Genomic DNA, 45,783 nt, shown 5'->3' on the forward strand with positions numbered 1-45,783 from the left:
CGCCATTCAAGGCCTTTGTAAGGAGTGGACGCTGCGTCTTGTGCTGCGCCAAAAACCGAGCCTGCGATGCACAGACCCAACAGTGTGCTCAAAATCCGCTTCATGCCGAAGTGTCTCTTCTTCAAAATCGGCCGCTAAGACTAACAAAGAGAGACAGTGGAGTCTTCTTAGGCGGCGAGTAAGCCCCTTCGGCTGACGGCAACGCTCCGAGCCGGTAAACTCGGCGGCCATCTTTGATGTTTGCCAGGCGTCATGACGCGTATATCAGTCAAATTTTTAGCGCTAATACTGATGCTTGTCTGCCAAGCCGTCAGCGCCGATATATTTCGGCCCGCCTATCTGGAACTCTCTCAACTCGACGCTCAGCGCTACAGTGTGCTGTGGCGTGTGCCGGCGCTGCCCGACAACCGTCGCCTTGCGGCCCGAGTCGTGTATCCCGCAAACACGGAGCGCGTCGGCGAAGCCCGCACTGCCATCATTAACAATGCCTGGGAAGAGCGATACGAGATCCTCGCCGCAGGGAGTCTCATTGACCAACAAGTCACCATCGAAGGCATTCTGGGTGGGGCCACGGATGTGATTGTGCGCATTGAGCGCCTCGACGGAACCACGCAACTGGGGCGCCTGCAGCCCGCAGAACCGGTGTTTACTGTCACCGCATCGCCAGGGCCCGGAGAAGTCGCCGTTGCCTACTTTGTCCTTGGCGTCGAACACATACTCGGTGGCATTGATCACTTACTCTTTGTCCTCGCCCTCCTGTTACTGGTGGGTAACCTTCGCCGCCTCCTGCTAACCATTACCGCGTTTACCGTGGCACATTCGATCACGCTTGTTTGTGCGACCCTGGGCTGGATAAGTCTGCCCGGGCCGCCAGTGGAAGCGGTCATCGCTCTCTCCATCGTTTTTGTTGCGGCCGAGGTGATTCACGAGCAGCAGGGTCGCGCTTCTCTCACTGCGCGCTCGCCTTGGCTCGTTGCTTTTGGCTTTGGTCTTCTCCACGGACTGGGCTTTGCCGGCGCATTGCAAGAAGTTGGCCTGCCCGAAACCGCTATCCCTGTTGCGTTACTCATGTTCAATGTCGGCGTGGAAGCAGGGCAATTGTTATTCGTCGCAGGGGTGGTCATTCTGGGGGCATTGCTCAGCCGCGTAGCCCTCGTGCCAGCAACAATGGTCAAACGACTGGTGAGTTACGCTATTGGCAGCGTAGCGGCCTTCTGGACCATCGAACGCGTCGCTGCGTTTGTATAGTAAAGAGATTGGGCTCTAAGCCCTCTCACAATAATAAAGACGGCGTAGCAAGCCCGTTCACGCGGAGAAACACGATGAGCAATACAACGCGACTGGCACCACGACAATTGCTCGCCCTGCTGCTGTGCAACGTGGCTATGGCCGGTACGGCGCCGACCTCAAGCGCTGCGGAAACCGCCGAGCCCTATTCACCCTACATAAACACCAGCCCGCAAAGACAGGTGTATTTTGGGGATACCCATGTGCATACCGGTTTGTCGGCAGACGCAGGGGGATCAGGAACGCGGCTTATGCCCGAAGACGCCTACCGCTTCGCCCGCGGTGAAGAAGTCCACTCAAACACGGGTCAACCGGTAAGACTTCACCGCCCCTATGACTTCTTTATGATTACCGATCACTCAGACGGCATGGGTCTCATCAGCGATTTACTGGAAGGCACAGCAAACGTCATCGAGGATCCGTCGGGGCGCGCTTACCACGAGGACTTTAACGCGGGTGGGCGGCAGGCCGCGGATGCCATGGTTCGCCTCATCGCGCAGTTCTCCCAAGGCGAGACTCCACCAGCGCTCCGATACGAACCCGGTGTGCCCGCTTACCGGCATGTATGGGAGCGCCTGGTCGCTGCCGCGGAAGAGTTTAACGATCCGGGGCATTTCACCACGTTTATCGCCTATGAATGGACCTCGCTGGTAAAAGGCAACAATCTTCACCGCAACGTGATCTTTAGAGATAACGCTGACAAAGCGCTGAAGGTTGTGCCCTTCACCTCGATGCCGCCCGTGGGCAGCCAGGATCCCAAAGACCTGTGGGCCTGGATGGCCGCCTACGAAGACGAGACCGGGGGCGACGTTACCGCCATTCCCCACAACGGCAATCTGTCGAACGGCATGATGTTTCCTCTGCGAGATGACTTTGAGGATGGCAAGGAGCTGGATGCGGCCTACGCGAAAAGCCGAATGACCTGGGAGCGTATCTATGAAGTTACGCAATTCAAGGGTGATGGAGAAGCCCATCCATTACTCTCACCCGACGACGAGTTCGCGGACTTTGAAACCTGGGACTTCGGCAACCTTGATGTGTCGGAAAAGAAAACCGAGGCGATGTTACCGGGAGAGTACGCACGATCGGGTCTTCTGCGGGGCCTCCAACTACAGCAGCTCCTAGGGGTAAACCCCTACCAGTTTGGCTTTGAGGGAGGAACGGATACCCACACAGGTTTATCGACTCCCGACGAGGAGAACTTCTTCTCGAAATTTAAGATCACGGAGCCAAACCCAGAACGGACCACCCATCCCGGAAAAACCAACCCTGACTTAGGTATCGTGGGCGCTAGCGGAGCAGGGTATAACGCCGCCGGCGTAACCGCTGTCTGGGCGGATGAGAACAGCCGACATGCGATCTTTGACGCAATGGAACGGCGCGAGACCTATGCGACCACGGGGCCACGAATCGCCCTGCGATTTTTCGGCGGCTGGGAATTTAAAGAAAGCGACGCCCATGCGCCTGATTTAGCGACGAAGGGTTATGCAGGCGGCGTTCCCATGGGGAGCGAATTGCCGACGGCAAAAGGTGCATCACCGCGTTTTCTCATTTCTGCGCTTCGCGACCCCATGGGCGCAAACCTTGACCGCGTTCAAGTAGTTAAGGGCTGGGTAAGCGCCGATGGCGAAGCTAAAGAGAAGATTTACAACGTTGCATGGTCTGATAACCGCACCCCTGATAAACAGGGCCGGCTACCCGGTGTCGGTAATACCGTTGATCTCGATGGGCCCAGCTGGAGCAACAGCATCGGTGCAGCTGAGCTATCAACGGTTTGGAAAGACCCGGATTTTGATAAATCAGAAGCCGCTTTTTACTACCTGCGGGTGCTGGAAATTCCGACACCACGCTGGACCGCCTACGACGCCGTTCGCTATGGCGTTAAAGCACCGAAGGGGGTTCCACTTATCACGCAGGAAAGGGCCTATAGCTCTCCCATCTGGTATGCGCCCTGAGCGAATAGCCTAGCGCCGTGAGGACACCACGGGGCGCATAAGCTGGGAGTTACCGGGCTGCATAACAGACCACCCGGGTACATTTTGAGGCAGCGGCTGCTGCGGCAGCCCGGGTTTAATGGGGCGGAAGGGAGGTCGCGGTCGAACCGGTCTCCCGTAGCCTGGCCAGTACGAGCCCTGCCAGCTGGTGGTCATAGAACCTGTCGCCGGCTGGGATACCGCCGGCTGTGTTGCCGCTGTTTGCTGAGTTTCTCGCAGCTCCGCACGATGCTTTTCCCGCTCGCGACGATCATCCGCCATACGATCCGTGGTGTCGCGCATCTCTGCTAAACGCTCCTCAAGCACACCATCGTCTGCCGGAGGGGCCACCTCGATAGTCAGTACTTCCGCAGGGCCGCTGTCCGGGGGGCTGTCACTGTAGGTGGTGACGCCATCTTCCACAGTTTTGTAGACCGTTTGCGCAAACAGTGCCGGGGACAAAAGTAGCGTGAGTGCCAATAAGCTCTTCATAGCCTGAGTATAGGACAGCTGAGGTTCAATCCAAGGGAAGTCCTGGGTTTCTTCGCACGGTCAACGAGGCGACTGATCCGGCAGAGACGCAGCTGCAGCCCGCCGGAGAGAGCGCTGAACTACAAAATCTGAATCAACATCACAGCCAGACCGGCGATGACGATGGTCAGGGTCAGCCTGCGAAGAAGTGCTTCCCGGTCAAAGCCGTGAGAACTACGCATGGCGCAGTGCCCCTGTGGAAATCGCAGAATTCAGGGCGATGGAGGACCCCCGACGGTGCGGCGAATTCGCTAAAAAACTGTTGGATCGGAAAGTCTGACAGTAAAGCACGGGACATGCTCGAGGTGATTGACGGTGTGTATACGCCAAGACCCACCCAGAGGATTAACAGATTTGCCATCTTTTTAAGGGTCGATGAGGCTGGCTACGCACCCAACATCGACCCAAATACAGCGCCCTAGCGCCGTCTACCGCGGCGTGCCCGCTCTCTGGACCCGCCCATATTGCGGGCGCGATGCGCGCGATCCATCTGCTGACGATTAAAACTGCTGCTACTGCGATCTCGCTGCGCCGACAGATCTCGTGAGGTTGACGGCAAGGTGCTAGTTCGATTGCCCAGATTACTCGCTTTGTTACTCGAGGCATTGCCCGCGCTCTCGCGATTCCACTGACCTTTATCGCGACTCTCCCAGCCGTTATCAGTGCGGCGTGCGACGTTGCCGTCGCGGTCCGCAAAGACATTATTGGCACGCTCCGTTGCCGGCCGCGCTTGCTTGAGTTGATCCCGCTGACTCTTGTTGGCCAGACGATCTCTGTTCTCGGGACGCTGATACAGATTTTTGTTCCCGCCACGATCCCCCAAAGATAAGTTGTTATCGCCGATACGATTGCTGATCTCTGTGCGATTACCAATGTTGATGTTGTTACCAATATTAATATCGCCAGTGTTAATAACCGTGGGACCTCTATAGCCCCCACCGTACCAGCCGCCACAGCAGCCCCAGGGTCGATAGGCTCCGCCCCAGCCGCCGCCCCAGCTCATACCGATGGTCATAAAGCCGTTGCTCCAGCTCATTCCAAAGTTCCAGCCAGTCCAGGGGTTATAGCCCACATGCAGACCCCAGGTTGGGGGCCGTGGGTAGTAATAGCGACCCCAGTACGGCGGGTAATACCATCCTGTGCCGTAAACGGGAACGCCGTAATAGGGAAACGACCACATGTATCCCGGGGTATAGCCTACATAAACCACTTCCGGTGTGGATTGATAAACGTGCACATGGGTCACGTTGTAGACCGGAGAACTGGGGGGAATCTTGGCTATTTCACTCTCAGGCACGGTATCCGCAACCGCCCAGGGGCCCGTTGGCGTTGCCGCGGAAAACCAGACACCATCGTCAACCGCGTAATAACGATCATCAATGCGTAAAACCTGTGCGCCCGTATTCACTGCGTAGGCAACAGAAGTACCGTCAATCTTCTCGAACTTTGGACTGCCATCGTATTCGACCGTGAGACTGGCATCCGCACGAACAATGGCTGCAGTCTGGGGTATCGCGGCGTCAAGCATCGCCTGTTCCGCTTCGTCGGTGCCTGCGACGGAACTGCGGAGTCCTCCAATGTCAGAATCCGGCGGAATATCTGCAAAGGCCGGTGGCAGCTCATTGGCCGGCACAAAGGTCCAGGGGCCCTCAGCAGATTTGGAACGGTACCAGCGCCCCGACAGCAAGATATACATATTGCCCGTGGGCAGATTGCGCAGCCAGGGGGTCTCGGTGTTCTTCACATAGAGGATCTCTCCCCCGGTCAGGGACTGCCAGTCGGGCTTGCCATCGGTAACTACCAGTTCCGTAGGCTCCGTCGCGGCGACGATGGCGGGTGTTCGATCAGTTGGCGCCACTGCGTCCATGCCGCCACTTTCGCTCACCGCCTTTGCCAAATCAGCGGGCGGACTATTGGCCACTGCCCACGGTCCCATCGGGTCTTGCGCGGTGTACCAGTGACTTCCATCGCTCAGGTAAACACTGCCGGATTTATCCCTGGCGACGAGAAACGGCGTGTTCAATGCGCGCTCATAGGGAGAGTCTTCTACAGCTTCAAAGCGAGGCTCCCCGTCATACATGAGCAGTACCGCAAGCTCGTCAGAAAACAGAATGATCGGCGGGTCGCTCTTCAGCAGCTCAAGGCTCTTACGCTCAATGTCTGCGGTCTCCAAAGAAGCAGAAAGCCGCTCATAACTCAGGGTTAAGCCATACTCCGGGAACGCTCCCTCCACAAACTGCATGAGGCGCTGCTCTCCCGCGTCCTTGGACTCAGGCCAAGTGGCCTTGGTGACCTTGATGTCGAGAACGCGAACCGTGCCCGTATCCAGATCCGTCGCTATACGAGACTCAAACCACATCGCGCCAAAAATCGGGGCTTCTGCGCCCGCTAGCTCAAGGGAGATCGCCGCCCGCGCACTAAGATTGTCGCCATCCAGAGCTTCGGGCTGAGGTTGATAGATAATCAGGGTACCCTCATCTCCGGAGATCTCCTGGGGCCAGGACAGCTCCTGTGCCGCGCCAGAGACCGGCACGAGAACCACAAACAGCAGGCACAGAGGCAGCGCTAAGGCTGCGATGTTAAGTCTGTAGAGCGGCTGCATTGTGTTCGCCGCCAAAAGTTATCGCTTACTCTGGCTTAGGCCGGTAGAGAGATTCCATAACCTGATCCACCGTGAAGGTGCCCGGGCGCTGCCGTGGCGGGAATGCCTGCAGCGACTGCACAAACCGGGTCACCGCCACGCGTGCCATGCCTGCTACTGGGGCCACCTTGTGATCCCACCAGACGTTATAGCTGTTCGAGTCCGTGTCCGCGCGCTCAAAGGGGTCACGACGTAAATGAAACACCTTTGGAATCCGCAGCGTCACGAAAGGATCGCGCCATACATCAAAACGCTGGGAGCGCTGCTCGGCGAACACGGTTTTCCAATCGCCGATTCGCGCGGAGACCAAGACCCCGTCGTCGCTAAAGTAGAAGAATTCTCGCCTGGGAGTCTCCGGGACCTCTCCCGTGAGGTACGGCAAAAAGTCGTAACCGTCCAGGTGCACCTTAAAATTCTTGCCCGCGGCGCGATGTCCTTGCTTTAACTTGTCCGCTATCCCCTGCTCACCCGCTGCGGCCATGAGCGTGGGCACCCAATCCAAATGCGACATCACCTTGTTGCTGATCTGATTTGGAGCGATCTTGTCGGGCCAGCGCACCATGGCCGGCACGCGATAGCCCCCTTCCCAGTTAGTATTTTTCTCGCCACGAAAAGGCGTGATGCCAGCGTCAGGCCATTGGTTGTAGTGGGGCCCGTTGTCCGTCGAGTAGACAACGATGGTGTTGTCGGTGATACCCAGCTCATCGAGCTTGGCTAAGAGCTGGCCCACGTGTCCATCATGCTCAATCATGGCATCGTTGTAAAAGCCCTGCCCCGATGCGCCAAGCTGTTCGTCTTTGACGTGGGTGTAGTAATGCATACGCGTTGAGTTAAACCACACGAAGAACGGCTTGTCTTCACCGTGGGCCTTGTCGATAAACTTGAGAGCCTCGCCCAGGAACTCCTCATCCACGGTTTCCATGCGCTTTTTGGTCAACGGCCCAGAGTCTTCTATTTGTCCATCAGCAGATGATCGAATGACACCGCGTGGACTGAACAGCTGATTGAACATGGGATCTTTTGGCCAATCCGGGTCTTCGGGATTCTCTTCAGCATTCAGGTGATACAAATTGCCAAAAAATTCATCAAAGCCATGATTGGTCGGGAGGAATTCATCCTTGTCCCCAAGGTGATTCTTGCCGAACTGTCCGCTGGTGTACCCAAGGGGCTTCAATAATTCGGCCAAGGTGGGGTCTTCAGGCTGGATACCGATATCTGCGCCCGGTGTACCCACTTTGGTGAGGCCCGTGCGCACGGGATGCTGGCCAGTGATAAACGCCGAACGCCCGGCGGTGCAGCTCTGCTCGCCGTAATAATCCGTGAAGACCATGCCTTCATTGGCGATACGATCGATATTCGGAGTGTGGTAACCCATCTGCCCCATGCTGTAGCGGCTGAGGTTCCAAATACCGATGTCATCACCCCAGATCACCAGGATGTTGGGACGATCGGCGGCGCTCACCGAGCTGGCACAACACAGCAGCCCCGCAAGAAGCGCGAAAAGTGGCAGGCGACGCGCCCGGTGACCGTATCTCATGTCAGTCCTCTCGTTATTATCCTAACCAGAGAACCTTATACCAACATGACCTCAATAATCATCGTTAAATCTAATCGCTGTGCTACTTACCTAAAGCCCAGAGCTTGTCATAGTCGCGCAGGACGGACGGTACATTGCAGCCAGCGAACATAGGCCGCGCTAACGCAGCGGCCTCGCATGCGCGGCGCCCCGGAAAATTGCATTGGCCAGAATTACATTGAGTCCCTCCTGATAAGCTCGCACCGTGGGGTCCTGCGTAAACGCGATAACCTGGCCTTTGCCGAGCTTGTGGGCCATAACGAAAGGCTTGTAGGCCAGTTGCCTGCGGTTGCGATCCCAGAGATGGCCACTGGCCAGTACGCTATCTGCACTGGCGAAGCTGGCAATGTTAACGCCGTCGTTCAAGCGTAGCGGCGTATAAACATCGGAATTTCTAGCCAGCACGTGCAATTGGGGAGCAACTCCCGCCGCCAGCCAGTGATCCTCGTCCACCGTAGCCCGCAGTTGAGCGCCTCCGATACCGTCAGGATTCGCTTCCCGGGATTCTGTGGCTACCTCAAAGGCTTGCTCATCCAGTGCGGTGCCGGGCACACGCTTAAGCTCAGAATCCGCCTCGTCGTCTTCATCCTCAGAAAGAAACTCCAGTCGATATTCACGACGGGTCGCTAAGAGATCTGCATCCGGGTCGGCCAATAGCCGCGTCGCCCGGGCTAAGCTGATCAATACGCCGCCGCGATCCACCCAGTCCCGAAGACGCTCGACGCCGGCTTTGCCCAGCGCGTCCGCATAGCCATCAGAGCTGTCGGGCAACACCAGTACCTGATACCGGGACAAATCCGCCTTACGCAACTGCTCAACGCGTATAGCGGTTACCGGGTAGCCAAACTGTCGCTCCACCACAAAGCGGAAATTACCCGCCGAGTACTGGCTTACGGGCTCGTCCCAGGCCAGAGCAATCCGCGGTGCATTCATACGCACGACCTTGCGGCTGCCAAAACTTGGGCCATCGCTTACCCAGCTATCGTTCGCTGCGAATACGCGGGCCTTGGTTTCTTGTACATAGCTGAGCAGTTGCTCGTGCAAGTTCTCGGGATTATCAGCCACGTCGATGATCAGTGTGCCGCCGGGATAGGTCGTGCCGCCGTTAACGAAGGGCTTGTCGCTGCTCTTTACCGCCAGACCGTCGCGCAGTGCACGGCTCAAAAGCTGTACTGCGCTGCGTTCGCCCCAGGGCACAAGATAAGAGACCGAGGCTTTAGCAGGCAGATCGGGCATCGCTACGATACCCGGTTCGATGCTTTCGACATTTACAGAAACGCGCTGGGCACAGCTTACGGACTCAACATTGAGAAGCATGGGCAGCGACCAGGCGGTGATGTCATACATCCCGTCAGGAAGATTCTTGTCGTTGAGTCGCACCTGCTCTGCAACAAACTCAGGATCCATGGGTGTCTCTTTGTCCATCAGGGTGCGCAAAAATCGCTTTGCGGGCTGATCGAGGTTTATCACCAGGGAATCCTCGGAAAAGTCCGCGCCGCATGCCCGAAAGCTTTCGGTAGCTCTTCCCACTTCGACGCCCTGAGATGCCAGCAGCGCGCCCAATCGATCCACAGCGTTCTGGTCATTCTGTGCCGGCACAATATAGGCCTGCACATCACCCTTACCGCCTTCGCTTACCGCTGTCTGCTGGTAGTTGTAAAAGTCCCGGAGGAACTTTTCGCGATTCATCGCTACGGTTTCCAGCGTGCCCAGAGAGGTGAGAAAGTGATTACGCACGGTGTCCGCGTAGGGCAGCTCCTCACCGTCATATTGACGCACAAGCAGACCTCGCGCAGACGCCTGCTCGTAGGTCATGGCGATGCTGCCAAAATAGGCGGGCCAGCTTGCGCCATAGCCGGGGTAAAAAGCGTCGTAGACCTCCCGGGTGAAGTAATCAATGCCAAACTCATCGAACCATCGCGCGTTGGTGCGTCCAAACAGCTCCAGACTCGCGCTCTGATCAGCGGCGAGATGCGGGTTGTATGGCACCGCCTCGGGCGCAAAGTAATAGGTCGAATCCGACCCCATCTCATGTAAATCGACAAAAGCGACGGGCAACCACTCCAGCACTGCGTCAGCGTGCCCTCGGGTTTCCGGCTGACTGCGAATAAACCAGTCCCGGTTCAAGTCAAACAGGTAGTGGTTGGTACGCCCACTCGGCCAGGGCTCGTTGTGCTCCGCAGACAAACGATCACTGCTGGGCTCTAAACCCAAAGCGCTCTCAAAGCGGTGAATAAAACGGTCACGCCCATCCGGGTTCTGCATGGGGTTGAGAATCACGGTGGTGTTTTCGAGAATCTCATCCACTCGCGCATCCTGCCGCGATGCAAGCAGGTGGTAGGCCGTCATCATGGCCGCATCCGTAGAGGAAATTTCATTTCCGTGCACGCCGTAGGCAAGCCAGGTAACCGGTGCCAGATCTTTGATCAAACTCTCTGCTTGTGCGCTGGAGGTACTGCGGGGATCTCTCAGTGCATGCATGCCCTCACGGGTAGCCGCACTATTAGCGATATTTTCCGGGGAAGAAATCACCACGTAGAATAACTGCCGACCTTCCCAGCTACGACCGTATTCAACAATCCGAACGCGCTTTGGCGCCGCCATGGCCAGGGCATCAAAATAGCGGCGAACATCGTGGGACCAGGTGATTCGCTCGCCTGATTGGTAACCTAATACGGTACTGAGCGTGGGTATTGCCGGGTCGTAATCGTCTTTCAGCCACGTGGTATCGGCAATGCTCGCCTGGGCAAAAAACACGGTGAGCGCAAAGGTCACTACGCTGACAGCTGAATAAGAAAGTACACGACGCAGCGCCGCAAAAGCTAATGCAGACTTCATAAAGGGTTTTCCTAATCCGGGATAAGGCCTATGTTGGCGAGGTAGCTCACATCGTACAAGCCCCAAAACAGGATTCTCCTATGCAAATTCGCTTCCTAACTCCAACCGCTCTCTTCGCACAGTGGCTTTTTCTGGCGGCATTCGCTTTACCCAGCGCGGCTGACGATAGCGCCCAAAACGCCATAAACACGCTCCTTGATGACTTCCATCAGGCGGCCGCGGACGCTGACCGTGACCGCTACCTGGGCTATTTCACGGCGGATGGCGTATTCATGGGTACCGACGACTGGGAGCGCTGGCCCCTCCCGGCGTTCAGTGATTATGTGACCGAGCGATTTTCTGAGGGCACGGGATGGACCTATGTCTCCGAGGAGCGCTTCATCACCATGGGTCCCGGGGGCGCAAGTGCCTGGTTCGATGAGATTATGGTTTCCAAGCGCTGGGGCCGGTTTAGAGGGACCGGGGTGCTGCTCAAAGTGAATAGCGGATGGAAGATCGCACACTATTCGTTAACAGCGCTGGTACCCAACGAGCGTTTTGCGGATATCGCCGAAATCGCCAGGGAGGGGTTTGATACCCGGGCTTCCGCTAAATCCGAGGAGGAGGAATAGCATGACTGGCACACAGGAGGATGAGGGACATACGGTCAGCTACTCCCAAACCACCCTCACAGAGCTGATGATCCCCGCCTATGCCAACTTTGGCGGCAAGATCCATGGTGGCACCTTGCTGTCGCTCATGGATAAGGTTGCCTATGTTTGCGCCAGCAAGCACGCAGGGAACTACTGCGTCACGGTATCCGTAGATAACGTGCACTTCTTGGCGCCCGTGGAAGTGGGAGATCTTGTGTCTCTGATGGCGTCCGTAAACTATGTAGGATCAAGCTCCATCGTCGTGGGCATCCGGGTGGTCGCGGAAAACGTGCAGACAGCTACGGTTAAACACACGAACACCTCGTATTTCACCATGGTGGCCAAAAGCCAGGAAGGCAAAAAAACGGTAGTGCCGCCTCTCATCCTGGAGAGCGTCGAAGACATTCGTCGCTTTGCCAGCGCACTGAGACGCAGACGCCTGCGTAGCTACATGACCGAGCGCATGGATGAGTACAAGAGCCATTTTGTTGTGAACGATGAAACCCGCGCTTTCCTGGAAAATGAGCGCTGCACAATTCGCCTCGAGAGCTAGTTCTATGGAACTGCAGGAAACCCAGGTCTACTGCCCCTACTGCGGCGAGCCTCTTTCTATTCTTCTTGATGTTGGAGACAGCGATGCGGACTACATTGAGGACTGCCAGGTGTGCTGTCAGCCCATGGTCGTCAGCGTTATGAGCCTAGGCGACGGCAGCCTCAACGCCAGCGTTAGACGAGAAGACGAATGAAGAAGCCAAGAGTCGTCATTGTCGGCGGCGGTTTTGCAGGACTTGCCTGCGCCAATAATCTGGACTCCAGGTGCTTTGCCGTGACCTTGATTGACCGCAAAGCCAACTTTGAGTTTTTGCCAAATATCCATGAGCTTCTATCCGGCGTCAAAAAGCCTTCCCAGTTACGACTTTCCCTGCGTTCCAACCTGCGAGCCGCCGGTCATCGCTTTGTTCGTGGCGAGGTCACCGGTATTGATCCCGAGCAAAGATGCCTGCAGCTTGATTCGGGAGAACGCTTTCAGGCGGATTATCTCGTCGTCGCACTGGGCAGTGCCGACGCAGATTACGGTGTCCCCGGGGTTGCCAAACACAGCTACGGTTTTAAATCCGTTGCCCAATGCCAGGCTATCTATCAGCGCTTACGGAGCTTGAGTCACAGCGGCGGCAAGATTGTGATTATTGGTGGCGGGCTCGAAGGTATCGAGGCACTGGGCGAAGTCCTTCGTCGGTTTCGCGACAAACCGCTGGAGATTACGCTGGTAGAGGCGCGTAATTCTCTGCTGCCAACAGGCCCAAAATCCGTGGGCGACCTCATCTTGGGATATTGCCAGGCGTGGCATGTTGCCTGCCTGACAGCGGACCCCGTGGCAGGCATCACCCCCAAAACCGTCAAACTGACCAGCGGACGCAGACTGCGATCAGACCTGACGATCTGGACCGGTGGTCCGGCGCCTCCTCCGCTACTTGCTGAGTCAGGGCTGGCGGAGCCACAACACTGGGCGCCCGTGGATAAAACCCTCGCACATGAGACCTATCCGCAGGTGTTCATTGCCGGGGATGCCGCTGATCTGGCAACTCCGATTAGCAAGCAGGCGTATCACGCTCTGGACATGGGACGCTGTATCGCCGGGAACATCGAACGCCTGGCAAAGGCCAAAATGCCTCGCCGTTATAAACCGTCGGCAAAGCCCACGCTGCTGGCTTTCGGGGATTTGAATAGCGTGCTTATCAGCGATCGACTCAGTCTGGCGGGCCCTCCTTTGGCTGCGGCCAAAGAGGCAGTATTTGCCGCAGTCATGGCACAGCTGGACCTCCGTTCACCACGGCTACAACTGGACGCCGCGCTGGGGCGAGGTAAACAGGCTACGCAGCAGTTACTATGGCCATCGCTCAGCAACTGGCGAGCGCTCAGGCAGCAGGCAAAGGTGCAAAAACTCCCATGAAACGCGTCATATTTGACACTGACATTGGCATCGACGACGCCATGGCACTGCTGTTCCTGCATTACGCTCAGGGCGTGCGCATTGAGGCCATCACCACCGTCTCGGGCAATGCCAGTATCGCCGATACCACCCGTAACGCCTGCTATGTGCGGGAGCGCTTCGGTATCGATGCGCGGGTTTTCCGCGGCGCCTCGGGCCCTGTCGGTCCTGCGCTGGGTCAAGGCCATCCCGACTTTGTTCACGGTAAGAACGGTTTAGGGGACATCAGTTTCTCAGAGCCGCTGCAGGGCGCGGAGCTCCAATCGGCTGCCGAGGCGATCGTGGAGCTGGCGGAGGCCTATCCCGGCGAGATCACCGTGGTCGCCGTGGGCCGCTTGAGCAACCTGGCGAAGGCGCTTGTCTTGTGCCCACGACTCCCTGAGCTACTCAAGGAGGTCATCGTCATGGGAGGCGTGTTTATGCGCCGGGGTCATCAGGGCAATGTCTCCCCGGTTGCAGAGGCAAATATGGCCGGGGACCCCGCCGCGGCAGATAAGGTGCTGGGCAGCGGACTGAGTGTGACCGTCGTAGGCCTGGACGTCACCGAAGAGACGATCATGGATGAAGCCTTTGTTGAAACGCTGCAGACACAGGCCGGTGATGCGGGAAGCTTCATCTACGACATTACGCGCTTTTACTTCGACTTTTACGAAGGCATCAATGACGAGCGACGCTGCCCTATCCATGACTCCAGCGCCGTGGCGTACTTACTGGCACCGCAGCACTATGAGGTGGAAGTAGGACCAACGCGGGTGGTAAGTGAAGGCGTCGCCATGGGGCAAACTATTCTCGGACTGTATCCGGAGCGCTACGCCAGCGATGCCTGGCAGGGTCGTCCCGATGTTCGCGTTTGCACGAGTGTCGACGCGGCCGCAGTAAAAACTCTATATCTTGAAACGCTCGCGCTAGCGGGCAAGTAAGTCAAGGCGCTCCCGGAGATAGGTTCCGGCGCTGTGATGTTCTGAAAGTTGTACATCAAGGTCCGGCGCCAAAAAATACGGCATCGAAATACGCGACATATTGCTGTCGGCATCGGGCGGATTAATCACCCGGTGCGAAGTTGAGGGCAGCTGTCGCGATGTTGCCTCCTGCAGCATATCGCCAGAGTTGACGATGACATCGCCGGGGCGACCGGGGACATCCATCCATAGCCCATCCCGGCCCATAACCTGTAGTCCCGGCTCTGAGGACACGGGTAATAGAGTAATCAGATTGATGTCTTCGTGAGCCGCCGCCCGAACCGCGCCCGGCGGTTCATCACCCTTGAGTGGGGGGTAATGCAAAATTCTGAGCAGGCTGTCGTTGGGCGAAAGGCTCTCGGCTAACTTACCTCTTAAGTCCCCTGGCAAGGCGCTACCGCAATGTATATCCAACCAGCCCAGAAGTAAGGTACCCAGCGCAAGGGCCTCACCCAAATGTGCCTCGGCATCATCTGCCAGCCGGGCCGGCAAAACCGTCTCGGGCACGATATGAAAAAACTCTTTAAGGTCCTTACGGTCATGCCCTACTGCAGTCTCAGACACCTCAGGGGGGATAAAGCCACTGGTGTTGCCTGAGGGAGTTTCCTCGGCCAGGTACTGCCACTTTTCCTCGCCAAGAAAAAAATCCCGCCAGTCGTCCGCCATGCGCAGCAAGCGCTGTGCATCGAGCGGCGGATTCCGCAGCACGGCAAAACCCGTAAGCCTTAGTGTCTCCACAAAGGCCATCTCGGCCTCTGCACTAAACATGTCTACCACCGCAACGGTCATGACTCTATGTTCCTCAAACCACGCCCTTATGAGTGTCTGTGCGCGACAGCCCCGCATCTCCAGCGCGATGCACGAGCCACCAGGCCGCAAAAACCAGGATCCCCAAGACAAGATAGCAAAAGGAGCCAAACTGAAGCACTGCACGAGTATCCACCGCAGCGACTATGACACTGGTGACCTTGGGACTAATAGCAGTTCCGGAAGTCGCGCCAAAGAGTAATGCGGCAACCAAACGCGGACTGGGATTCGGCACCGCCAGAGTGGCAAAAGAGATCACAATCTTCAGGAGTCCCAGGTTTGCGATGCCCCAGAGCAACGATAGCCACGGCAACAAGCCCAGCGACTCGTTCATCCATAGTGGAAGGGAACCCAAAAAGGCACCGCTGACGCTCAACAGTACCAAACGGCGGGCGCCAATACGCAAGACCCACCACGCGACCAGCAGTTGTGAGATCAGCATCCCCGTCCAGAATCTTGCGACCACTGCCCCTGCCGCATCGCGGGGCGCGCCCAATACCTCCTCGAGATAGGTGGGCAACCACCAAAGGAGCGAATACTGCCCCATGGTATAGAGAAACAGCGCTGCGATGCACAACCAAACCGCCGCAGGCCAGGTCGCAGTGAATGCCTGCTGTGTTTCCTCGTCGCGCTCTGCGGGAAAGCGCGCCGTTGCCACCAACAGCACCACCGCTGCCGCAACCGCGGCGACCGCAAGATACGGCGACGACCAATGGAACCCCGCCGCCACTAAAGACACAGCGAGTGTCGAAATTACGATACCGGCGACACTAAAAGAGCCGTCGGTGATCACCAGCATGGAGGCCCGGTGATCCTCTGCATACAGTTGCGTGATGGTGCTGGCCGCTGCCGCCAGTCCAATACCGCAAGCCGTGCCCACCACCCCAAGGGACAAACGAAGCGCGAGGATGGAATCGGACAAACGGAGAGTCAGGAGAGCGGCGGTGATAGCCAGATAAACCAGCAACATCCCAACTCGAACTGTGAACAGGTCAAACACCACCAGTGCCAAAGCGGATCCCAGAAGAATACCCAGAGTGAGCCAACTGAATATGGTGGCTACGTCCGCGACGGGTTCGCCAAGATGCTCAGCCAGAGGCGGCAGCACAATACCGATCGGCGCCAACATTCCGGACATCACGAAGTACGCAAAGAAGCACGCAAGGGTAACGCGCGCTGTATTACTCAAGATATCTGCTCAAGAAGCTTGACGCCTGTTCCAGTGTGGGGAGATGCTGTAAAGCTTAGCAGCGCAAGGTCTCGATGGGCCAGCGATTCGGGACCCATGCCGGTCCCACAATCCACAGAAACCAAGGTCATTTAAATTATGCAAACCGTTGTCATCACAGGGGTATCCACCGGCATTGGCTATGCGGCGGCAAAAGTCATGATTGCCCGGGGCTATCGTGTGTTCGGATCCGTACGCAGCGAGGCAGATGCAGACCGCGTTCAATCCAAACTTGGCGAACAATTCTCACCGTTGATTTTTGACGTCGTGGACAAAGAGGCGATCGCGCAAGCGGCGAGCGACGTTCGAGAGGCTCTGGAAGGAGGCACCCTCGCCGGACTGGTAAACAATGCCGGCATCGCCGTGTCAGGACCTCTCCTGGAGGTTTCCGAAAGCGACTACCGAAAACAGCTCGAAGTTAATCTCGTGGGGCCTTTCCTGGTCACCCAGGCCTTTGCGCCACTGCTCGGCGCGGACCCGACACTCACGGGTGTTCCTGGACGCATTGTCAATATCAGTTCAGTGGCGGGATTGCGCGCAATGCCTTTTGTGGGTCCCTACGCCGCATCAAAATTTGGTCTGGAAGGCTACTCGGAGGCGCTGCGCCGGGAGCTTATGCTATTTGGTATCGACGTCATTGTGATTGGGCCGGGGCCTGTGAAAACGGCAATTTGGGATAAAGCCGAGGAGGTCGATATTGAGCAGTATGCGGACTCACCCTACCGCCCTATTCTCGAGCGCTTCCAAAAAGTCTTCATCAGTCAGGGCCGCGATGGCTACCCCGCAGATCGCCTGGGCGAACTGATCTGTACCGCACTCACCACAGCCAAGCCCAAGGTACGCTACGCGGCAGTCAAAGGTCGGATGATGGAGAAGCTGATGATGCGGATGGCTTCGCCGAGAATGCTCGACAAAGCCATCGCCAAGATGTTGGGACTGAACCAGAGTCAATAGGCCGAGGGATCGTTGCGACCCCCGCTGCCTATTGCTTGGCGTTACTCCAGCGCGGCCTTGTAGAGAGAGGCCTTGGGCGCTGCGAACACACGACGAACCATAGGCTCAAAGAACTCCAAAGAGTAAGTCTCGGCATCCGGATCAAAAGCGGGCGCATCGTACTTCTCAATAAACTCTTTGGTGTAGGCGTAGTGAGGATGAGACTCAAACTGCTTATGCTGGTCTCGATCCAAGCCGATGTGATGGAAAAAATAGTATCCCTGAAAAATCGCGTGATGCTTCACCATCCAATGGTTTTGCTCGCTGATAAACGGTTCCAGATACACCGCAGCGATGTCGGCATGGTTGTAGGGCCCCATGGTGTCGCCAATATCATGCAGCAAAGCACAGACAACGTATTCTTCGTCCCTACCATCTTTGTGGGCCAGGGTAGCCGTCTGCAAACAGTGTGTGAGTCGGTCAACCGGGAAACCACCACAATCGCCCTCAAGGATGCGCAGATGCTCCAGCATTCGGTCGGGTAGCTCCGCCGCCGCGACCTGGAACTCCTTCATAATGACTTGCCAGTCTTCGGCGGTTCCATCTTTCATGTGATGGAACTTGGCGCGTTCCGGTAATGCAGTGTTCATAGTCTCTCCTTATTAGATACCGCCTAAAATGAAGGCGGTGTAAAAAACCTCTGAGCTATTGTGCGTAATCAAGGGAAATCCCGTTGTCTTGGGAATCCGATTCCGGCCGGAAACCAATAACTTAGTATAGTCCAAGCTAAAGGGGAAAGGCTCGACAGGCGCGCTTGCGCTAGACTACGCCCCTCGAAACAGGGAGCCAGTCCATGAACGATGCCGATAAGACCCCTCCGGCCAGCAAATCCATCATCAGCATTGCCATCGCCGTGTCTATTGCGGCCGCTATGGCCGCGGCGGGCAGCTATCACGGTCAGGAACTGCAAGGGCTGCCCGTTTTTGCACTCATAGCCGCCCTGGCTTTTGCCATCCAATGGCTGGCCTTTATCCCTGCGTACCTCAGTCAATCCGAGCGTTACTACGACTTTGTAGGCTCGGTAACTTACGTTACCGTCGTCGCCTGCGCCGTCACGATCAACAGCGACCCCAGAGCCCAGTTACTGGCGGCACTTGTCGCGAGTTGGGCTGTACGACTAGGTAGTTTTTTGTTCCTGCGCATTCGCGATGCCGGCTCCGATCGCCGCTTCGATCGGATCAAGCCGTTCTTTTTCCGGTTCCTTATGACTTGGACACTGCAAGGCTTGTGGGTGCTCATGACCGCAGCAGCAGCCCTCGCCGCCATGACCTCCACAAAGACCCCTGCGATCGGGGCCATGGGAATGCTCGGTTTTGCAGTTTGGCTCACAGGCTTTGCCATAGAAGTAACGGCTGACCGCCAGAAGCGCGATTTTCGACGCAACCCGGATAACAGCGACCGGTTTATTCAGCAGGGGCTCTGGGCCTGGTGTCGACATCCCAATTACTTCGGCGAAATTTTGCTCTGGTGTGGTATCGCCATCATTGCGGTTCCCGCTTTACAGGGCTGGCAGTACGCGACACTGATATCACCAGTGTTTGTCTATCTCCTGCTCACCAGAATCAGCGGGGTACCGATGCTCGATGCCCACGCCATAAAAAAATGGGGCCAGGACGAGGATTACCAGGCCTACCGGCAGGCCACTCCCGTTCTGTTTCCCAGGCCGCCCAAGGCGCGCCCATAGTCAGTCATGAAGTGGTTTCTGGGTCTATTGGCCTCCCTACCCCTGGGTCTTGGCTATGCATTGGCGAGGGTACTCTACTTCCTTCTCTACCATCTGTTTCGTTATCGGCGAAACACGGTAGACGAAAACCTTCGCTGGGCGTTCCCAGAGAAGAGTGACGCTGAACGGAGGCTCATCGCCCGAGCTTCTTACCGTCATCTATGCAATCTCTTTATCGAGATTCTCAGCTCTACCCGCCTGCGCCAAAGTGATATGTCCGAGCGCGTAACGTTTCCAAACCTCGAGCTCTTGGCCAATGCGACGGAAAACTTCCAAAAGCAGGCCATTGTGCTACTGATTCACCAGGGTAACTGGGAGTGGATGCTCCACGCGGCAATGGATCAAATGGGCGTATCTGTCGACCCTGTCTATAAAACACTGCACAGCCCCTTTTGGAACCAGTTCATGCTCGACGCGCGCTCGCGTTTTGGCGCGACGCCGATGCCCATCGATCGCGTGGGTCGGGAAGTGATTCGGGGTCGCAAACGCAAACGTCTTATCGCAATGCTCGCAGATCAAGCGGGCCCCAAAGCGGCGGGCTATTGGCGAAACTTTTTAAATCGCCCCGCGAGCTTCTATCGCGGTGCGGACAAACTGGCGCAATCCATGAATCTTCCGGTGGTGTTTGCACAGTGTCGACGCAAGGGCATCGGCCACTACGAAGTGCTGTTTCAGGAGATCAGCCTGCCTCCTCACGATGCCGACCCGGAGCTCATTCTCGAGCGCTATGTCCTTGCTGCCGAAGCGGCCATTGCAGAACAGCCCGAAACCTATCTCTGGACCAATCGACGCTGGAAAAAAACACCGCCAGAATCATTTCTGGCAAAGCAAACGCACAATGACACTGAAGCGGAATCTATCGCAGAAACCAGGGAGAACCCATTATGAGTACTCAAGCACTGCAACTTGGCGCAGTTCTATATCCCGGGTTTGAAATGCTCGATTACTTTGGCCCCCTGGAGCTCTTCTCCGTGGTTGGCTCATCTCAAATCGAGATCCACACCGTAGCCGAGCAAAGTGGTCCCGTCGGTGCCGCCATTGGCTCCGAAGGAGCGATAGGTCCCAAGGTCATTGCCGATTACAGCTTTGCAGATGCGCCGGCTTTCGACATGCTGCTGGTCCCCGGCGGAAGCGGCACGCTGACGGAACTCGAGAATCCAGCCATGCTCGACTTTTTGCAAAGCCAGTCCAAAACCGCGCAGTGGGTGACCTCAGTGTGCACGGGGTCAGCGCTCCTGGCCAAGGCCGGCCTGCTCGACGGACACCGGGCGACTTCCAACAAACAGGTATTTGCCATAGCGACCATGCAGTCAGACAAAGTGGAATGGGTCGAGGCTGCTCGCTGGGTAGAAGATGGCAAGTTCTTTACCTCCTCCGGTGTGTCTGCGGGGATGGATATGAGCCTGGCAATTATCGAAAAACTTTTCGGCAGCGAGACAGCAGAAATGGCGGCCAGCTACACGGAGTACACCTGGCACCGAGATGCCAACAGTGATCCTTTTGCGGCCGAGCTCAACGTACTCGCCAAGCAATTGGGTATGGTTTAAGGGCGCCTTACCCCAGCTTCGTTTATGCGCCGCGAAATCCGGTGCGCATACGCAGTTTGAAAGCCCCCATGGAGTCCTTACCGCTGACCTTTATTCGCGGTAGCTCCATGGCCTGAGCGGTCACATCAGAGGGAATGCCCTCCTCTGTCGTCACCGCCGTGCTAAACCCGGCAGTGCGTGCTGCGATCACGTCTTCGGCAGCGTAGATCCCAAATGGGTAGGCAAAACTGTCGACGGGCACAGCAAAACGCTCAGCGAGAGATCGCCGCGCATCACCTATCTCGGTCTCACGCTCAGCATCACTTAGCCTTGCCAGATTGGCATGCGTACGCGTATGACCACCCAGCTCCCAGCGACCGCTGGCTATCATTTGCTCCAGTTGCTCATCTGATAACTTGGACTCGCGCATAAGCTCTCCACTATCGTGATGAGCCTTTTTACTGGTCGACCAATCGCGATCGAAGCGATCTTCCACCACATAAAGCGTGGCCTTTGCGTCATACCGCTCAAGCACCGGGTCAGCATTTAGCAGGTTATCCTCGTAGCCGTCATCAAAGGTCAAAACTACGGTTTTGGCAGGAAGGCTCTCCGCGTTCACAAGATCGGACATAGACGCAAAGTGCCAGCCCTCTTCTTTGAGCCAGCGAAGCTGCTGCTCGAAGTTCTCCGGCGAGACTCTAAGCTTATTGAACTTTGCTCCCGGCTCCGGCTCCCGAACCATGTGGTACATCAAAATGCGCGGCCGCTGATAATCCACGGTTGTGCGCCACCAGGCGTAACGGTGACTGAGCGTCAGCGCGGCAATCGATACAAGCGCAGCAAGCACCAAAGAAACCGCAGTCACAGCAATCCCCTGTCAAGAATACGCCGCGCGAAGCGGTCGGCCTCTGCAAAAGGCGGAGTTGGCGCCCTTGGCGAACTGCCTGCGGCAAAGGCTTTAAACGCCGTAACTTTGTCTTGGGCGAGCAAACCCTCAATGGCCCCGGCCACTCGACTTCCCGAGCAGGGGTCGAGATCGAACACACCCACTGCACAACCGGCGGAGAGCGCTTCGTAAACCATAGAGGCGCTATCCGGACTTACCCAGCACTCCGCGCTTGAGGACAGCTCCCGCGCGAGCCAACCGGGAGGAAGAGCATCAGCGTCATGGACCTTTAATCCGGGCACATTGAGAGCAGACAGTGAGTCCAACAGCGATTGAGGCGTTCTTCGGGAACTACTCAACTGCCACTCCCGTCGACCGTCGCAGAGCTTTTGGACCTGCGCTACTAAGGCGGCGTCATCCCAGACAAAATGAGGTGATGGCCCTCCGACGAGTATGAGCCCCTGTTCGGATCGCGAAACTGCTGGCTGCATGCGATTCAAAGGGCCTTCGCTAATCCAACAGCGCTCTGTTTCCTCACCACCGTCATGACGGGGCTCTATGCGTAAATCAAAGAACGCGCCGGGTAAGCTCGGACGCATGAGCACCACTGCGGGGCACCTGTAGGCACGGCGCAAAGCGAGGAGGCTCAGGTGGGTCGCATGTCCCGCGGCAATAAGCAGCCGCATATTTTCCTGCTGTCGCTTAGGCAAAAGTAGCTGGGCCAAAGCCTGCCTTTTGGACAGTGCGGGAATCTCCTGGATTTTTAGATCAGGACGCAAGCGCAGCAAGGCGTCCGCGAGGCCGAGACTTTGATTTAAGTGCCCGGGCTTGCCATCACTAATGATGCCTATTGATTCCTGCGTTTCCGCATGTAACGCCGTGTCCACGTGTTATTCACTTCACCCCTGAGGAACTGAGCGTATAGTAATGCGCTGGGAAGCCAAGGTGTATCGGCAATGGTAGATACTCTTCATGATCAGAGTGGCGACTTGCACGGTGACAGCGATCTCGCCCGGGAACACATTGTTCCGGTACTTGCCGGCGGAGGCGCGCGCCTTCCCGCCCACATCGGTATTCTTGCTGCGCTTCAGGAGCTGGGGATTGGCTTCACGCAAATCGTCGGCGTATCCGGCGGCAGTATCGTCGCAGCACTACTCGCCGGGGGTTACGACCTCACCGCGATTCGAAAGATTGCAGACGACACCGATTTCTCGCAGTTTCTCGGACAAAACGTCATCTCTTTGCTAAGAACCGGTGGTCTGTCCAGCGGCGACGGATTTGAACAGTGGATGGACGACAAAATGCAGGGTCGACGATTCTGCGATCTGGACATGGATCTCAGTGTTATTGCCACCGACGTGCGTTCAGGCAAACCGGTCGTGTTCAACACCGCGCGCACGCCCCAGATGCCTATTTCTGAAGCGGTTCGATACTCAATGTCGGTCCCTTTGCTATTCAGCTTCAAAACGCTGGGCGATCAGGTCATGGCGGACGGCAGCATCCTCTCTGAAGAAGCTCTGCGCCGGGACTGGTCGGGCACGGGAACGCCTGTGGTGGTGTTCAAGCTTCGAGGTGCAGGCGCTCTAAACACCGGCAAACGGGAGCCGCTCATTCCCCTGCGGGACTATCTCGCGATGCTTCTGCACACGTTTATGACCGCTCTTTCTCACGAGTACATTAACGAGGCATTCTGGCTGTCCACCATTGTTATAGACACCGGCGACATATCACCGGTGGCGTTCAAATTGGGACCGGAGCTAAAAGCGACACTCTTTGAGGCGGGTTATCGCAGCACTATGGATTTCTTACCGCCTAAGCTTGCTCAAAGTCGCACAAACCAGGACAGAGCTGGTGACACCTAGGCTGTAGCTGTTTCGCGCTTAGCCGAATAGCGACTTCGCTGCCCCCAGCAGGCCACTGGCGCCACCGGCCATTTCGAGAATGGTTTCCACCACTGCTCGACTTGTCCATGAGTTGGGGAAGGACATCCGCCAAGCCGTTGCTGGCAGTGTCCGTATCGGTACCCAGCTGACCGGCAAATTCTGCGATTTTGTCGCTGCCAAAAATCGATGTCAGACTCTCAGCTGAGATTGGAGAGTTCTCGCCATCACCTAACCAGGACCCGACGATAGCTCCCAGGTCACCGCTACTGGCCATTTTGCTGGCAATGCCTGCGAAGTCGATTTGCCCGTCCGCATTCGACAGCAAACCGCTTAATGCAGATGTTATCGTGGCAGGATCCAGATCCATGCCCAGCTTTTCCGAGAGCAGCGATGCGCCCATCTCCATGATATCCATAGGTTTCTTACCACTGGTATTGTTGATTGAGTAATAAGGGAAAAAAGTATAGCTCGCATTTATGACTTTCGCGCGACAAACTTGGCGGCCCTGGACTGGTCTCAAGCATCAGGGACGCTGATTCATTTTCACGGTAGCGTAAAGACGCTCAACGCAAGGAACACATCTATGAATTTGACACGCCTCACCCTTGTCGGCCCTTTAGCTTTTAGCGTGATCTTCGCGGGCTGCGCCGACGATAAAAACGCTGTGGATCAGGCTGCGTCGGCCGGTGATGGGGAGAATCCCTACATCGTACCCTTTAGCTCGCCCGACTATCTTCGGAAACACGCACGCTATCTTGAGGAGGAAATGTTCCAAATCGGCGACACACCCGTTTGGGACTACAACACGCCAAACCGGGGCTTCGGCAACGTCATCATGATTGAGGGTGACGACGGACTCATTATCATTGACACCACGACTGCCACTGAACACGCCGCTGTCGCCGAGCGTGCCTTTCGTGAAGTGTCTGATAAACCCGTCAAAGCGGTTATCTATACCCACCACCATGTCGACCATATCAGTGGTGCTGGCGCTTTCATCGACAGCGCAGACGCCGAATCAGGACAGGTGAAAGTCATTGCCGCTGAGAACTTCCTCAGAGAGCTGGAAGACGAGAACCAGGTAACAGCGCCTATTATGGGCATCCGAGCCCTTTATATGTACGGACAGCTCCTCGACCCGGTTACCGACGGACGGGACTACCATATCTCCTGCTGCGGCTACACGCTGGGCACCGAGCTCGGCTCTTACATTGCTCCCAACCATTTTGTTGACGGCAGCGAAGAGATGACCATCGCAGGCATCCGTATGGAGCTTTTCCAAACGGGAGGGGAGTCAGCCAGCCACCTGGCGGTTTGGTTGCCGGACTATCAGGTCATGCTCACGGGCGACGAAATCCAGGGTCCCAATTATCCGAACCTGCATTCGCTGCGTGGCACCAAACCACGGGACGCCATCAAATGGGTGACCGCTATCGATCGTATGCGGGCCTATGACGCAAAGCATCTGGTACCCAGCCATGGCCAACCCCTGGATGGGCAGGCAGAGATTCAGGACATGCTCACCGTCTACCGGGATGCCATTCAGTTCACCCATGATCAGTCCCTACGTTTGATCAACAAGGGCTATACGCCTGACGATCTGGCGAATGCCATCAGCTTGCCTGAGTCCATGGACCGTGATCCATGGACTCGCGAAATGTACGGCACGGTCAAACACAATGTTCGCGAATTCTATGTGGCCTACATCAGCTGGTGGAATGGGGATCCTGCCGAGCTGGACCCTCTCCCACGTTTAGAAAAAGCTCGACGCCTGGTGGAGCTCATGGGCGGCCGGGATCGCGTGTTTGCCGAGGCCGAAAAAGCCTTCACCGCAGGGGATGACCAATGGGCCGCAGAACTCACCGCCTATCTGGTGCGCCTGGATCGCGAGGACATGCAGTCCCGTTATTTAAAGGCCGCAGCCCTGCGCCGTATTGGCTATGCCACTGCCAATACCAACTGGCGTGGGTTTTATCTCACCTCCGCCCGGGAGCTTGAGGGCTCCGTCGTGCCCGGAGACCTACTTCTGCAACTGCAGAAGAAGCGTTTTAATCCCTCTCAGCTGGAGACGGGGCAACTGCTGAGTCTTCTGCGCGTTCGCGTCGACGCCGAGGCCGCCGAAGGTAGGAACGTGAGTGTCGCCTACGAGTTAACAGACACCGGCGAGGTTTACACCCTGCAACTACGCAACAGTATTCTGGATATTCAGGCGACCACGGAGGCCGAGGCCGACGTCACCTTGCGGCTGGACCGACCTCTCCTTGATCAATTGTTCCTCGGGGATATCAGCTACGAAGATGCCATTGATCAGGAGCTTCTCGAAATAGAGGGCTCCAAACTCAAATTGCGCAGCTTTGCTCTGGCCTTTGATCGCGACCCCGGGCACCCCTACTTGAGCCTGCGCTAACGTCCAATTTCGCGCGGGTGCGTATAACTCGCATGACAGACATAAACGCACACAGTGGTGAGACCAGCCAGATACCTGCCATGGCGGTTCTTATCGCCTATGGTTCCTTGGCCTTTCCCCTCGCCGGGGCGTTTATTGCTCTCCAAGTCATTGTTCCAACTTTCTACGCGCAGTCTCTGGGACTCAGCCTCTCAGCCATTGGTGGGATTCTCCTCGCTGCCAGACTCTGGGACCTGTTCACCGACCCCGTTGTTGGCTATCTGTCGGATCGAACGCCAGCCTCCTGGGGGCGTCGCAAGGCTTGGGTCGTCGCCAGTGCACCATTGATCGCTGCAGCGGTATGGGTACTCTTTAATCCGCCCCAAAACGCGGGGAACTCTTTCTTGCTGTTAGCGACTCTCGCCATTTACGTTGCCGGGACCATGAGCATTGTTCCCATGAATGCCTGGGGAGCGGAGCTCAGCGAGTCCTATCACCAGCGCAGTCGAATTTCGGGCTCCCGGGTGATCTTTGGTCTCTCCGGCACTCTGGTTGCGCTGCTACTTGTCGACAACAGCAGTAATGAAGCCCTCACAGAGTCTCTGTTTGCCATTACGATTCTTACCATGATCGGTCTTGCGATCAGCACCCCCCTTGCTGCTCTCGTCGTGCCTGACCGGTCAAAGGTGGATGGACAGCAAAGCTCCCTGCGAGAGGCGGTAAAGCTACTTGCGCAGCCCTCCCCTTTCCGCAGGCTATTACTCGCTTTTTTGCTCAACGGACTCGGTAACGCCATCCCCGCAACGTTGTTTTTACTGTATGTCACCCACGTGCTGGAAAAACCGGGCATCGCGGGTCCGATGCTTTTTGGCTACTTCGTTTGCAGCGCTCTCTCGGTACCCGTCTGGGTCGCCCTATCCAGGCGCTGGGGCAAGCACCGCAGCTGGTGTATCGCTGTGCTCGGTTCATGCCTGTTTTTTTCCGCCACACCCTTTTTAGGCAGCGGAGATATTGTGCAATACGGCATCATCGTCATGGGAACCGGGCTGATGATTGGTGCCGATCTCGTACTGCCGTCAGCGATCAATGGAGATCTCATCGAGTGGGACGCGCTGGAGAATAATCGACGCCGGCCGGGGTTGTTCTTTGCCCTTTGGGGAACTGCCTCGAAGCTTGCCTATGCCCTGGCTGTGGGATTGATGTTTCCGGCGCTCGACCTTGTCGGTTTCGATGCGACCATCGCTAACACTGCTGACGATGTGCGGCTCCTTGCGGTGCTCTACGCCGGCCCCAGTCTGATATTCAAGATCGCGGCCGTTGCCATGATGTGGCGCTTTCCCATCGATGAAACAGAGCACAAGCGAATACGTGCGGCACTGGACGCGCGCGGAATCTGAGGGCAGTCTGCAGTCTGGCAACGCCGGAGCGGCACCCTCATCAGCGACTGGAATCCACAGCAATACGACGACTTTGCCGTCCAGCGGCAGCGGGCTGCAAGAGATCTTGTCGCTTCAATTCCATCCCTGGTGCCGCAGGCACTGCCGGCCACGATCACAGACCTGGGCTGCGGGTCAGGACTATCGACATCACTGTTGACAGCGCAGTGGCATGAGGCAAGTGTTCAAGGCATTGATCAATCGCCGTCCATGCTTGCGCAGGCGAAAAACCGCGTACCAACGGCACACTTTCTTGAGGGGGGCATCGCGAACTTCGCGCCCCTTCAGCGGCAGGACCTACTGTTAGCAAATGCCAGTATCCACTGGCTACCGCGGCACGCCGAACTGCTGCCACAGCTTATGCAAACCCTGACAGCGGGGGGTGTTCTTGCGTTGCAGATGCCCAACAATCTGAACGAGCCGAGTCATCGACTGATGGAGGACGTCGCTTCTTTGCCCGTCTATGCGAAACACCTCAAGGACTTTCACTCTGAGCGGGGAGCGCTCCTCTCAACGCGAGAGTATTACGACTGCCTGATTGCACATAGCGAGCCTGTGCACATCTGGGAGACGCGCTATCAGCATATTCTCGAAGGTCACAAATCCATCGTAGAGTGGTTCAAAAGCACGGGTCTCAAGCCTTATCTGGATATGCTTCCCCCGGAAAAACGTAAAGATTTTGAAGCCGACTACCTTGATCGCATAGGCCATGCTTATCCGCGCCTCTCCGATGGCAAAGTTATGCTGAGTCTGCCGCGGCTTTTTATCGTCGCTCGTCGCGCACTGTAAATGTCTGCCCAGCGCACTCTCCTGCCGTTATTATGCTCAACCGCACAATCAACTTACTTCTATCAAAACTCGGAACCGACGCACTATGGACACGTCATTTAAAGAAACATTAACGGTGCGCTTTCGCGATACCGACTCACAAGGGCATATGTTTTTCGCCAACTACCTCGTATTCGCTGACGAGGTCGCCGGTCACTACATGGCTCAGCTGGGTTTTGACTGGAGTGACACCAAAAACCTTCCTTGCTATGTGTTTACCGCAAACGTCAGCTGCGACTACATCCATGAATGCCTGGCGGGTGATGAAGTACAGGTCGAAGTTGCTTATGAGCGCATCGGCAATACCAGTGCCACACTGGGATTTTCCATGACGCGCATCAGCGATGGCATTGAGCTCGCGAAAGGCAGCTTTGCCCAGGTCTTTGTGGATCCCAAAACACGCAAACCGACACCTGTACCCGACGCAGTACGCGCAAAGCTAAGCGCCACGCTCTGAGAGAGCAGCCCAGCATCCTCGTGATTTTGTCGATACCTGATCGGCTTCTCGGGCCGACGTTCTTAGAGGCTTACTCATGACTACAAAACGACTCTTTGGTACCGCAATCGCGTTTTTGGCGGGCAGCGTTGTCACGGCATTTGTGCTGAAGCCGGAATTGCGCAACCTCCTCTCTACAGATGCAGCTCACGCCAACAATGCTCTCTATGCACCAAGAGACTGGAATCGAAAGACCGCATCCAAGCTCAATATTTCGGTGTTTGCCTTTAGCGATCGCAACCGAAATGGCATTTATGACATCGCCGACAAACCACTTCATCGCATCGCCGTCAGGCTCACGCGACCGGACGGCAGCACGCGCATCACGCGCTCAAACATCAATGGATTTACTAACTTCAGCATGCAGCGAGGCGGTGAGGACGCGGATATCTCTGAAATCGAGAAGAACTATCGATTCGAAGTTTTACCCCCCGGTGGCTGGGAAGTGACTACGGGGAATGCGATACAAACATCGAGTTTTCGTGGCATAGACGGTTCAATCTCCGGTCTGGGGGCAAACAGTCCCCCGGCGGTGGTCGGGCTGGTTCCCCCTGCGACAATCACGGGAAACAGCGATCCAGACAGAGATGTCAGTGTTGATTATGCGCCCGTAGTGCTTGGTACCCCGGTAAGCGCCCTCACAGAACGTACTACGCAAGCACCTGTTTTTACCGTCGGCTTTGACGACCTGAACAGATCACCCATCGAGAAGGTGGCCTCGGGCTACGCAAATCTAAGCTGGGACTATTTGCTGGCAGTAGATAACCAGTTCTACAAGGGCCCGGGCTACATCAATGGCCTTATGAGCGGATCCATGGTTGCCTATAACAGCTCCGGCCACCCCGTCACTATTACCGCGGTGCAGCCCGGCGACAGTTTTGATTTTGTAGGCGGGTACTTTTCTGTTGCCTGGTACAACGCAGAGGGAGAAACGCTACAGGTCAAAGCATGGCGAGGGGACGAGCTTGTTGCCGAAGAAGCACTAACGCTCAGTCATATGACGCCGATTTACTTTCGAGCCGACTATCAGGACATCACCAGACTAGAATTTGAAACAGAGCACTATTGGCAATTTGTTGTGGATGACCTGCAGTTCCGGTTGCCCTGAAACTGCAGGGATAGGATGACGCTGTATAGCGTCTAAAAGGGAACGAGCGTATAGCCTTCCTGCTGCAAGCGCACATGCGCTGTCATCGCCGAAAGTGACATTGTGACCGCCGGGCTAAACTCCTCCGGCGCCATGCCTCGAAATGCCGCGGTCTGACTGCAGAGGTAAATAGGCACTTTGGCCGCGTTAAGCTCCTTTAGCAGCGCCGTATTAGGGTTTGGCTCGTTGTAGCGCTCCTCATAAGCCTCGTCGGTGAGCAAATCCTTTGCCGCCTTCCCGTGAACAATGAGAGCAAACTCTATGCTCTCTGCGGGAATACCGTTACGCGCGTGCATGTTCAAAAAACGCGCCGCTGATATCAGATGTCGATTCTGATCCTCAGGAAAATCCGGCGTGGTGTACATGTCCATGGACACCTTGTAATGCACATCAGGGTCAAGATTGTAGGAACCCGGTGGTGGCGCCATCACGGGGCCAAAGCTTGGCACGACGGGGCCCAGGGTTGGCTCTGCTGCCCATACGGTACTCACCGTCATCGCGGCGACCGCAAGGGCGGGCAAAACAACGGCGTTGCGCAAAAAAGATCGCATTGAATTCTCCTGATTTGACTGACTAAAACTGCCGTACGTTTTGTGGCTGGTAACAAGTGCAGGCCAGTACGTACAATTGGCTTCTGTTAAGAGTATCTGCCATGTTTCTGTTGAAAACCAGTGCCTGCCGGACGGCAATTACGCGGCTATCTGCCCTCACCTTTCTGGGCCTCGGAAGTGGCAGTGTCATCGCAGAAGATATTCAGCTACGAGACGAAGAACCCACGCTATCCGGCCGACTCACACGCAGTGACCGCTGGCCCGAGGGCGACGTGGCGCTCATTCTTCACGGAACGCTTTCGCACCGAAACACCGAGATTATCGAATCCCTGGAAACACTCTTGGGGGAGGAGGATGTGAGTACCCTCGCCATCAATTTGAGTCTTGGCGTCGACAACCGCACCGCCGCAATGCCCTGTGATAGCGTGCACCGTCACCAAGAAAGTGATGCGAGCGCCGAGCTCGCACGCTGGTCCCGGTGGCTAGCCGAAGAAGGTGTGACAGAAATTACCGCGGTGGGGCATTCCCGGGGTGCTCAGCAGCTGGCTCGCTACACAAAAGATAGTGCTGATCCGTTGGTGACTCGATTGGTGCTCATCGCACCACCGCAATGGGCACAGGAAGCAGCCGAGGAAAACTATGCAAACCGCCATGGCCTCTCTCTCCCCGCACTTCTGGCGCAGGCTGAGGCCTTGCAGGCTGCAGGTAAAGGCGATGCTCTCATGCCCGATAAATTAGGCTTACTTTACTGTCAGGATACCCGGGCCACGGCAGAGAGCTTTCTGTCTTACTATCGATTCGATGCTATGCGCGACACACCAACACTTCTTGCGCAGCTATCGCTGCCAACACTGGTCATTGCCGGCAGCGACGATCAGGTTGCCGCAGGACTACCCGCAGCCATGACCACCAGCGCACCTGACGTCGTGATCGAGGAAATTGACGGGGCCGATCACTTTTTCCGAGATCTCTACGCCGATGAGCTTGTGGAGATCGCGGTAGACTTTATGCAAGTCGACTCACAATAAGTACCTTGAGAGAACCTATGGATTATTCCTATCAATTCAGCAACAAGGCTTTTTCTCTTCCACGCTTGTTGGCGCTGACGGCGCTGATTCTGCTGGGAGCTGAAAGCTGGGCGCAATCACTACCAACACCCAAAGTTGTAGGATCATCCTGGGTTTACAGCACGCCGGGGCTTTATCACAACGTCCGCGATGATCTTGTTCAGGCCATTCAGGATGAAGGCCTGGTGATTTCCTATACCGCCCACCTGGCCAGCATGCTGCGACGCACCGCGAATGCCACGGGCGCAACTACGCAAGTTTATGAAAATGCAGAGTCGCTGCTGTTTTGCAGCGCAGAACTGACCTATGAACTAACCCTCAACAATCCGCACAACATCACGCTCTGCCCCTACAGCATCTCGATCTATTCACTGAGTGATGACCCCGAGAACGTGCAGCTAAGTATTCGTGCGCCGGAGTTAGAGCAGCCTGACTATGCAGCGGTGCATCAGCTCCTTGAGCAAATCATTGCTGCGACGCTCACCTGGTAAACGAATAAGAGCCGTTTAGCCCAGCGTACCCCGATAATCTGCTAACCCGGGGTTAGAGCTCACGTTCTTCAGGGCAGGCGATTCGAGACGTTCAATACGCACGGTCTTTTGCGCCCGCAAATATCGCGCGACGACTTCCCAAACGGGGTCACCGGTGGATTGAGAACCGACGGTAGCCCAGCCTGCCACCTTGTAGGAGCCGTTGTCCTGCATACGCTTACCGTTGGCCAGGGTCATGTCCGACACGCGTGATCCCATGGCGGCCAAAGGATCGAGGCGATAGTTAAAGCCGCCGGTGCGCACCATATCGCCTCCCTGCTGATAATAGGGGTCGGCATTGAAGAGGTTGTCAGCAACACTCTCGAGAATGTTTCGCAGTTCGCCGCCGCTCATCTCTCGAACGTAGGTCTCAGGATAGGTCATGCAGGTTTGATCGAGGAGTCGATCCATGGTGATCGCCTCTCCCGGCATGACGGTGGTTCCCCAACGAAAGCCCGGCGATAGCGCTATTTGCGCATCGAGCTCCTGACGCATGGCATCAACAATCAGCTGATCGAAACTGCCGTTAAAGTTTCCTCGGCGATACAACAGTGAGTCCGCCACAGCGAGCTCCTCGTCAAGTACTTCCCGATACGGTGCACGCACAGCATCGATATGCGCCTGCATGGTGGCGTTGGGCGCCAAGAGTTCTGAGAACACAGGAAGCAACTTGTAGCGATAGGCGCTAACCCCACTGTTACCGAACTCCAGGTCGAGCACAGCAACAAACTTACCGTTGCTCCCCGCATTGGTCACCACAGTGGTGCCACCACTGTTTTCAACCTCTATCGGTCGCGGCATTCCATCGTGGGTATGTCCACCCAAAATGAAGTCTATGCCGGACACGCGACTCGCGAGCTTAAGGTCTACGTCCATGCCATTGTGCGAAAGCAAAATCACCGCATCAGGTTTTTCGTCCGCTCGGACTGTCTCTACCAGCTGGCTCAGTTCCTCATCCCGTATGCCGAAGGTCCAGTTGGGGATAAACCGTTTGGGATTCGCTATGGGCGTGTAAGGAAAGGCCTGACCAATCACAGCCACACGGCGACCCTTCATCTCACGAATCGTGTAGGGCTTAAATACGTGTCCCGTGTCCTCGTTATAAACGGGTACGCCATCAAAGAGTGCATCCTCGGTGGCATAGGTGTTGTGCGCAAGAAATTCACCGTTGAAAGCCTCGATGTTCTCGAGAATTTCGTCCTCGTGATAGGTGAACTCCCAGTGGCCGGTCATGATATCCACGCCCAGCAGATTGGTCGCCTCAACCATATCCCGACCCCGCGTCCAAAGCGCGGTGCCAGAGCCCTGCCAGGTGTCTCCGCCATCGAGAAGGAGGCTGCTCCCATCAGGGACTTCGCCACGCAATTGATCGACCAGGGTTTTGAGGTGCGCAAAGCCACCCACGCGTCCGAACTTCTCGGCCGCCTGGACAAAATCGAGATAGGTGAAGGCGTGCGCATCCCGCGCAGAGATGTCCCCCAACTCCTTGAGCAAATTACGGCCCACAACATGCGGCCAGCGGCCCAGGGCTTCCCCCAGACCAATATTGACGTTGGGTTCGCGGAAGTAGATAGGCTGCAACTGCGCATGGCAATCAGTCATATGCAGGATACGTGCGCTGCCAAAGGCGTCGAGATCGTAGAGTGCTCGAGCACTGGCCTGAGCACTGCCAAAATAGGCACCGGTGCCAGCAACGGCAGCGCCCTGGAGTAGTAACTGAATAAATTCTCGTCGATTCACAGCCTATTCCTCACGGAAAAAAGAGAACGGCAAGGCCGGTCTATTGCCGGCTCGAGTCCTGCTTGGATATGGGTATTAGCGACCCACGACGCGCGCTTGCCAGGCGGTTTTTTCGTCTCTGGCCTGCTTTAGCGACTGCTCTGCGACCAGCAGGGCACGATCAGCGAGCTCCTGAGCCAGCTCGGCGTCTCCTGCTTCCATCGCTGCTTTGGCTTCGGCCATGAGCGGTTCGGTCACTGACCAACCGTGCTCTTCAGCCAGGGCCTGTTGATGGATCTCACTCGCGCGAGCAAGCGTTGCCGCTGGATCAGCAAAAGCAGTGGTCGCACTCAATACGAAGGACAGCAAAAGAACGGGTTTGAATACTGTTTGGCTTATTTTCTTCATGGTTGCCTCTTGCTTACTTTCGCGATGCTGGCCCATTGAGCGCCATGCCGTTGCTCATATAGGTCAGGAAATACTCCAGATTACGGTAGGAGTCGCTCTGAGGCTCCAGAGGCTCTGCACGCACCTGCGAATTGCACTCGATGAAGCGTTTGTGCAAAGGACCAACTTCCTTCCACTTCAATCGATACACCGGCCAGTGCGTGGCATGCCCCAGCGCGGCACTCAAGCGCTCAGCGCGAAGAGCATTACCCGCCATAGATACATGGCAACTGCTGCAAGCGAAATTCAGCTGTCCCCGACGGGTATAAAAAAACTCTTTGCCGTCGTTATAAGCTGCTTGTGCCCGAGGGTCATCAGGAATCTCAACGGCAATCTGTTCGTCTCGGGATTCGTAGGCAATAAACGCCATAAGCGAGCTCATCTCGGAGCCAAGATAGTCCCAGGGTTCATCGCCTGCCGCCGTACGACAGTTGTTGAGTCGTTGTTCCAGCGTTTCGACCTCACCGCTCACAGCGTCAAAGCGAGGAAAGTGCTGTTTTACAACCGGGGCGTCTTCTCCCAGGCAGTCTGCATAGCTGCTACCGTCGGCCAGAGGCTCATCGTACAAATCAGCCCCGTCATCAATGGCGATTTCGTAGGGTGGAAAGTCCTCCATCTCTAGCCACTGCTCACGTTTGGCCGCATCCAGAGCATAGGCGCCGTCCCCGTGCGCATCGAGCTCGACGCTCGGAAACCGCTGCTCGTAAAACGCTCGAAGCGCATTCCGATCCTCTTCAGGACCGGCAATGGCAGTGGCACTCATCGCAAAGACCAGTGCAGGGTAAATCCCATGACCCAGGGTGCGTAGCATCTATCGCGTCCTCGTTTTCTTAGAGAGTGAGAGAACCGGAGGACGTGTTGCCGAGGTTATCCTTCCAGCTAACCTCAATAACATCCCCTTCTTTGGCATTGTTCACCACAAATCCAAAGTATGGATCCTTGGAGACCGAAGCACCCCAATCGGCAGTAATAAATACTTCACCGTTCTTGCTGCAGCTCACCGTCTCAATATAATGCGCGGGAATTTTGTTGCCATCGAGGTCCTTGCGTACGCCGGTTTCCATAGGGTGCGGCATCAGGCATTTGACCGAAGCTTTGTCACCCTTGAGGCGACCACGAATTTTGACTGGTTTTACTTCCATCTTATTTCTCCGTCCTGAGCTCGTTTAACCGCCGCAGCCGCCAAGGGTTACCTTGACGTTCTTGGTGGCCACATAAAGTGCATCGGCAGTTTCTATCACTGCGCGCACATCGGAGCTCTCGCCCATTTTGATCCGGGTCTTAAACTCGGGCACTGCACCGGGCATAAAGTGAAATCGCGCCGAGAGCGGGTTGGGGTTGGCATCCACAAGCAAAGCGATGGATATCACTCCTTCCATTTCGGTGCTGACCGTCACAGGAACGATGGATCCATCCTCAGCGATGTCGGGCACCTTAAACTCAAAGCTATCTGTCTCGGTGACAGGCTTGTCACCAAACAGCGCCTTAAGCGCCTCATCTGGCTGAACCGCCTCAAAGGCCTCTCTACTGCGCGCAAATACCTGAAGGGGTAAGGTCGCTAGTGCCGCGGCAGCCAGGATTGCCTGGCCAAAGCGACGTCGTGTCAATGTTCCCTGCATGGGAGACTCCTGCATTCGTCTGCTATTTATAGTGAATGGACATAATCGACCACGAGCTCAAGCTCGCGATCCGTAAGAATGCCGTGAGCACCGTAAGGGGGCATCACGGTATTGGGATTTCGGACGCGCGGGTCGGCAATCTGCGCTTTGAGTACTTCTCGCTCAGGGAACCGCAACTGCATCTGCATCAGGGGCGGACCTCCGTTACCGGTCATCTCAGCGCCTTCGGCCATATGACAGGAATAACAGTTGCCACGATTGCGATCGGCCGCAACTTCACGACCTTCTGCGATAGAGGCCTCATCTGCGGCGTGGGCTGAAAAGCCGCCAAAAGTCGCCACTGAGCCTACGAGCAAAGTCGCGGCGCTTAGATATCGTCTGGCGCCCGATAATTGCGAGCGTAGCTGTGCATGCATGACCGAACCCTTCATTGACTCTGCTCCACAATATAGTCCACGGCCAGATTCACTTCACTGTCGGGCAAGTTCACAAATCCGCCTTTGGGCGGCATGATGCCGTCTTCGCCGGAGTAGCCCTCGATGGCGTGACGATAGAGAAGCTCCATGCCTTGCTCAATGCGTCCGGCCCAGGCATTTGCATCCCCAAGCGCAGGCGCTCCGCCAATACCGCTCGCGTGGCACAGCGCGCAATGCCGCTCGTAAACACCACTGCCGGTAACCGTCGTTACAAGGCCGTCATCCAGCGCTTCGCTCTCGCTATAAAGAGCGTCCGGCCCACCCTCGGGTATGTAAGCTGCAGCCTCTGACGCCACCTCTATGTCATCCGGGTTCTTACACCGCTTCATGCAGCGCTTATTACTCGTATCAGGACGCTGATCGGGAATAAAGTTATCTTCGTTGGGTAAGTGAACGTCGGTCAGATTGTCCCGCGTGAGTACAAATTCGTAGTCCACAATGTCGTTGAGGTGCAGCACATAGGCCGTGATCGCATAGACCTCGTCATCGCTGAGGGACTCAGGCTGAGTAAAGGGCATGGCCCGATGGATATAGTCCCAAAGGGTGCTCGTGTAACGCCAGTAACTGCCGACGGTCTTTTTGGGTCGCGGGTCAGTCAAGCTTCCGTCACCCCCGGCGAGGGCCGGATAACCGCCCACGCTCTCGCCAAAAGAACCGTGACAGGAGGCGCACTTCTCTTCGTAAAGCCATTCACCATCCTCCACAGAACCTTCGCCGGGCGGTAAACCCTGACCATCGGGGCGCACATCAATGTCCCAGCCTGCAATCTGCTCGGCACTAGCAGGGCTGCCGTAGCCATAGCGATCCTCGTCTGCAGCCAGAATCGCCGGCGCCGCCAGCAGGCCGGGCAGCGTTCCCGCAACGAAGAGGACAGTCCGTAGTTGATTACGCAAGTTGGGCATTGACCACACTCCCATCGCCGTTGAGCTTCCAGGTATGGATAGCGTTTTTGTGATAAATCGATGAAGAGCCGCGCGCATCACGCAGCTGGCTATAAGTCGGCTGTACATAGCCGGTTTCGTCCACCGCACGGCTTTGCAGCAATGCCGGGTTACCGTTCCAGTCCCACTCAATGCCAAAGCGTGTCAGAGCCCGAGGTTCAACGACGCTGGTAAACCGTGCTTCGCGCCAGCTCACACCACCATCAAAAGACACATCGACATGCTTGATACGGCCACGACCGGACCAGGCCAGACCCTCAACCCAGAGCTTGCCGGGCTTGGTCAGCGGCTTTTCCGGGCAGGGGTTAGTTAATACCGAGTTGGCTTCCTGTACAAAGGTGAACTCGCGAGCTTTACCACTGGGCAGCAAGTCCGTGTACTTGGAGGTCTCCTCGCGGTGGTACCAGGGCTTGTCGCCAATCTCCAAACGGCGCAACCACTTCACACAGGTGTTTCCTTCCCAGCCGGGGTTGATCAAACGGACCGGGTAACCCTGCTCGGGACGCAAGGCCTCACCATTTTGCGCATACACAATGAGCGCATCGTCCATGGCCTTCTCCATGGGAATGCTGCGGCTCATGTGCGAACCGTCGCTGCCTTCGGCAAGAATCCACTTTGCGCCTTTTTGAACGCCGCACTCCTGCAAGAGTGTCGAGAGCAGCACCCCGGTCCATTCGCAACAGGAAAGCATGCCGTGGGAAAACTGCAATCGATCCATCTGTGCGGCACGCCACTCCATGCCACCGTTTGCGGGACATTCGAGAAAACGGATCATGCTCACTGATGGAAAACGCATGAGATCTTCCATGCTGAAGATCAGCGGACGATCAACCATCCCGTGAATCATTAAACGGTGCTGATTAGGGTCTACATCGGGCAGTCCGGCGTGATAACGCTCAAACACTACACCGCTGGGCGTGATGATGCCCTTGAGATCGGCAAGAGGTGTAAAGCTCACCGAAGCAATCTTGTCGGCCGTCAGCCACTCTACCGTGCGCCGCTGGACATTCGCCTCGTGGGGCGATGGCATACCGTAAGGATTGGTATTTACCGCCGACCCAAGGCTCCGCGTCCATGAGGGCGTGCCCGGAGGCGCCGCCTGCGCCGTTACGCCAGAAGCCGCGCTGGCCAGTCCCGCGCCACCCAGGAGTGCAAGACCATTTTTCAGAAAACTCCGTCTCTCAGAGCCGTTCAGCTTCTCGCTGGACTCGGCAACGGAGCGGACCAACTGGTCTAGCTGCTGTTGTTTTTGCATTATGGCTACCTTTCTTATGTTAGTTGCTGAGAGCGAATCGGTAGTAGACTCGTTCACACCCCACATCAATTAGTATATTATATATTTCGTATATAACAAACCCCGGATTTTTATGGACCTCGAAAAAATGCACAGCTCGGCCTCCGACGTTAGCGATCTGCTGAAGTTGCTGGGGCACCCGGACAGACTGATGGTTCTTTGCCAGTTAAAGTTTGGCGAACAGTCGGTAGGAGAGTTGTCGCGCAACCTCGGCGTCAAGCAATCGCCGCTTTCACAACATCTGGCGCGTATGCGTCACGAGGGCGTAGTGGCCAGTCGGCGTGACGCGCAAACGATGTATTACTCCATTACTGATCAGAAGATTGCGCAGGTCATAGGGGTTTTATATGACCTCTATTGCGCAGTGGATGAGGCGTAAACCGCCGTCCAAACCGCGTCAAAGCACCCCCCTAAGGATCACCAAATGGTGATTTGAACGTAAATATTCGTTTACACCGCGCCAAAATCACAATATCTTAATATTCGAATGTAGCGGAGTGCCTTTGGCATTTACGCTGCGGGGGACAATAACGATAAGACAGAATAAGGAACAAATCATGAGAGCAAATACGCTATTCGCGGGTGGCGCGATCGCGACCGCACTCTTCATCTCTGGCAATGCAGCGGCAACTAACGGGTATTTCACCCACGGCATCGGCACGCACAATAAAGCGCAGGCAGGTGCAGGTACCGCCTCGCCGGAGCAGGCGATTGACGCCGCCAACAACATTGCCTCCGGCGTTTTAGTCGGTGATCGTATGGATCTGGGACTCGCGATATTTTCACCACGGCGCAGCTACGACACTTCGGAAAGCCAGATAAACGGTCAATTCGGCTCCTTCACCGTCAACGCTGACAACGTCGAGAGCGGTAGCGAATACTTCCCTATCCCCTACATCGGTAAGAGCTGGGCGCTGGAGAATGACCGGGCGATAAGTCTGCTGTTTTACGGCCGCGGTGGTATGAACACGGACTACAAGGACGGCAGCGCCACCTTTGACCCCGACGGTCCAGGGCCCGCACCGGTTATGACCCTACCTGGCACTTTCGGCACCGGTAATACCGGCGTCAATCTGAATCAGGCGTTTCTGGAGCTGGGCTACAGCTTCAAAACCGGCGACTTTGCCTTTGGTATTGGCCCGGTTATCGCCATACAGACTTTCGAAATTGAGGGTGTCAGCGCCTTTGGTGGCTTTACTCGCTCCTTTGCGGCAAGCGGCGGCACCCAGCCTCCCACGGGACTGAGCAACAATGGCACTGACTACTCCCTGGGCTATGGCGTCAAGGCAGGCGTCATCTGGGATGCCACAGACACTCTGGACTTCGCGGTGTCTTATCAGTCGCGCATGGAGATGCAGGAGTTCGATGACTACTCCGATCTCTTTGCCAAGCAAGGCTCCTTCGACATCCCCGCCGTAGGCCGGGTCGGTGTGAGCTGGCAGGCCACCGAGCGTCTGAAGCTGCACCTTGATGTTGAGCACGCGCAATACGGCGAGATTGAATCAATCGCTACACCGCTCCAGCGCATATTCGACTGCCCCACAGCAGGTCAGGGTGGCACCAATGTCGAAGCATGCTTTGGAGGCAATCAGGGCGCGGGCTTTGGCTGGAGTGACGTCACCACCTATAAGATCGGTGGCAGTTATGTCCGCGGCGACTCGCCATTTACCTATCGCTTCGGCTACAGCTACGGCGAGCAACCCATCGATGAATCAGCCGTGGTGCTGAACATTCTGGCCCCTGCGACCGTTGAGCAACACTTTACTTTTGGCGTCTCTCGCAAGACCCAAAAGGGCCATGAGTTCAGCGTGGCGTTTATGTACGCGCCAGAAAACACCGTAACGGGTACTAACGCTTTTGATCCCACGCAGACCATAGACTTGACTATGGATCAGTTTGAGATCGAGCTCTCCTGGAGCTGGTAAGGCCTTAAGTCACCAGGACTTTTGGACTGACGGACAGCGGACACCGCCCACTCCACGCGCTGAGTGGGCGGCGCTCGTTTCATTAGAGGAGGGTCAGAACAACTTCTCTTCCATTTGTCTGAACAATCGCCCTGCATTCTTCTGGGCCAACTCATCAAAGGTATCCAGATCGCTATAACTCGACTGATCGATGTTGTAGGCATCGCTAAGATCACCATCGTCATCGAGGATGACCTCGATCTCTTCTCGTAGAAACTCCAGATAGCCCTGGGTGTAATAACGGATGGTGTCGATGTCTGTGGGTCCACCATGACCGGGAATCACGATTTCCGGCTCCAGAGCCGCCATAACATCAAAAGAATCAATCCAGGCGTCCACGTCCGAATCGGGGAAAATACCCAGCAAACGCTCATGAAACGCAATATCTCCCGCGATCAGCAGGCGCTGCTCGGGCAGCCAAACGGATAAGTCGCCCGGAGAGTGAGCGCGACCGAAGCGACGCAGCTCAACGCGCTGCCCCGCCAGATCCAGTACGTAGCTATCGTCGACAGCGACATCCGGCAAGACGACCCGCCCCTCTGTAACCAGGGGCCCCATGCGCTCACGCATTTGCGTAAGGGAGCGCTCTCCGTGGGCCTTGATCTCCTCAATGGCCTGACGTTGCGCGATGATCGGCACACCCTGATCAGACCAGTAGCTGTTACCCAAAAACGCGTGCCCCTGGCCATTCTCGTTGATCACGTAGCGCACGGGTTTATTCGTGCGTTCCTGAATTGCGCGATGTAGCGCCGCCGCAAGCAGGGCGTTGTCTCCACCATTGACCACCACCACGCCGTCTTCGGCAATGATGAAAGAGAGGTTGTTGTTGTGACCAAAGTTTTCCCGCGACGGGGCTTCGGTGGCACCAATAGCAGAAAACACTGAATCGCTTACCTCGGTAATCACCAAATCCGGTTGAGATGACCCCTGATCAGAAGCGAACGGCGGCTGCGCTACCCCCAAAAACGTTGCAATGACGGCAAACAACCAGAGTTTTTGTGACTTTTGCTTTGAGGTATTCATAAATAGTAGATTTACTTAATATTTAAATTTGCTAATATTCTCTCACGCTAATACGACAACGATAAAATAAATAGGGGACAGGTCGTGAATAAAGACTTCATCATTTCATGGAAAGCAGCGGGAATATCTCTGGGCCTGCTGCTCGTGATTGCTACTGCTTTAGTTAAACCGCTGGGGGTATCCTCTCAGTTTGTGGTGACCGATGGGATGGTTGCCCATCAGGTAGCGCCAGAATTCGCGGAATCCAACACCTATCTTGCAAAATACGGCGAGAAAGACAACTGGGGCGTCGGTTACGGTTGGATGTTGGTTTTCGGCATGGTTGTCGGGGGCGGTGTCACCGCTCAACTACTGCGCCGGCGCCAACCCGATGCGGACAAGGGCTCTATGCCTGAACTCTGGAAAGCGACCTTTGGCCCATCCAAGGCAAAACGTTATCTGGCTTCTTTCTTTGGCGGCGTACTCCTTTTGTTTGGCGCACGTCTGGCCGGGGGTTGCACCAGTGGCCATATGATAAGCGGCATCTCCCAGCTCGCTCTCAGCTCCTTCATTTTTGGCGTCATCACCTTTGTATCAGCAATACTGATGGCTAAATTGCTCTATCGCGGGAGAGCGTAATGAGTACTCTGATTATCGGTTTTTTGATCGGCTGCGCGTTCGGCGCGATCTTGTACCTCGGCGGCGCGACGAGCTATCGCCGCATTTTAGGCACCCTTTTGCTCAAGGATATGTGGATCATCAAGCTGATGATGACTGCAATTGGTGTCGGCTCTCTGGGTATCTATCTGCTCGATATGGGCGGCCTGGCGAATATGTCGGTTAAACCTGCCTATCTTTGGGGCATTGCTGCCGGCGGCGCGATCTTCGGCATTGGCTGGGCGGTAGCCGGTTACTGTCCAGGAACCTGCGTGGTGGGTAGTGCTGAGGGTAAGAAGGACGCTATTTTCACACTACTGGGTGCGCTTGCTGGTGCCTTTTTGTTCTCCCTGGCCTTCCCGCTGCTGGAATCGACCCTGATTCAACCGGCCAACTTCGGCGCGGTGACCTTGGAGTCACTGTTGGGCATTAACGGTATCTATATCGCTTTGCCTTTCAGCATTGCTCTCCTGTTTTTGGCCTTTTTTGTTCTTAAAGACCGCTACGACTAAGCGATAGATTGGCGCGGACAATTTGTTGCCGCGCCTTCCTTTCCATCGCTCTCTGATCACAGTAGGCTGACTCGCTAATCTGAATGCGAGTTTCAGCCTCTTATGGATCAATCTGTTCTCTACACCATGGCCGCCGTGCTGGTACTCGGCGTAGGGGCCCAGTGGTTAGCCTGGCGCTTAAAGCTCCCCTCTATTCTGCCTCTGCTGGCGCTCGGCATTCTCGCAGGACCGGCAACAGGACTCCTTAATCCCGACGAAATGTTCGGGCCGATTTTGTTCCCCATGGTCTCTCTGGGCGTTGCCCTCGTGCTGTTCGAAGGCGGTATGACGCTCCGATTTAGGGACATTCGAGGACACGGTGCTGTAGTCACTAATCTGGTCAGCTGGGGTGCGGTTCTTAACTGGCTGTTGATCGCCGCCGGCGCGCACTACCTGGCAGGGCTCTCAGGTGACATCGCCATGCTGTTTGCCGCGCTGATGATCGTCACCGGCCCTACCGTGATTAATCCGCTTCTGCGCACAATGCGTGCAGAAAACAGCGTCAGTCAGGTGCTCCGCTGGGAAGGCATCATGATCGATCCGGTCGGGGCGCTGATAGCCGTGCTGGTGTTTCAGTACTTGCTCACCGGGCAAAACTCTCTCCTGCTGTTTGCCGAAAGTGTTGCCACGGGAACCATCCTGGGCCTGGCCGGTGCAAGCAGTTTGGGCCTTGTCCTCCGCCGCCATTGGGTTCCGGAGTACCTGCTTAACGTCCTCACCCTCGCCTGGGTGGTTATGATTTTTGCGGTCAGCGATGCCTTCGTCCACGAGTCAGGACTCCTCGCAGTGACAATAATGGGGGTTTGGCTGGGCAATATGCGCAACGTAGCCGTGAACGAAATCCTGAGTTTTAAAGAGAGTCTCTCGGTCCTGATTATCTCGATGCTCTTTGTGGTGCTGGGCGCCCGAGTTGATCCGGCGGAAATCATCGCTACAGGCTGGCAGGGAATCATTATCCTATTGATAATCCTCGCGGCACGGCCGTTGGTCGTATGGTTGGCCACCATACGCAGCGGCTATCGCTGGCAGCAAAAAGCACTGATTTCCTGGGTCGCACCTCGCGGTATCGTCGCAGCCGCCGTGTCCTCATTGTTTGCGATTCGCCTGGAAGATTCTGGGCATGAAGGTGCCTCGACCCTGGTCGCCCTCACCTTTATGGTCATTCTCGCGACCGTGGTACTGCAAAGCTTTAGCGCGCGACGCGTAACCGCTGCGCTGGGACTCGCCGAGGCTGAACCCAATGGCGTGTTGTTCGTTGGAGCAAACAGCGTGGCAAGAGCCATCGCGCAAGCGCTTCAGGATCAAGGTTATCGCGTAAAACTTGCAGACACGTCTTATGAAGAAATCCGCGCCGCGCGCATGGCGGGTTTCGAGGTTTATTACGGCGATCCCATCTCTTCTCACGCCGATCAGTATCTTGAACTCTCTGGTATCGGACGCCTGTTTGCAGTGAGCCGGCGTTCGCGGTGGAACACCCTAGCCTGCATGAAGTTTCGTGGCGAGTTTGGCCACCAGCGCGTCTTCAGTCTTCGCAACAGTGAAGATCGTCACGAAACCGAGCGCTCACGCATCGCCGATGAGTACGCTCCTCCCCGTTTGTTTAACCAGGATGTCACGTTTGAAAAGCTCGCCAGCCTCCTAGCAGGGGGTGCAGAAATAAAAACGATTCGTTTGGGAGACGACTTCAGTCTTGAGGACTATAAGCGGGAAAACGGCGCAAAATTGATTCCACTCTTCAGCCTGGGTGACAAGCAGAAGCTGCGGGTAATCAATGATCCGGAGTCCATTGCCGAGCAAACGGGCACCCAACGTCTCATTGCCGTGGTTTGGAAAAACTCTGAACCATCGACGTCAGAAAAGAGCGGAGGCGCGTAGAGCGCAAGGCGCGCAAACTAATTTCATCCAGGGATTGTGCGCGCTCCGCGATTGCAGTAGTTTAGCCAGGACCTCTACGAGTAGGAACGCATGCAGGCGATCCTCAAGTTGGACCTGGCAGGACAACCCCGCGGATGGTTGTCACTCCACGAAGCCATATCGGCCTATGCCCGAGGCGACGTTGTCTACGGCATTGGGGATGTCTTGCCTCCGGTGTTTGGTGGCGTCCAGCGACTCTCCGGGCAACGCTCCCGCATCGACCTACAGCCCATCATTGCGCTTCAGGGTCGTATCGTTCAGGGATTCACCCCGCCCCTTTGTAATCGCACGCTGTTTCGACGGGATGATCATCGCTGTCTGTATTGCGGCACTCAGCACAGCCGATCAGATCTAACTCGGGATCATGTCATGCCCGTATCGCGGGGCGGCCGAGATCGCTGGGAGAATGTGGTCGCTGCCTGCAAACGCTGTAATTGGCAAAAAGACAACAACACGCCTGAAGAAGCGGGCATGCCGTTGCTAGCCATTCCATTCCGACCCAACACCTACGAATGGCACTATCTGGCCAAAGATCGAATTCTCGCGGATCAGATGCAATACCTGTCCCAACAATTTAAAGCCCCTCGTGCCTGGGCTAACTAAGCAGGACTAGCCTCGAAAGTATCGCTGCGGTACCAGCGGCATTTTGCACACCTCTACCGGCAGCTCTTTACCGCGAACGTCAACACTTAAGGCTGTATCGATCGCCGTATAACCACTTTCCACAAAAGCCATGGCAATAGGCGCATCCACTGTTGCGGCGTAAGCCCCGGACGTGATCATGCCCACCACCTCCCCCGCTGCGTTCAACACATCTTGCCCTTCTCGCACGGGTCGTTTACCCAGGACCCGGATGCCCACTCGGGCGCGGCTCGTTCCCTCGCTTAACTCCAGACCGATGCGCTCAGCTCCCGGATAACCTCCGGCGCGAGCTCCCCCGGGACGGCGAGACTTACTTATGGACCAATTCAATTTCGCCTCGATGGGTGAGATCGACGGCGACAGCTCGTGCCCATAAAGACACAGCCCCGACTCCAAACGGAGAGAATCCCGGGCACCCAAGCCCACGGGCGCGGCATCTTCGTGCTGCAAGAGCTTTCTGGCCAAAGTCTCTGTGTGCTCCCCGGCCACTGACAATTCATAGCCATCCTCTCCGGTGTACCCAGAGCATGTCACGTACAAAGGAATGCCATCCAATTCGCAATGCACACCCCGGAGAAACACCAGGTCTGCGGCCTCGGGCAGCAACTCGCCCAATACTTCTCTGGCCTGCGGGCCCTGTAGG

46 protein-coding genes are annotated in these 45,783 nt (G+C 56.2%); 25 read left to right on the forward strand and 21 right to left on the reverse strand.

What is annotated here, in order from left to right; all coding sequences use genetic code 11:
• Positions 1-252 precede the first annotated feature (252 nt).
• Together ACTG39_RS10130 and ACTG39_RS10135 are read left to right on the forward strand one after the other, a co-directional pair.
• Positions 253-1,248 carry a HupE/UreJ family protein gene (locus ACTG39_RS10130; RefSeq protein WP_439107432.1) on the forward strand — a complete coding sequence of 332 codons (996 nt, stop codon included), beginning with the start codon at positions 253-255 and terminating at the stop codon, positions 1,246-1,248.
• Positions 1,249-1,322: 74 nt separating this feature from the next.
• Positions 1,323-3,242 carry a DUF3604 domain-containing protein gene (locus ACTG39_RS10135; protein ID WP_439107433.1) on the forward strand — a complete coding sequence of 640 codons (1,920 nt, stop codon included), beginning with the start codon at positions 1,323-1,325 and terminating at the stop codon, positions 3,240-3,242.
• 9 nt (positions 3,243-3,251) lie between these two features.
• On the opposite strand, the gene ACTG39_RS10140 is transcribed toward ACTG39_RS10135, so the two are convergent.
• The 4 genes from ACTG39_RS10140 to ACTG39_RS10155 all read right to left on the reverse strand — a co-directional run bounded on the left by ACTG39_RS10140 (position 3,252) and on the right by ACTG39_RS10155 (position 10,846).
• Positions 3,252-3,740: a DUF4124 domain-containing protein gene (locus tag ACTG39_RS10140; RefSeq protein ID WP_439107434.1), complete on the reverse strand. Its 489-nt coding sequence runs from the start codon at positions 3,738-3,740 to the stop codon at positions 3,252-3,254.
• A 469-nt stretch (positions 3,741-4,209) separates the two neighbouring features.
• Positions 4,210-6,393: a carbohydrate-binding family V/XII gene (locus ACTG39_RS10145; RefSeq protein WP_439107435.1), complete on the reverse strand. Its 2,184-nt coding sequence runs from the start codon at positions 6,391-6,393 to the stop codon at positions 4,210-4,212.
• A 25-nt stretch (positions 6,394-6,418) separates the two neighbouring features.
• Entirely contained in the window at positions 6,419-7,969 is a 1,551-nt protein-coding gene (locus ACTG39_RS10150) for an arylsulfatase (protein ID WP_439107436.1), read from the reverse strand.
• A 159-nt stretch (positions 7,970-8,128) separates the two neighbouring features.
• Positions 8,129-10,846, reverse strand: coding sequence for a M14 family metallopeptidase (locus tag ACTG39_RS10155; protein ID WP_439107437.1), 2,718 nt, complete (start codon positions 10,844-10,846; stop codon positions 8,129-8,131).
• Between the two features lie 80 nt (positions 10,847-10,926).
• Between ACTG39_RS10155 and ACTG39_RS10160 the strand changes: the two genes are divergently transcribed.
• From ACTG39_RS10160 to ACTG39_RS10180, 5 genes are read left to right on the forward strand one after another with little or no spacing between them, the layout of a single operon-like run.
• Complete coding sequence (locus ACTG39_RS10160; RefSeq protein WP_439107438.1) at positions 10,927-11,457, forward strand: nuclear transport factor 2 family protein; 531 nt, start codon at positions 10,927-10,929, stop codon at positions 11,455-11,457.
• Position 11,458: 1 nt separating this feature from the next.
• Positions 11,459-12,031 carry an acyl-CoA thioesterase gene (locus ACTG39_RS10165; RefSeq protein WP_439107439.1) on the forward strand — a complete coding sequence of 191 codons (573 nt, stop codon included), beginning with the start codon at positions 11,459-11,461 and terminating at the stop codon, positions 12,029-12,031.
• A gap of 4 nt (positions 12,032-12,035) precedes the next feature.
• The gene (locus tag ACTG39_RS10170; RefSeq protein WP_439107440.1) at positions 12,036-12,224 is read left to right on the forward strand and encodes a CPXCG motif-containing cysteine-rich protein; all 189 of its coding nucleotides are present in this window, start codon (positions 12,036-12,038) and stop codon (positions 12,222-12,224) included.
• Positions 12,221-13,429 carry an NAD(P)/FAD-dependent oxidoreductase gene (locus ACTG39_RS10175; RefSeq protein ID WP_439107441.1) on the forward strand — a complete coding sequence of 403 codons (1,209 nt, stop codon included), beginning with the start codon at positions 12,221-12,223 and terminating at the stop codon, positions 13,427-13,429. Before ACTG39_RS10170 ends, ACTG39_RS10175 begins: the two co-directional genes overlap by 4 nt.
• Positions 13,426-14,388, forward strand: a complete 963-nt coding sequence (locus ACTG39_RS10180) for a nucleoside hydrolase (protein ID WP_439107442.1) — start codon at positions 13,426-13,428, stop codon at positions 14,386-14,388. Before ACTG39_RS10175 ends, ACTG39_RS10180 begins: the two co-directional genes overlap by 4 nt.
• On the opposite strand, the gene ACTG39_RS10185 is transcribed toward ACTG39_RS10180, so the two are convergent.
• Positions 14,374-15,216: a 2OG-Fe(II) oxygenase family protein gene (locus tag ACTG39_RS10185; protein ID WP_439107443.1), complete on the reverse strand. Its 843-nt coding sequence runs from the start codon at positions 15,214-15,216 to the stop codon at positions 14,374-14,376. The two genes, ACTG39_RS10180 and ACTG39_RS10185, sit on opposite strands and share 15 nt — an antisense overlap.
• A gap of 13 nt (positions 15,217-15,229) precedes the next feature.
• Positions 15,230-16,423 (reverse strand): MFS transporter TsgA, encoded by a 1,194-nt coding sequence (gene tsgA / locus ACTG39_RS10190; protein ID WP_439107444.1) that lies wholly within the window; start codon positions 16,421-16,423, stop codon positions 15,230-15,232.
• Positions 16,424-16,561: 138 nt separating this feature from the next.
• Between tsgA and ACTG39_RS10195 the strand changes: the two genes are divergently transcribed.
• The gene (locus tag ACTG39_RS10195) at positions 16,562-17,416 is read left to right on the forward strand and encodes an SDR family oxidoreductase (RefSeq protein WP_439107446.1); all 855 of its coding nucleotides are present in this window, start codon (positions 16,562-16,564) and stop codon (positions 17,414-17,416) included.
• 41 nt (positions 17,417-17,457) lie between these two features.
• Here the strand turns inward: ACTG39_RS10195 and ACTG39_RS10200 are convergent, their stop codons facing one another.
• Complete coding sequence (locus tag ACTG39_RS10200) at positions 17,458-18,045, reverse strand: HD domain-containing protein (protein WP_439107447.1); 588 nt, start codon at positions 18,043-18,045, stop codon at positions 17,458-17,460.
• Positions 18,046-18,248: 203 nt separating this feature from the next.
• Between ACTG39_RS10200 and ACTG39_RS10205 the strand changes: the two genes are divergently transcribed.
• From ACTG39_RS10205 to ACTG39_RS10215, 3 genes are read left to right on the forward strand one after another with little or no spacing between them, the layout of a single operon-like run.
• Positions 18,249-19,139, forward strand: a complete 891-nt coding sequence (locus ACTG39_RS10205) for a DUF1295 domain-containing protein (protein WP_439107448.1) — start codon at positions 18,249-18,251, stop codon at positions 19,137-19,139.
• Between the two features lie 6 nt (positions 19,140-19,145).
• Positions 19,146-20,066 carry a lysophospholipid acyltransferase family protein gene (locus tag ACTG39_RS10210; protein WP_439107449.1) on the forward strand — a complete coding sequence of 307 codons (921 nt, stop codon included), beginning with the start codon at positions 19,146-19,148 and terminating at the stop codon, positions 20,064-20,066.
• Positions 20,063-20,725 (forward strand): DJ-1/PfpI family protein, encoded by a 663-nt coding sequence (locus ACTG39_RS10215; protein WP_439107450.1) that lies wholly within the window; start codon positions 20,063-20,065, stop codon positions 20,723-20,725. The genes ACTG39_RS10210 and ACTG39_RS10215 overlap by 4 nt, the downstream gene beginning before the upstream one ends.
• A 22-nt stretch (positions 20,726-20,747) precedes the next feature.
• On the opposite strand, the gene ACTG39_RS10220 is transcribed toward ACTG39_RS10215, so the two are convergent.
• Positions 20,748-21,569 (reverse strand): polysaccharide deacetylase family protein, encoded by an 822-nt coding sequence (locus tag ACTG39_RS10220; protein ID WP_439107451.1) that lies wholly within the window; start codon positions 21,567-21,569, stop codon positions 20,748-20,750.
• Complete coding sequence (locus tag ACTG39_RS10225) at positions 21,566-22,477, reverse strand: ELM1/GtrOC1 family putative glycosyltransferase (RefSeq protein WP_439107452.1); 912 nt, start codon at positions 22,475-22,477, stop codon at positions 21,566-21,568. Before ACTG39_RS10225 ends, ACTG39_RS10220 begins: the two co-directional genes overlap by 4 nt.
• Before the next feature lie 69 nt (positions 22,478-22,546).
• On the opposite strand from ACTG39_RS10225, the gene ACTG39_RS10230 reads away from it, so the two are divergent.
• Positions 22,547-23,452 carry a patatin-like phospholipase family protein gene (locus ACTG39_RS10230; protein WP_439107453.1) on the forward strand — a complete coding sequence of 302 codons (906 nt, stop codon included), beginning with the start codon at positions 22,547-22,549 and terminating at the stop codon, positions 23,450-23,452.
• Here the strand turns inward: ACTG39_RS10230 and ACTG39_RS10235 are convergent.
• A complete protein-coding gene (locus tag ACTG39_RS10235) occupies positions 23,403-23,888 on the reverse strand; it encodes a YidB family protein (protein WP_439107454.1) in 486 nt (161 codons plus the stop codon). The two genes, ACTG39_RS10230 and ACTG39_RS10235, sit on opposite strands and share 50 nt — an antisense overlap.
• Positions 23,889-24,056: 168 nt before the next feature.
• Here ACTG39_RS10235 and ACTG39_RS10240 point away from each other — a divergent pair, with 168 nt between their 5' ends.
• From ACTG39_RS10240 to ACTG39_RS10260, 5 genes are all read left to right on the forward strand, one after another.
• Positions 24,057-25,880, forward strand: coding sequence for an alkyl sulfatase dimerization domain-containing protein (locus ACTG39_RS10240; RefSeq protein WP_439107455.1), 1,824 nt, complete (start codon positions 24,057-24,059; stop codon positions 25,878-25,880).
• Positions 25,881-25,912: 32 nt separating this feature from the next.
• Complete coding sequence (locus ACTG39_RS10245; protein WP_439107456.1) at positions 25,913-27,256, forward strand: MFS transporter; 1,344 nt, start codon at positions 25,913-25,915, stop codon at positions 27,254-27,256.
• A gap of 39 nt (positions 27,257-27,295) precedes the next feature.
• On the forward strand, positions 27,296-28,084 hold the full coding sequence (gene tam / locus ACTG39_RS10250; protein ID WP_439107479.1) for a trans-aconitate 2-methyltransferase: 789 nt from the start codon (positions 27,296-27,298) through the stop codon (positions 28,082-28,084).
• An 85-nt stretch (positions 28,085-28,169) separates the two neighbouring features.
• The gene (locus ACTG39_RS10255; protein ID WP_439107457.1) at positions 28,170-28,580 is read left to right on the forward strand and encodes an acyl-CoA thioesterase; all 411 of its coding nucleotides are present in this window, start codon (positions 28,170-28,172) and stop codon (positions 28,578-28,580) included.
• Between the two features lie 76 nt (positions 28,581-28,656).
• Positions 28,657-29,727 carry a hypothetical protein gene (locus ACTG39_RS10260; RefSeq protein WP_439107458.1) on the forward strand — a complete coding sequence of 357 codons (1,071 nt, stop codon included), beginning with the start codon at positions 28,657-28,659 and terminating at the stop codon, positions 29,725-29,727.
• Between the two features lie 32 nt (positions 29,728-29,759).
• Here ACTG39_RS10260 and ACTG39_RS10265 read toward each other — a convergent pair whose 3' ends face one another.
• Positions 29,760-30,317 carry a DsrE family protein gene (locus ACTG39_RS10265; RefSeq protein ID WP_439107459.1) on the reverse strand — a complete coding sequence of 186 codons (558 nt, stop codon included), beginning with the start codon at positions 30,315-30,317 and terminating at the stop codon, positions 29,760-29,762.
• A gap of 101 nt (positions 30,318-30,418) precedes the next feature.
• On the opposite strand from ACTG39_RS10265, the gene ACTG39_RS10270 reads away from it, so the two are divergent.
• Together ACTG39_RS10270 and ACTG39_RS10275 are read left to right on the forward strand one after the other, a co-directional pair.
• Positions 30,419-31,345, forward strand: a complete 927-nt coding sequence (locus tag ACTG39_RS10270; protein WP_439107460.1) for an alpha/beta hydrolase — start codon at positions 30,419-30,421, stop codon at positions 31,343-31,345.
• Between the two features lie 17 nt (positions 31,346-31,362).
• Positions 31,363-31,875, forward strand: coding sequence for a hypothetical protein (locus tag ACTG39_RS10275; RefSeq protein ID WP_439107461.1), 513 nt, complete (start codon positions 31,363-31,365; stop codon positions 31,873-31,875).
• Positions 31,876-31,890: 15 nt separating this feature from the next.
• On the opposite strand, the gene soxB is transcribed toward ACTG39_RS10275, so the two are convergent.
• The 8 genes from soxB to soxC form a co-directional block, all read right to left on the reverse strand.
• Positions 31,891-33,654: a thiosulfohydrolase SoxB gene (soxB, locus tag ACTG39_RS10280; RefSeq protein ID WP_439107462.1), complete on the reverse strand. Its 1,764-nt coding sequence runs from the start codon at positions 33,652-33,654 to the stop codon at positions 31,891-31,893.
• 75 nt (positions 33,655-33,729) lie between these two features.
• Entirely contained in the window at positions 33,730-34,041 is a 312-nt protein-coding gene (locus ACTG39_RS10285; RefSeq protein ID WP_439107463.1) for a hypothetical protein, read from the reverse strand.
• Between the two features lie 13 nt (positions 34,042-34,054).
• Positions 34,055-34,891, reverse strand: a complete 837-nt coding sequence (soxA, locus tag ACTG39_RS10290; protein WP_439107464.1) for a sulfur oxidation c-type cytochrome SoxA — start codon at positions 34,889-34,891, stop codon at positions 34,055-34,057.
• Between the two features lie 19 nt (positions 34,892-34,910).
• Complete coding sequence (soxZ, locus tag ACTG39_RS10295; RefSeq protein WP_439107465.1) at positions 34,911-35,222, reverse strand: thiosulfate oxidation carrier complex protein SoxZ; 312 nt, start codon at positions 35,220-35,222, stop codon at positions 34,911-34,913.
• Between the two features lie 24 nt (positions 35,223-35,246).
• Positions 35,247-35,699, reverse strand: coding sequence for a thiosulfate oxidation carrier protein SoxY (gene soxY / locus ACTG39_RS10300; RefSeq protein WP_439107466.1), 453 nt, complete (start codon positions 35,697-35,699; stop codon positions 35,247-35,249).
• A gap of 26 nt (positions 35,700-35,725) precedes the next feature.
• On the reverse strand, positions 35,726-36,130 hold the full coding sequence (gene soxX / locus ACTG39_RS10305) for a sulfur oxidation c-type cytochrome SoxX (protein ID WP_439107467.1): 405 nt from the start codon (positions 36,128-36,130) through the stop codon (positions 35,726-35,728).
• Positions 36,127-37,077: a c-type cytochrome gene (locus ACTG39_RS10310; protein ID WP_439107468.1), complete on the reverse strand. Its 951-nt coding sequence runs from the start codon at positions 37,075-37,077 to the stop codon at positions 36,127-36,129. The genes soxX and ACTG39_RS10310 overlap by 4 nt, the downstream gene beginning before the upstream one ends.
• On the reverse strand, positions 37,061-38,371 hold the full coding sequence (gene soxC, locus ACTG39_RS10315) for a sulfite dehydrogenase (RefSeq protein ID WP_439107469.1): 1,311 nt from the start codon (positions 38,369-38,371) through the stop codon (positions 37,061-37,063). Before soxC ends, ACTG39_RS10310 begins: the two co-directional genes overlap by 17 nt.
• Before the next feature lie 112 nt (positions 38,372-38,483).
• Here soxC and ACTG39_RS10320 point away from each other — a divergent pair, with 112 nt between their 5' ends.
• Complete coding sequence (locus tag ACTG39_RS10320; RefSeq protein ID WP_439107470.1) at positions 38,484-38,789, forward strand: ArsR/SmtB family transcription factor; 306 nt, start codon at positions 38,484-38,486, stop codon at positions 38,787-38,789.
• Positions 38,790-38,967: 178 nt separating this feature from the next.
• Entirely contained in the window at positions 38,968-40,335 is a 1,368-nt protein-coding gene (locus tag ACTG39_RS10325) for an OmpP1/FadL family transporter (protein WP_439107471.1), read from the forward strand.
• A 93-nt stretch (positions 40,336-40,428) separates the two neighbouring features.
• On the opposite strand, the gene ACTG39_RS10330 is transcribed toward ACTG39_RS10325, so the two are convergent.
• Positions 40,429-41,397 carry an MBL fold metallo-hydrolase gene (locus ACTG39_RS10330; RefSeq protein WP_439107472.1) on the reverse strand — a complete coding sequence of 323 codons (969 nt, stop codon included), beginning with the start codon at positions 41,395-41,397 and terminating at the stop codon, positions 40,429-40,431.
• Positions 41,398-41,481: 84 nt separating this feature from the next.
• Between ACTG39_RS10330 and ACTG39_RS10335 the strand changes: the two genes are divergently transcribed.
• The 4 genes from ACTG39_RS10335 (at position 41,482) to ACTG39_RS10350 (ending at position 45,101) form a co-directional block, all read left to right on the forward strand.
• Positions 41,482-42,015: a YeeE/YedE thiosulfate transporter family protein gene (locus tag ACTG39_RS10335; RefSeq protein WP_439107473.1), complete on the forward strand. Its 534-nt coding sequence runs from the start codon at positions 41,482-41,484 to the stop codon at positions 42,013-42,015.
• The gene (locus ACTG39_RS10340; RefSeq protein WP_439107474.1) at positions 42,015-42,545 is read left to right on the forward strand and encodes a YeeE/YedE thiosulfate transporter family protein; all 531 of its coding nucleotides are present in this window, start codon (positions 42,015-42,017) and stop codon (positions 42,543-42,545) included. Before ACTG39_RS10335 ends, ACTG39_RS10340 begins: the two co-directional genes overlap by 1 nt.
• A gap of 102 nt (positions 42,546-42,647) precedes the next feature.
• Positions 42,648-44,459, forward strand: coding sequence for a cation:proton antiporter (locus ACTG39_RS10345; RefSeq protein WP_439107476.1), 1,812 nt, complete (start codon positions 42,648-42,650; stop codon positions 44,457-44,459).
• A 90-nt stretch (positions 44,460-44,549) separates the two neighbouring features.
• Positions 44,550-45,101, forward strand: coding sequence for an HNH endonuclease (locus ACTG39_RS10350; RefSeq protein WP_439107477.1), 552 nt, complete (start codon positions 44,550-44,552; stop codon positions 45,099-45,101).
• Positions 45,102-45,107: 6 nt separating this feature from the next.
• Here ACTG39_RS10350 and ACTG39_RS10355 read toward each other — a convergent pair.
• A partial coding sequence (locus ACTG39_RS10355) for a glycine cleavage T C-terminal barrel domain-containing protein (RefSeq protein WP_439107478.1) occupies positions 45,108-45,783 on the reverse strand: 676 nt, incomplete at its 5' end.

The organism is Congregibacter sp. (genome assembly GCF_965662665.1).
Taxonomy (GTDB): domain Bacteria; phylum Pseudomonadota; class Gammaproteobacteria; order Pseudomonadales; family Halieaceae; genus Congregibacter.

Excerpts from the sequence above, each read along its gene's own strand:
- ACTG39_RS10130 (WP_439107432.1), top strand. The coding sequence starts at position 253 with ATGACGCGTATATCAGTCAAATTTTTAGCGCTAATACTGATGCTTGTC.
- ACTG39_RS10135 (WP_439107433.1), top strand. The coding sequence starts at position 1,323 with ATGAGCAATACAACGCGACTGGCACCACGACAATTGCTCGCCCTGCTG.
- ACTG39_RS10145 (WP_439107435.1), bottom strand. The coding sequence starts at position 6,393 with ATGCAGCCGCTCTACAGACTTAACATCGCAGCCTTAGCGCTGCCTCTG.
- ACTG39_RS10150 (WP_439107436.1), bottom strand. The coding sequence starts at position 7,969 with ATGAGATACGGTCACCGGGCGCGTCGCCTGCCACTTTTCGCGCTTCTT.
- ACTG39_RS10155 (WP_439107437.1), bottom strand. The coding sequence starts at position 10,846 with ATGAAGTCTGCATTAGCTTTTGCGGCGCTGCGTCGTGTACTTTCTTAT.
- ACTG39_RS10160 (WP_439107438.1), top strand. The coding sequence starts at position 10,927 with ATGCAAATTCGCTTCCTAACTCCAACCGCTCTCTTCGCACAGTGGCTT.
- ACTG39_RS10165 (WP_439107439.1), top strand. The coding sequence starts at position 11,459 with ATGACTGGCACACAGGAGGATGAGGGACATACGGTCAGCTACTCCCAA.
- ACTG39_RS10170 (WP_439107440.1), top strand. The coding sequence starts at position 12,036 with ATGGAACTGCAGGAAACCCAGGTCTACTGCCCCTACTGCGGCGAGCCT.
- ACTG39_RS10175 (WP_439107441.1), top strand. The coding sequence starts at position 12,221 with ATGAAGAAGCCAAGAGTCGTCATTGTCGGCGGCGGTTTTGCAGGACTT.
- ACTG39_RS10180 (WP_439107442.1), top strand. The coding sequence starts at position 13,426 with ATGAAACGCGTCATATTTGACACTGACATTGGCATCGACGACGCCATG.
- ACTG39_RS10185 (WP_439107443.1), bottom strand. The coding sequence starts at position 15,216 with ATGACCGTTGCGGTGGTAGACATGTTTAGTGCAGAGGCCGAGATGGCC.
- ACTG39_RS10195 (WP_439107446.1), top strand. The coding sequence starts at position 16,562 with ATGCAAACCGTTGTCATCACAGGGGTATCCACCGGCATTGGCTATGCG.
- ACTG39_RS10200 (WP_439107447.1), bottom strand. The coding sequence starts at position 18,045 with ATGAACACTGCATTACCGGAACGCGCCAAGTTCCATCACATGAAAGAT.
- ACTG39_RS10205 (WP_439107448.1), top strand. The coding sequence starts at position 18,249 with ATGAACGATGCCGATAAGACCCCTCCGGCCAGCAAATCCATCATCAGC.
- ACTG39_RS10210 (WP_439107449.1), top strand. The coding sequence starts at position 19,146 with ATGAAGTGGTTTCTGGGTCTATTGGCCTCCCTACCCCTGGGTCTTGGC.
- ACTG39_RS10215 (WP_439107450.1), top strand. The coding sequence starts at position 20,063 with ATGAGTACTCAAGCACTGCAACTTGGCGCAGTTCTATATCCCGGGTTT.
- ACTG39_RS10230 (WP_439107453.1), top strand. The coding sequence starts at position 22,547 with ATGGTAGATACTCTTCATGATCAGAGTGGCGACTTGCACGGTGACAGC.
- ACTG39_RS10235 (WP_439107454.1), bottom strand. The coding sequence starts at position 23,888 with ATGGATATCATGGAGATGGGCGCATCGCTGCTCTCGGAAAAGCTGGGC.
- ACTG39_RS10240 (WP_439107455.1), top strand. The coding sequence starts at position 24,057 with ATGAATTTGACACGCCTCACCCTTGTCGGCCCTTTAGCTTTTAGCGTG.
- ACTG39_RS10245 (WP_439107456.1), top strand. The coding sequence starts at position 25,913 with ATGACAGACATAAACGCACACAGTGGTGAGACCAGCCAGATACCTGCC.
- ACTG39_RS10255 (WP_439107457.1), top strand. The coding sequence starts at position 28,170 with ATGGACACGTCATTTAAAGAAACATTAACGGTGCGCTTTCGCGATACC.
- ACTG39_RS10260 (WP_439107458.1), top strand. The coding sequence starts at position 28,657 with ATGACTACAAAACGACTCTTTGGTACCGCAATCGCGTTTTTGGCGGGC.
- ACTG39_RS10265 (WP_439107459.1), bottom strand. The coding sequence starts at position 30,317 with ATGCGATCTTTTTTGCGCAACGCCGTTGTTTTGCCCGCCCTTGCGGTC.
- ACTG39_RS10270 (WP_439107460.1), top strand. The coding sequence starts at position 30,419 with ATGTTTCTGTTGAAAACCAGTGCCTGCCGGACGGCAATTACGCGGCTA.
- ACTG39_RS10275 (WP_439107461.1), top strand. The coding sequence starts at position 31,363 with ATGGATTATTCCTATCAATTCAGCAACAAGGCTTTTTCTCTTCCACGC.
- ACTG39_RS10285 (WP_439107463.1), bottom strand. The coding sequence starts at position 34,041 with ATGAAGAAAATAAGCCAAACAGTATTCAAACCCGTTCTTTTGCTGTCC.
- soxA (WP_439107464.1), bottom strand. The coding sequence starts at position 34,891 with ATGCTACGCACCCTGGGTCATGGGATTTACCCTGCACTGGTCTTTGCG.
- soxZ (WP_439107465.1), bottom strand. The coding sequence starts at position 35,222 with ATGGAAGTAAAACCAGTCAAAATTCGTGGTCGCCTCAAGGGTGACAAA.
- soxY (WP_439107466.1), bottom strand. The coding sequence starts at position 35,699 with ATGCAGGGAACATTGACACGACGTCGCTTTGGCCAGGCAATCCTGGCT.
- soxX (WP_439107467.1), bottom strand. The coding sequence starts at position 36,130 with ATGAAGGGTTCGGTCATGCATGCACAGCTACGCTCGCAATTATCGGGC.
- ACTG39_RS10310 (WP_439107468.1), bottom strand. The coding sequence starts at position 37,077 with ATGCCCAACTTGCGTAATCAACTACGGACTGTCCTCTTCGTTGCGGGA.
- soxC (WP_439107469.1), bottom strand. The coding sequence starts at position 38,371 with ATGCAAAAACAACAGCAGCTAGACCAGTTGGTCCGCTCCGTTGCCGAG.
- ACTG39_RS10320 (WP_439107470.1), top strand. The coding sequence starts at position 38,484 with ATGGACCTCGAAAAAATGCACAGCTCGGCCTCCGACGTTAGCGATCTG.
- ACTG39_RS10325 (WP_439107471.1), top strand. The coding sequence starts at position 38,968 with ATGAGAGCAAATACGCTATTCGCGGGTGGCGCGATCGCGACCGCACTC.
- ACTG39_RS10330 (WP_439107472.1), bottom strand. The coding sequence starts at position 41,397 with ATGAATACCTCAAAGCAAAAGTCACAAAAACTCTGGTTGTTTGCCGTC.
- ACTG39_RS10340 (WP_439107474.1), top strand. The coding sequence starts at position 42,015 with ATGAGTACTCTGATTATCGGTTTTTTGATCGGCTGCGCGTTCGGCGCG.
- ACTG39_RS10345 (WP_439107476.1), top strand. The coding sequence starts at position 42,648 with ATGGATCAATCTGTTCTCTACACCATGGCCGCCGTGCTGGTACTCGGC.
- ACTG39_RS10350 (WP_439107477.1), top strand. The coding sequence starts at position 44,550 with ATGCAGGCGATCCTCAAGTTGGACCTGGCAGGACAACCCCGCGGATGG.